The following is a 57,671-nucleotide window of genomic DNA, read 5'->3' as shown; positions in this document are numbered from 1 at the left end:
TTTGAAGGGAAAGTAATGGTCATTGATTTTTGGTTTACGGGATGCTTTGGCTGTAAGTATATGCCTTCCGCGCTACGTCCTGTAGTCGACCGTTTTAAAGGAACAGATGAGGTAGTCTTTATAAGCATTAATGTGGATGTAAAACAGGAGAGATGGAAAGAAGGCCGTGAATCAGGAGACTATACCCTGCCGGAACAGGTGGAACTTTCAACTTACGGTACAGGCAGGGACGGGCATCCATTGTTGAAGTATTATAATATTAACAGTTATCCGCAATTGCTTATCGTCGACCAAAAGGGAAACAATGTGACCACTTCACCTCCTGACCCGCGGATTGACCAAGGTACGGGACTAATCAAACTGGTGGAGAGCTTGCTCTGATAGTATAATAATTACCTAGGCCGCTGAAATATTCAGCGGCCTAGGTGAATTTTTGCCTTATTGTTGATAAAAGGCGTTATTAGACGCAGGATGGCTTGATACACCGTTGGCTGGCGTAGCTTGTGTATAAGGCATGTTGCTGGGAAGTGCCGTGTTATCTGACTGAACCACACAGCTTTGAGGCGCTGAATTTCTACAGCTTCCTTCTATGTCCGGTGCTTCGTCGAGCTCGATATACTGCCCGGTTGCTTGGTCGTTATACCAAAAGCGTGTAGCTTGGTTATGAGTAGCAACCTTTTCGGTCGTAAAAGCGCTGGCTCCAGCGCCGAATCCGATAACCGCCAAGCCTAGGGCGATCTGGGATATTGTTTTTTTGATTTCCATTTCTTTAAATTTTATTGTTTACGCTTTTTGAGACGGAGTGCCCAAAGGCCCAATCCGGTCAGCACCAGATTGAACAGCAAATGTTCCACCCATCCCATGGATTCAATGACACCGCCACAGTGGCACATGCGCTTTTCGGCAAAGGCAAGCATAAGGGCCAAATAGAGCGTGAATAGGCTCATTAAGCCGGTAGCTAACTGTATGCCTAGCTTGTTGCTTTTCGGAATGATAAGCAGCGCGCTGGTCAGCAGTTCGGCAAGGGGCACGCCCCAAGCGATCCACCCATGCATCCCGCCCACAATGGGGATTTTACCAATGCCCCTGCTGAATTGTTCTACATGCCTCAACTTGTCAATGGCCGTATAACTGAACAGGAAAACAAAGAGCATGCTGATAATAAAAATAATCCGCTCTTTCGCCGGCTGTGTTAGTTTCCATTGTCTCCTTTGTTTCAGTAAGCGTTCCATATACCTGGTGTTATGTAATTGAATCCCTTGATTATATTGCCTTGTAGCTGGCAGGGCTGACGCTGCGGGCTGCTCCCAGCCTTTGCATCTTTTTATGAGGCCATCCACGGCCATCGGGGGAATACGGCAAATTTACGTCGGTACAACCATCGGTGAATAAAACGCGTAAAGGGTAGGTGAAAGGCCAATACAGGATAACCTGGAACTGACATCACGCGGACTAACAAAGAGAGGTAATACCTGAAAAAGGTGAGGAGGAGGGGTGCTACGAAAGTTGCCACCCACTGCCTGTTGATGCTTTCCTGTCTTTGTGTCCACCTGTTTAATAGCTTTTCCATGTTGCCTCTATTTTTGTTTTTCCTACACAGCGCCGCCTCGCGGCTACTGCCCTTGTTTATTGATCTCCGGCGCTTATCGCCGCACCCGGCGTCCCTTGCTGCCGTACCGCTCTAGCGTTTGCCCATATAGGCTCTCCAGCACCTGCGGTATTCCCGTTAGCTAAGGCTGTATGCCGGGGCGCTTTAGCTTGGTTCGGCACGCTGCTCTTGGCAGCTGGCTTTCTTCTGCGGGGGAACCACAGTATGTTTTAAGGTGCTCCCCGGTTCGATTTCTTAAGCTAAAGTTTAGCTAGCGGTTACAGAAGTAAAGGTATTGCAGAAAAAGGAGGTGTAATGCGATCTAGGTAGCATTTGAAGATGATCTAGGCGACATTTGCGTGTGATATAGATCACTCCGTTTTTGGGAGAAATTGCTTAGGTTCTATGGAGCTGCTTGAGGCACACATTGAAGGTGCGGCGATCAATATGGAGGTATTTGGCCAATAGTTCTTGTTTTACTTTGGTTTGGATACCGGGATAGGCGGTCAATAGGTCTGAAACACGCTGAAGGGCGGGGTGGGCCAAAGTACTGTTGCGATGGCTTAACCTACGGGCCCGTATGCTGTAGGTACGCGCTAGCAACGGAGAAAGGTTAGGGTAATGGTGAAGAAGTTGCTTTAACCGGAAATAGGATATGCCTACTAAAATACTTTCGTCCCAAAGTTGTATGCTTTCTTGCAGTGTTTTGTTCTCAAAGAAGCTTTCTGGCTGAAAGAGGATGTCGCCTTTTTTCCAGAGTAACACTGGGCGCTCTTCCGCCAGTACGGGATCATATTGTATGCTGCAGGCAACACCGCGCACAAGGTACCATAGGCTACCGCCATCGCTATCGTTTTCATATTCGATGATGGCCATCTTGGCCTGCGTTATGATTTTGGTTTGTTGCGTGATATGATCTTTTAGTTCATCTGGAATTTCAATAAAGGAATTAAGTTCTTGCAGGGCTTGTTGTATATAAGTAGATTTTTCATGCATGGTACCTCCTGTGTTATGGTTTTTGTGGCGTTTGTTTTTTTACAGTCTGGCGCATGCCTAAGCCATCATGATACCAGGGCCAGCCGAAGAGACCGGGATGTAATTGCAAGGTAAGGGTATCGCCTTCCTTGATAGCATGGTAGGCTTTTGCTGAAACGGGTAATAGCATGCCGTGGTAGGCTTTATCTTTATAGTAGCTGATGGATAGGGTGTAATCTCCATAGGGTGGGCATTTCTGTATGACAATGGCGGGGTACGTAACCGTGTCTTTCCTCGTGTCATAGCGACAGTTGATAATGCTGAGCATGGAATGGAAATAGATAATGCAGAGTGTCCCTAACAGAAAGGTGAGCAGCAAGCGGTACTCTAATAGCGATTTGTCTTCAGCAATATGCTTGACATGGTAGTACACCCAAAGCCCAATGAGCGCGTAACTGAGTAAGGAAGCACTGATAAATAAAGGTACGGTGCTGAGTAGGTTGGCATTGTAAAGGGTGTTCAGTTTGATGAGACAGATGTAACCCATGATACCGAGTATGGCTAATACCGCATATACCTGCCTACGTGCACTTTGCCAGTTAACCAGTAGGATGAATACCGGAAAGCATAATACCCAATAGAAGTCTACATGCTGCGATTGCTGTAAAAAAAGCATATAATAAGATCCTAAGGCGGCGAGGAGCAAGAGGTAGGTATTACGTGCGCCAATCTGGATTTGTAAAGAATCAGCGTCTTCCGGTGAATCATCAATCGCTTCGCTTGCTGGAAATGGAACCGGTAAGCCCCAAATAAAGGCATTGATCAAATAAGCGGCAAAGGAGAGGAGCAAGGCGAGGGCTAGCACGACGATCATGCCAAGACTTGTAAAGACCTGATCTAGCAGTTGTTTGCTTGTAAAGACGCCAAGTATTTGCTGATAGGCCTGATGGCAGAGGCGATAGCTGCTCCATAACAAGAGTATTGACCCGATGAACAGTAGCGCCTGCTGTGCCCAAGATAAAGTGTTTTTTTGCTTCATAATATGCAGCTTGTTGATTTTCATAAAGTTAAAGAATGCTGTTGGGCTGATAAAAACTTTGCTGGAGAATGTCAACCTAACGCCAAAGTCTTGGTTAAAGCGTAATTCTTCTGGTTAAAACCCCTTTTTTATTGGTTAAAGGGCCTTATCGTCTTAGGCTAAAGCTGCGCGAACGAATGTATGTGTTTTTGCTGGTCTTTTATTTTTTGTATCTTGTTGGTGACAAACCTGTTGTGCGGAAAGCTGCCTGGGCCGGATATAAGATCTTATTGCTATGAAGGAGAACTTTACGAAACATAAGGTAAGGTCTAAGGGGCCTGTTTTCGACTATCAGGATCGATTCCCGCTGGTGATGGGGGCCTTATTGATGGCAGGATTGTGTTGTTATTACGCTTCTAAAGTGGGCATGTTAGTGGGGATGACAACGGCGAATTTTTACGTGAGTTACTTCGTGTTTCTCTTCTTTATTGGTGGCACGTTGGCATATATACGCTGGGAGGTGCGTATATTGGATAGGAAATGGAGTTGGTTAAGTGGCTGGTTCAATAGATTGGTTTTTCAGGCCGCATATTGCTGGGCGGCACCTAGCTTGGCGCTTTTTTTAGTATACCTGGCAGCCCATAAGTTGTTATCGACAGAGGTGCTGACCTCGGGTTTGTTTGAGGTAGATTTGCCTTGGATTATTGTGTTGTTGCTGCTGGTGAATCTCTGCTATACCTTGGCTTTTTTTGTTCAGTTGCATAATCGAGCTAGTTTAAAAAGACGGGGATTATTGAAGCGCTATCGATATGTAGTCCAATCGGAAAATACAATGTTCAGGGATAAGGCACGTTTGGAGAAAGAAAATGAAGCACTTCAGCATGAAATAAGCGCCTTGAAAACACAAATAGTGGAGCTGGAAAGGAGTGTATCACTATTGCAAACCGAGGATAACTTTGAGGTGAACGGCAAAAACTTAGCGAGTATTTATGAAGTGCATACGCAAAAGCTGATCTCACTTCATCAATATGAAGATATTGCTTGCTTTCTTTATGAAGAACCTTACGTTTACCTCACGACGAAGGCCGACGGACAAAAGATCCCAGCAAACGAGTCGTCGCTCATTAAAGTAGAGAGCGAAACGCAAGGCTTTTTCCGTAAGGTGAACCGCAAGATGGCATTGCCGCAGCATATGCTATTGGCCTGCAAACGCATAAAGGACGGGAAGCTTGAGCTACAACTGAAAGAACCGCTAAATTGTACGCTTGAAATTTCAAAAGAATTGGCTCCACGTTTACGCAATTGGATTTTGGAAGCAGTGGGGAAAATTGAGTAGGAGGGTGGACTGCCGTACCAACTCCCTACAAAATTCGACCGTTTTTCAGGTTTTTTCCAGATCCTGACCAGATTTTCACCAGATAAATCTGGTCAGGATCTGGTCAGATCTGAAGAGGATCTGGTAAATGAGCGAAGTTAGTACGGAGTTAGGTGGTAGTTTGTACGCGCAGTATCCCATGGCGCTGAAAGCTACCATCAGAAGCAGGTACAGCATCGGCCGAAATGCCAAAACCTTTTTTTAATCAGTTCCGCGCGCGCGGATTAGATTCCGAAGGCTTTGCAAGAAATGATACAGGGGAAGTGGTTATATCGAAAAACGACGAACTTATTTTGCGCTAAAACGTTACCTTTAGAAAATAAAAATGAGCATCATGAACCGTCCATGTTTTAAAATTTCATTTTCATCACATAGGGAAATTAAATTTAAAACATGGTGAGCTCCATCTGACCGATGGAAAAAAATTATTTACAGATGAAACCTGCATGAATTGCCATTCAAAAAAGAGTACGAATAATTCATGCAAGCTTCATTGCTTTTAAAAACAAATTATTCGAATGAAAAACAAATGTAATATCAGTAAAATCGGAAGTGCCGTTGTTGGACAGGCCGCAGGCGGTAGAGTAGCCCTTGGGGCGATGGCAGTTGGAGCATTGGCCCTTGGCGCGGTAGCTATCGGTGCACTTGCAATCGGTGCGCTGCGCATAGGTAAAGGAAAAGTTGGTAGATTGCATATCCATGAGCTGCAGATCGACAAGCTGATTATAAAAGATCAGAAACCGTAATGCTGAGGCGATGATGCTCATCCTGACTCATCCTTATTCAGTATTTACCCCAAAAACAGAGCCGAGGCTGTTTATTTCGGTTGGACGCCGCTTTTATACCAACCATTTTTCCTTTAATGTTCTCCTTATTTACTCTATTGCAAAATTTAGCGTTGCTTCCATTTCAAAATTAGTAACACTGCCTACTGCGATGCTAGGTTTCCAAGGGATACTTTTAACCGCTGCTATAACAGCTTCTTCACAGCCATAACCTAGTCCTCTTCTCACACGGAAGTTAACAGGTTCTCCCTTCGCGGAAATTTCGAAGGTAATGCTAACGAGCCCTTCAATACCATGATCCAAGGCCTCTTGAGGATAGATCACATGTTGCTTTAGGTGCTTCTGAAAACCTGAAATGCCACCAGCAGGTGTTGGTGGAAGATAGAATGAACAGTTAAATCCTTCCGGTATTTTTGCCTGATAGAGAACGGATGTTTTGGTCCTTTTACCCTTACTGCTGATTTGTATGGTATCCATAGTCCAGTTACTACTGTCTTTTACGGTGAGGTTGATGATACGGCTACCCATCACGGGTACGGTCTGCTGTAAGTATAGCCCCATGATATGGAGCGTATCACCGGGCTCAATATATTCAATACGGTAATTTCCTAAACTGTCTGTAACGCTTTTAGGCGCCTCCTCATAAAAGTACTTTGCCGATTTAAGCCAAACCGTAATTCCGTTTGCAGGCTCTCCATTGGGTGTGGTGAGTTTCCCGCGCACATGGATCGTATCGGGTATTGAAAATGTCTTGATAACATAATCGGCACTGTCCCTCACAGAAACGAGTTGCGCGAAGGATGGTAAAGCAAAGATCTGTAGGAAAGTAAAGAGTATAAATAGGATTTTCATTTTGCTGTTTATGCCTTGGATGCAGGAATGGATTGATTTCCATAAGGATTGGATAGTTAGAACAAAAAAGAGGCGTATTGCATATACCTCATTTATCAATCCCAGCTGCTGCATTAAATGGGTGGCATTTTTATTTTTTGCAATGCCTTTGCTTATTTTATAGTCGAAGTGGAGCTCATTTGCCACTAGTCGACTTTCAAAACAATAATTGCTAACAGCTAAATCAAAAATAAAAGGTGGTCTACTAAGTTTGCTTTGCCAAATTCCCGGCAACCGGAATTAAGAGGAAGATCTTCCTGACGCTCTTTGATACCAATTCTCCAATCGGATATCTTCTAATTTGTTAAAATGCTTAAGGTTATCAGTTACCAACACCAATCCATATTCAATTGCTGTAACGCCAATATTAAGTCAAAATCATCGTGATGAGGTGTCCCTAATTTACGAAGCCTAACTTTTTCTTTTGCATAACGATTGATAGCCCCGAATATTGGTACAATTGACAGCCCATTAATAAAGTCGTCAACTGCTTTATGTGATTTTTTAGGATTACTACTGTTCTCGGCGCCATAACGTAGCTCAGCTACAGTTACTTCGGAGATGAAAAAATTTTCTCTACCTTTTTCTCTAATAATTCGGGCTAAATCAAGTTTTCCACGTAAATAGAAAACACATATACTTGTGTCTAAGAGATACTGCATTAGAAGCGAATGTCTTTTTTACTAAACTTTCTTGCTGATCTTATTTCTTCTACTAAAGTCTCTGCCTCTTCGCTAGAAGAAAATGCACCAAATGATTTGTAAAAAGCCGTTTCCTTTGTGCAGCAAAATTAAAGGGCTTAGTCCGAATTTTGTATCTTACCAACCAATTGTGTGGTACTATAAAAAATGTAAGTAATGTCGAAGATAAAAGAAACGTCAACCAATTTTGCGAATAAGCAGGCATTAGCCGACGAGTGCCCCGAAGTGTATGCCGCCAGCATTATCGGTGGGCAGTGGACCTTGGTTATCTGCTCTTGGTTAATAAACGGAAAGCTGCGGTTTGGGGAATTGAAAAGGTTATTGCCCAACATCACGGAACGGATGCTGACCTTACAACTCCGGAAATTGGAAGAAAATAAAATCGTCTCGCGGACCGTTTACGCGGAGGTTCCGCCACGGGTGGAATATGAACTGACTCCAATTGGCTACGAAATGAAATCCGTTATTAAAGCGCTTGAGAAGTGGGGAGAGAAACACAAAAAGCTGGAGTAAACAGGTAATTGATGTTAAGGTGCTGTCGGTGCCTTGTATAATGATGCTAATAAAAACGACAGAAAAGAGGATACTTATTCTATAAAACGGCGCTTGATGGCTGAAGAGCATTAGAACATCATTTTATATGCATGCGCGATTAAATTGCATATAAAAATGAATTTATCTAAGTTTGGTAAACTAATCAAGGATTTATGGAAGTAAAGAAGTTATTCCCTGTGCTTCTACTGTTCTGCTGCACCATCGGTGCTTATGCGCAGCGAGGTGAAAATGATCAATCGTTTAAAAGAATAACACTTAATGTGGCTGTCGAGACTGCCTTTGATGAAATTGTCGACTACCTCCAGGCGGAAGACCTGTTTATTACAGCGATGGATAAACAAGCCGGCTTTATACAAGCGAAGATTTTCGTGAAAGATAAGCGTGTTTTATCGGCAAAAAAAGGAGAGAAGAGAACCTTTAATTTTATCCTAAGGCCAAAGGATACAGCAACGGAGCTTTCGTTGAATATTTATGTGGAAGAGTATATGTTCGGGGGGGATGTGCACAATAGAACCTATTATTACGACGATCAGGGTATCTTGGAAGACAAAAAGATTTATCAGGATCTCTTGGACGACTTACAACAGCGGATAAGGTCCTAGGCTTAATCCGTAATTTAGACAGCAGTGCGGCAGGGTCTTGTCATTTAAATATGGCTAGAAAATCGGCGGAATTAAGTATGGGAGTCTTTTCATCCTCGCTTAATAGCTTGTCTAATTCTTCCTGTGAAAAACCTGTTGACTTCGCTTCTGCACTTGCCTTTCTCATTGTCTCAAACAACCTTTCATTGGCAGATTGATTGCTGAAAAAATCGTTCAAAAAGGCATTAATATATATCTCAACTTTTCGTTTCCTGTCTGGATCCGCTTGCTCGTAAGCGGAAGCTAAAGCCGGAGGTACTTGTATTGATATGGTTTTCATCGTTGTATCTTATCCCATTTGATACTCAAATATACGAAAAATTAAAGGAATGGTTGTTTGAAATTTTTTAGGGATACTAGAGTAAAATTACGACTTAAATTTTCTTTAAGATGGTCAATCAAGGCTCTTGGTTTCTTGCGCAGATCGCCCGCGGTGGGGTACAGTTTCTTTCTCGGTCGAATTTATCGAGCTTGCGGGGGGTAATAATGGGGTATGCATATACTTTGCTTACCCTTCCTTTACCCGTTGTTTACCTTTTCTTTACCTATTCTCTACCTTTTCTTTACCCTTTGTTTACCCTGGAGGTATAAGAGGGGCAACGAAGGACTAAAGATAGTACAAACGGAGGATAGATTTGAATAGTGTGCTGCTTGACTTAAGTCTGATAGAAACAAACACAATAGGTTAATTCAAAAGTTTTTAACGCCTTTGGAAGAATAAGATCGAAGATCTATGGCTGGATTGTTGCTGATTTCTTTCAGGGTCAGTGATGTAGCATTTATTGCTGAGATGAAAAAAATCCATAATCTTCGAGTAAAGGATCTAAATCTTTATTGCGGTGCTCCACCTGTTCACTTTGTTCATTTGCCGAAGAAAATCGCTTCCCAGCTCTGGATACCCTAATTTAGCAGGGAACCCAAATCTATTGTGCATGAATACAGAAGAAAGCTACATCAAACCTGGTAAATTTGTTGATCCGTTAAGCGATTTTGGTTTCCGTCACTATTTTGGCAGTGAGCCGAACAAAGAAATCCTGATTGAGTTTCTGAATGACCTTTTTGAAGGGGTTGAATACGGACCTAATGAGCATGACGGGGACGATAAGGAAGACAAAAGAGTTGTTTTTGACCTACACTGTCGCGGAAGCAATGGCGAGTACTTTATCATCGAAATGCAGCGTATACGGCAGGAATATTTCAGGGACAGAGCGCTTTATTATAGCTCGCGTTTAATTCAGCGTCAGTTACCGAAAGGAAAAGCTTTCAATAGTTACCAGCTACCCGAAGTTTTTCTTATCGCTCTTTTGGAATTTCGTATGGAAGAAAAGCAGCGAAGCCATTATTTTCATGATATCGCCCTTTGCAATAAGAGCACTGGCGAAATTTTTTACAAAAAGCTGGGCTTTAAATTCATAGAGTTGCCTAATTTTGTCAAAACGGAAGGAGAGCTGGATAACGAACGGGACAAGTGGTTTTACTTGCTCAAACACATGAGCAATATGGACCAAGTCCCTAAATTTTTGGATAAGCGGGTTTTTAAACTTATCTTTAAGATAGGAACAGTATCAAAATTAAGCAAGGAGGAACGTATGGCATACGAAGCAAGCCTAAAGGCGAAATGGGATACCCAGAATGCCTTTGATCACGCAATAAAAGAAGCTGCAAAAAAAGCGGCAAAAGAAGCTGCAGAAGAAGCCACAAAAAAAGCCAGAGAAGAGGAACGTGCCAGAGCCGAAAAAGAAAAACATAAAGTACTTGTAGACTCAGCTAAATCTTTGAAAGAGACCGGACTTTTAAGTAACGAGCAAATTGCCAAAAGCCTTAAGCTACCATTGGACGTAGTTGAGAATCTATAAAAGCAATTTAGTATAAGTTTACAGAAGCCATGTTTTTCAATGAATGAGGTCGAAGTGCAAATTATGAATTAGTAAAAAGCCTATAGTGAGAGGCAGTTCTTCCTTGGCTACCATTCGGTACTTAAAAATCGAAACTAGCTGTTGCTTTCCGTCGATCTCAAATTAGATTCAAACTGTTACTTTGCCGCATAGCTGTTCGCTGTAGTTTTTTTGCTAATTTATCGATGCGCCTTTTATTGACTTGTTGTAATAAAGACGGATATAAATTCATTCCTATATTCACGATCATCATCGTGCATCCAAATAAAAAGTCGGATCGCAGAAACTTATCTAAGGCGAAAAAGCAGACAAACATAAAGGCGATTAAATGACTTATTTCAGCGGTCGTCATTTCCCTCCGCAACGTATCTAAATCTGTCTGATCAATTCTTGTTTTCAGATGAAGTTTTGGATTAAAAAACTTAAAGAATGTGTTTTTTACCATCCATTTAAAAAAGCCAAGTCCAATGAGTTGATTCAAACGATCGCTTTTGATAAAATTCAGGTCGGAAAGTTGTTTCTTGTAGAAGGTGCTGTTTTGTAATAGCACATTAAAGAGCATTCCCACAATCCAGGAAATGGTTGTTATTGAAAGGCTGAATGTAAAATATTTAATTATCATTACCGGGTTTATTTGCTGTTAATGCTCAAACCTAAGATAAATTACTGTCATATGCAATATAATCGCTCCCGCCGTTATTCATCCCTCAACGAATCAATCGGGTTGGCAATGGCTGCTTTGATGGCCTGCGAACTAACAGTAAGTAACGCGAGCAGCAAAGCGCCCAATCCGGACAATATAAACAAGCCCCACCCGAGCGCAATGCGATAGGTATAGGTCTGCAGAAAACGGTCCATAGCCCAGTAGGCAATGGGAAAGGCCACCAAACAGGAGATCACAACCAACAAGGCAAATTCTTTGGACAATAACTGCGTAATGGAAAAAACCGATGCACCCAATACTTTGCGGACACCGATTTCCTTGGTGCGATTTTCGGCCATGTAAGCCGCTAGTCCAAATAATCCCAGGCAAGAGATGAAAATGGTTAGAAAGGCAAATAAGGCAGCCATCGTGCCGGTTTGTTCTGATTCTTTGAATTTCTGTGCATAGGCTTTATCTACAAAATTGTAGACAAAGGGATAATCTGGGTTGTAACGTTTAAAAATGGCTTCTGTTTTAGCAAGTGCAGTCGCTGTGCTTAAAGATGGATTAAACTTGATGTGCATGATATTAAACCAGCCTTTTGCGCCTTCGATGACGGTGGGCTCAATGGGATCATAAGGTGAACGCGAAATAAAATCGGCCACCACACCTATAACGTGCCATTCGATCCCATTGTCGCGGATCACCTGGCCTATCGGATCTTTAAAACCCATGGCTTTTACGGCTGCCTCATTTAAAAGTACCGCGGTGGAATCTGTAGGATACTGCGTGAGATCCATGTCCCTACCCGCAACCAACTTGAGTCCGGCAGTTTGTACGATATGCTCATCCGCACACATACGATCGAAAAGCGTTTTATCGTTTGGCGCTTTCCCCTCCCATTGAAATCCGTTGGTATTGCTCCAACTTTCTGTAATGGGGCAACTGGAACGTGTTATTGATGCTGCCACACCGTCTTGTAATAACTCGTTTTTTATAAGACGGCTGTTTTTGGCCATCTCACCTTCTTCAAAAATATAGACGACATTGTTTTTGTCATACCCATTTTCCCGGTCTTTTGCATATTGGATTTGCTTACGAATAACCAAGGTGCTTATGATGAGGATAATGGCAATGCTAAACTGAACAACCACCAATATTTTACGGAGACTAAAGGTTGCTTTTGCTTGTTTGAAAGTGCCTTTTAACACCTTGACGGGCTGGAAGGAGGAAAGGAAGAATGCCGGGAAACTGCCTGCCAGTATTCCCGTGATCAGAATAAAACCAATGGCATTTAACCAAAACCGGAAATCACCAAAATCGACCGCTAAACGTCTGCTTATTAGATTTCCAAAGGCAGGCAAAACCAACCAGGTAATAAGGAGGGCAATAAGACCTGAAATAGTGGCAATTAAGATGGATTCGCTCAGAAACTGACCGATCAAGGATAAACGATAGGCTCCTGCAACTTTTCGGACACCGACCTCTTTGGCTCTTTTTTCACTGCGCGCGGTGCTGATGTTCATGAAATTGATGCAGGCAATCAGCAGGATAAAGACGGCGATTAAGGTGAAAAGATGTACCATATCGATACGCCCTCCTACGATTTTTCCATTTTCAAATTTGGAGCGTAGCCACCAATCGGGCAATGCGTGTAATAACACTTCGGTATCTTCTTCCGGGCCGTTATGACGCATGGTGATGTCCTTGATCTTCTTGTTCATCGCCTCTTTGCTAATGCCGGGATTTAATTCCACATAGGTCTGCACTGAATTGTTACTCCAGTAATCGTCACTGTACCCAATCTTTTCGAGGTATCGCCAGGGAAGTAAAAACTCGATATTCGTGAACCGGGTGTTGCCGGGCATATCGGCTAAAACGCCCGAAACGGTGACCATATCCACACTGTCAATCTTAAGCGTTTTGCCCAGCGCAACTTCGTTCCCGAATAAGCGCTTGGCAAGTGCCTGTGTAATGACAATTTCGGTCGGGCTGTTTAAGATGTGCTTTTTGTCTCCTGCAAGCAGCTGAAAATCAAACATGTCAAGAAAAGCGGAGTCAACAAAGGCACCCTCTCCCTTCATCTTCTTTTCATCTACCGAGAGCAGAAAGTTATAACCGTCGGAATATCGGCTATAATTGGCTATTTCCGGAAATTCGGCTTTGGCGGCTGGGCCCAAAGGCTTGGGTGTATAAAACCAAACTTGAAGTTTGTCCCCCCAATTGGCTCGGTTCCCCAATAGGAAAAGCTGGTCTTTTTTGTGATGGAACATATCAAAACTGCGTTCATTTTCCACCCAGGACAGAATGAGCATGGCCGCAGCCATACCGATAGCCAATCCGCCGATATTCAAGATAGAATAGCCTTTATTTTTAAGTAGATTGCGCCAAGCGATTTTGATGTAGTTCTTCAACATAAGAAAGTCTTCGGTTTTACGGTATGGTAAACATAAACGAGGCCATAAAGGTTATTTTGTTGATTAATAACAACTTATGTTTGAGGCTTAGGCCGGTGGACTGTTCGTTTTCGGACAGCTGGCGTTCATTCTCGGACACTGTCTTGTCCTTACTACTTTTCCTCTTTTGTCACTGCTTCTTCATATAATACCTAATTGTACCAGTCGGTCTAATTAACTCTTATATTTGTGAACCGAATGGTTCAATATGATAGGAGACCATCACGATTTATTCAAACCACACAGGGGCGCGAATAAAATCTGATAGCTTCATCACTGTTAAAACCGCCGAAGACAGCATGAATACCTTTAGAGGTAAATATAAATGAATAAACAAATTTAAATAAATGAAAAAATTAGAAAACAAGGTGGCCGTGGTTACCGGGGCTTCCAAAGGAATCGGGGCAGCCATTGCAAAAAAGTTGGCTGCGGAAGGCGCTGCTGTGGTGGTCAACTACGGTGCTGCCCAAGCGGATGCAGAAACGGTAGTTGCCGAAATTGTAAACCACGGAGGCAAAGCAATAGCCGTTCAGGCGGATGTATCGAAAACGGCAGATGTTGATCGTCTTTTTGCGGAAACGATCAGACAATACGGTACCCTCGATGTATTGGTCAATAATGCTGGGGTTTATGTCTGGGCACCTATAGAAGATCTTACCGAGGAAGCCTTTCACCACCAGTTCAATATCAACGTACTGGGTGTGCTGCTGACCTCCAAAGCGGCAGTAAACAGTTTTGGCGATAAAGGCGGCAGCATTATCAACATTGGCTCGGCAGTATCGAGTGCAACGCCTGCCGGAAGCGCGATTTATACGGCGACCAAGACTGCTGTAGATTCCATCACCCGGGTGTTATCCAAAGAATTGGGACCTCGGAACATTCGGGTGAATTCTATTAATCCAGGCATGGTGTCTACGGAAGGTTCGCGCGCCGCTGGTTTTATCGGCAGTGAATTCGCGGAGGCGATGGTTAATGAAACACCCTTGCGACGCATGGGTGAGCCCGAAGATATTGCACCCGTAGCGGCATTTTTGGCATCAGATGAATCGAAGTGGTTAACCGGAGAGCTAATCCTCGCGAGTGGCGGTGTGCGGTAATGCTTTTTTCTTTTAAAATCGATAGCTTTGCCTTTGCTAGGCAAGGCTACTTTTTTATGAGAACAAAAGACTTTGATGAGAACGAGATATTAAAGAAAGCAATTTCCATCTTTTGGGAGAAGGGCTATCATGCAACTTCTTTGTATGATTTAATAGAAGGCCTCGGCATAGGACGGTCGAGCATTTATCATGCGTTTGGCGACAAGCATAATTTGTTTATGAAAGCGCTGGAGCAATACCAAAAGGAAGCTACTGCGCGGATTGAGGCAAGCCTGAATGATGCGCCTTCTGTTAAAGAGGGTGTCAGGGCGCTCTTGCGTTCCGGTATTGTGGATGCGCTGGGCCGCGAATGCCCCAAAGGATGTTTCAAGGTAAATACGGAGGTTGAACTTGCTGCCCATGATGAATTAATCAGGAATGTACTTCGCGAAGATGAGCGGCTTATTGAAGGTGCGTTGATCAAAGCGATTAAAACGGGGCAAAAGGAGGGGCAGATCAACGCATCCAAAGACCCAGTAGCGCTGACACATTTCATATGCAATACCATCACCGGACTGCGCGTGTATGCTAAAACCAGGAACGACCGTCAGTTTTTCGAAGGTATTATCGAAACGGCATTGTCTGTATTAGACTGATCAAGGAAGGGCCTGTATAAACAAAGTCTTACCCCCGTTAGGCAATTACTTACCGACCGCTACTATAAAACAAAGTTTATAGATGCTTCGAGTTTCATTGGTGTTTGTTTGGTAGATGCCGCTTATTGCTATATTCCATAAAAAGGATGAACAGGAATACATCAATAACAGCTTGTAATCGCAGTCTCACAAGTTATGACAACAAAAAAAATTATTTATAATTGTAAGAGAAAAATGATTATAAAAATGAAAATAAAAGCGCGCTACTTCGCCGTGATCTTATTATGGCTGTTAACACATGCATTTTCCCTTTCTGATTTATATGCAATCAATCCACAAAGGAAGTATGCGGCTCTACCCGACGTTATTGGTGTTGCCTATCAAAACCATAAAATTAAGGTAGATGAAAGTATTTCACTTAACTCGTGGATATGTTTGCAGGAGGACGATAAAAAGCCTTATATCATAATTTCTGGATCGGATGCAGGCAATATGGCCAATAACCTGGGCCAGGCGCAGGCGCTTTATAATGCCGGATATAACGTTGTCCTTTATGATTATAGAGGTTTTGGTGAAAGTTCGGATTTTGATATCAATGCTGACATGCTGTACTACGACGAGTTTGGGGAGGATCTGAGGGCGGTGATCGCTTTCGTGACGAAAACCTATAAAACAGACAAGGTTTTTCTGTACGGACTTTCGATGGGAACAGTGATTTCCCGGATGAACGTGTCTAACGACTCAGCGATAAAAGGCTTGATCCTCGACTCCTTTGTTATCAATCCATCACTGGTAAAGGAGCGCATTTTTAAAGCGAAGAGTAGAACGCTCGTTTTGCCGGAAGGTGCTGAAAGTTATACCGAATCAAATAAACAGCCGCTTCAAAAGCCTGTGCTGATTTTTTCGGGATTACAGGATATGTTCACCAAAACGGATGACTATAAAGTGTTTTTGGAAAAAAATCCTTCAGCCAAAATCGTAACCTGGGATTGTAACCACTTGGAATGTTTTACCTCAATGGGTACCGACTCCGATCTCTATGTCGAAGAAATAAAGAAGTTCATAACCAAATCTATCTAAATCATTTTTGCCGCAGAGGCTTGTTCTTAGGGATAATAGATAGATTGCTAATGTCTGTAGTAAAAGACGACTAATAGAGGACTATAGCTGGCACAAAAATAAAGGATGCCCTATTGTTCATTACAAATTTCGCAAAGTAAAGCGTGTTGATCAGGAGGAAACTAATCGTATGGCTCAATGAGCGTTATTAAAGCGTAATTTTCTCCTTATGTATTTCCTGGCCATAAAGGTCGACCACTCGAATATAATAAGAGCCTTTGTCCAGGAAAATTTTTTGATCTGTTGTTTCCTGAAGGACCATATTCAAAACCGGTACGGCCAATGCTCCAAATTGATCAAATTCGTTGCACTCGAAGACCGATAGCAAAGTTTGATCGTACTTTTTATCAGCAAGCCTCAAGGTACACGGGATGCCGCCGCTATGCAGCAACCAGGTGGCATAGCGGTTATCGATCCAGTTGGTGTTGGGAAATACGATCGTGGCATCTACTAAGTTCAATTTGCTGAATTCTCTATATGCATCTTTCTTTAAATTTTTATAGATAACGGGTTGGTTGATGCGCTGCCTTAGGTGATGAAAAAGCTGTGGCGCTTCGCTATTGATTGATTGGTTGATACAGAAGGGGTCTATGCCGCTTAAGGTTTTAAAGCGGTAAGCCATCCAATTCTTTTCCGGATCTTTGTTGATATGGCCATGTCCTGCAAAAACGATGGCTTTCGCTTTTGGGTCGTTTTTTAACGTTTCGTAGATCGTGGTAGCGTGGTGTTGTTCACGCTCGGCTATGGTATTACAAGGCGTTTCATTACAGTCATAGGGAATCAGTTTGAAACCGAGCTGAATGGCCTTGCGTATGAGGTTTCCAAACATGGGCTCCGAGGTATAAAAGCCCGAGGTTTGCAGTGGAAACCCTCTTTTGTCGATATTTTCTTCGTGTAGGCCTTCTATGAACAAATAGGCGAAACCCTCCGCTTTTAGTACAGGGAGTAAGTTGGATAAAAAAAGCCTTCCCCGGGGATCTGTATGTGACTCGTTTAGCATAATGACCTGTCGCCCGCGGGCGATACGAGTGATCTCGTCTACCGCGTTTAAGGCAGTGTAGTCGGCATCTTCAAGAATATCCGTTTCCCAATGGCGGGAGTCCATATAGGACATTTCATTGTTTTTTACATCGCCCACAAAAGAGCTGAAGGTGGTAAGCATCGTTCGATGCGCAAAGTATAAAGGTTTATTTGTCGAATCTGCTTTACTTTCGATACTGAGATAATACGGAACCAAATAGTTATAACCACTCGCTTCGTAGCTCTTCAATATGACGGTCATCGGGTCTGTATGGGCTCTCTTTAAATAAGTAACAATGGAATCCTGCGTGAAAGTTACTTGGTTAGGGGGAAGGTTTTGCGTATAACAATACGGAGGATAACCAAAGATTCCGAGAAAAAGCAAAAGGATAAAGCTGTTGACCTGCATAACCGGCTGTTTTTAATTTATGTAAACATACAACTAAATATTTAGTTTGAAAAATATTCTTTCAATTGGTTTTATAAAGGGATAGGTTCGGTTTCTTTCGTATGGCTGTTCAACGCCGCTTATTGCTGTTAGGAGGGAAGGGGGGGCGGGAAGGTAGCGGGCCTACGGTATCCGTATGATAGAATGGCAGTAAATGTTAGAAGAAAGGGCGAATTTGGTTGGGACTTAAACAAGCCTTTTGTTGAGTCATGTTTACATTTTTCATATTAAATTGTTAAGTCTATTTAACAAAATAGTGTTATTTTTGTTTAATAGATATATCAAAATGGAAAAACTGTTTACTAAGTCGGCTTTTTTAACGGAAGATATTGCTACACGGCACGTTCGCGGACTATATGAGAAGATTGATTGGACCGACCGGTTGATTGGCATTTTAGGAGCTCGCGGAACGGGGAAAACTACCTTGCTATTGCAGCGAATCAGGATGGCTTATAGGGAGCGATATGAAGCGGCGCTATATATATCCATGGATGATATTTACTTTGCCACCAATACCTTAGTGGGATTTGCCGAGCAGTTCAGACAGCGAGGAGGTAAAATATTGTTTATTGATGAAGTGCATAAATATCCGCATTGGTCGCGTGAGATCAAAAACGTTTATGACACCTATAAAGATCTGCAACTGGTATTTACGGGATCTTCCATTATTGACATTCACAAGCAAGAGGCGGATTTGAGTAGAAGGGCGGTTTTTTATGAATTACAGGGTTTGTCTTTTAGGGAGTACCTCCAATTTATTGGGGTTGCCGATAAGCTGCCTAAATACGACCTGAGTGATTTGTTAACTGATCACATGAAAATTGTGCTAAGCTTGACGAAATCTTTCCGACCCTTGCAGTATTTTGGAGAATACTTACGTGGCGGGTATTATCCCTTTTTTCTGGAAAACACCAACACATATCTCATCCGTTTGGAACAGGTTGCCCGTTTAATCGTCGAAACAGAACTGCGCTATGTGGAAGGGTTTGATGTAGGTAATACATCTAAAATCATGTCTTTATTAGCAATATTGGCAGAGCAAGTGCCTTTTAAGCCCAATATCAGCAAATTGAGCGAAAAAATTGGACTAAGTAGAAATACGCTTTTACAATATCTTCACTACCTTTCAAAAGCGAAACTCATCAGCCTATTAGAAATGTTAGGGCATAGTGTAAGCATATTGCAAAAACCAGAAAAAATCTATTTGGAAAATCCTAATTTACATTATGCCTTGGCAAACCATCAGCCGAATATAGGGGCGCAGCGGGAGTCTTTTTTCCTTAATCAACTTCGTAACGGAGGTTATTTGGTTTCATTGGCGCCTGCGAGTGATTTCTTTGTAGAGGGACAATATACTTTTGAGATAGGAGGGAAAAGCAAAAAGAAAACGCAGATTAAAGACGTAGACCAAGGCTTCATCGTAGCAGATGATATAGAAGTGGGCGCTTATAACAAAATTCCGCTATGGCTTTTTGGTTTTCTGTATTAAACCATGGTAAGCGCACGACAGAATGACGGTAAATGTTAGAAGAAAGGGCGAATTTGTTGAGGCTTAAGCAAATTTCGTAGATTAGCGTTTAAACAACCTTTTGATGGTATGATAGCACTAGTAACGGCATGATGACAATAAAAATTGATATTAAAAAACGATCAATAATCGTCCTATTAATCGGTATACTGGCTATTTTGCTGTGGATGATTTTTAGCAATAAAAATGTCGGAAATGTTTCCCCACCCAAGCTTAACATCCGCGCAGAAATACAACGCGATATCCACTATAAAGAAGATTTAAAATTGGATATCTACAAACCCTTGAATCCCATAGCAGATAAGCATCCGGTTATTGTATTCATTCACGGTGGCGGATTGTAAAGATGCCATACGCTGGATAAGAAAAAATGCCTCAAATTATCATTTCGATAACAATCAGATCGGAATCTGGGGCGCCTCTGCCGGAGGGAACTTAGCTTTGTTAACTGCGTATTCCCCTCCAGATTCTTTCCCCGGAGATAAAACATTGCTTGCCTATTCTTCGTCCGTCAATTTCGTGATTGACAATTTTGGTCCGGTAGATTTAAATCAATTACTCCGAACCGATGTCTCGGCATTTAAAGGTAATATTTTTAAGCTTTTCTATAAAGAAAAGTACCAAAGAAGAAGAGATAAATTATATGAGCTAACAGGATTGGATGTCGAAACCGACGGCCAAAAAGTTGTTGAAAAATGTAGCCTGTATTCTCCAATACAATACGTGAGCAGAACAAGTGTGCCGACGCTAATATTACACGGAACGGCAGATGAAACGGTGAACCTTAAACAATCTGAAATATTGTATAAGAAGCTAAAAGTGCAGGGAGTTCCCGGATCTAGATTTATTACCTACAAAAACCTCACACACGGTTTTAAGAATGCGAATGTAGCGCAGATCGCTGAGATAACAAAAAGCTCTATAGACTTCGTGCAGGCGCAAATAAATCAATAATAAAATGAAGGCGAAAATCGGACAGCGTTGGGATTGCGGTAAAGATGATTTTGATTTTCTTTACCGCGAGAATGGATGGTATAGGGTGCGTTTAATATAATAATAGGTTGAAGAAAAAGCTTTTGTTCTTATTTAAATATCATGAGCCTGTAGCGTTCGGCGGATTTCAATTGTTTCTTAAAAAACTAAATCATTTTTTATAAACATTAAACTTTATTATGAAGAGTCTAAATCTACTCCTTATTGCCTTAGTTGCCTTGTTTGTTGGTTGCGGAAAAGAAGATCGTGATCTGCTGGAGGTGGATTCGGCGTCCATCCAGGGAAGATGGGAGCTCCGACATGTTTTGGGTGTACAGATAGCTGATGCCCCATCTGATTTTGAAGCGGGAAATGGAAATATTATCGAATTTGACGGACAGCGGTTTCGGCAAATTTCGCAGTACGAGGAGGAGGCTGTGACCTCAGACGGAACATATGAGGTTGTGGAAGTGGAACCCATAGAAATTGATGGCACGAAATATAGGCGTAAAATTATTTTTACATCCGAAAGCGAGCACCGTACATCCGATCAGTTTGTCAAAATATCAGGAAATAAGCTCATGTTGAGTACGGGGTCGAGGTCACATGATGGCAGTACGGCCACTTACGACAAGATCTAGCGTGGTATAACATCGCGGGCCTTCGCAACTTGACGCTTTGTCGTATTTTTCCAAAGTACATATAGGTTTGCAACGACCATTTTGCCAAAAATTCAGTAGATAATGAGAAGAGTAATTTTAAACCTTGCAGTTTCTTTAGATGGTTTTATAGAAGGCCCAAACGGAGAGGTTGATTGGTGCATCATGGATGATGATATGGATTTCGAGGCTTTTCTCGCAAGCATCGACACAATATTCTATGGGAGGATAAGTTACGATGCTTGGGGAAATTTCCAACCGGCGGAAAATGAAAGTGCTGCAGAGCAATCGATGTGGCAGGCCATACATGCTAAACGCAAATTCGTCTTTTCCAGTCAGAAAAGGCCAGATGAAAATGCGTCGTACATAGACACGGATATCGCAAAGGAGGTGGCAAACATCAAAAGCCAAAAGGGAAAAGACATTTGGCTATACGGAGGTGCGCGCTTGATAAAAACTTTTATAAACTTAAACCTCATCGACCTGTACAAAATATCCGTTCATCCCATTGCTTTGGGAAGCGGGAAACCTTTGTTTGAAAATCTCAAAGCCCGAATAGGATTAAAATTAACAGATTATAAGGTGTTCAAATCGGGCGTTGTAGAACTTACTTATGAGCCTGAATAAGCATACGCTTAAACCTAGATTACGCGTTAGGAATTAAAACGAAAGGGAATGATCCAAAACAGGCATGAAATAGGGAATGAGGTATACCGGGGTATGGTGAATGAGCTATTGAAATGGATGTAAAGGAGCATTTCATTGCAGTTCATGAGCTAATGCGTATTCTGGGTTAAAGATTACGATTGACCAAACCGAGGGTGTAAAGTAAACTGTGTCAAATAAAGAATTTTTATATTAGACACAGCAAATGGAAAAAGCGGAATTTGATTTTGAGAGCTTCAAAGAGGAAGCAATGAGAGGCCTTTATGAGGGCAAGAAAATGGGCGGTACCGACGGAGTTTTCGCTCCGATGTTGAAACACCTTCTGGAAAGTATGCTTGAAGGTGAGCTGGATCATCATCTACAGGAAAGTAAAGCTTCAGGCGAGGTTAACCGTAAAAATGGGAAGACAAGAAAGACTGTACGTAGCCTTCAGTCCGGACAATTTGAATTGGAGAGCGGTCGTGACCGAAACGGTACTTTCGAGCCTAAGATAGTCCCTAAACGTCAATTGATCATTACAGAGGAGCTTGAAAGCAATGTTATCTCCATGTATGCCAGAGGAATGAGTACACGGGATATTTCAAGCTATGTGAAGGAGATGTATGCCATGGATATATCTGCTACGGAGATCTCCAATATTACAGACAAAGTGATTCCTGCACTGAATGAATGGCGTAACCGTCCGCTTGAATCGGTATATCCTTTTGTATTTCTGGACTGTATGCACTATAAAGTTAAAGACAATGGCAGCGTTCAGACCCGTGCAGTATACAATATACTTGGAGTGAACCGAGATGGTCGAAAAGATCTTATCGGCATCTATCTTTCAGAAAATGAAGGTGCTAAGTTTTGGCTATCGGTACTGACCGATCTGAAACAGCGTGGTGTAGAAGATATCCTGGTCGCCTGCGTCGATGGTTTAAAGGGTTTTCCCGATGCCATCGAAGCCGTATATCCGAAAACCCAGGTTCAACTTTGCATTGTTCATCAGATACGTTCAAGTCTGAGGTATGTTCCGGAGAAAGATAAAAAAGCTGTTGTTGCAGATTTAAAACCTATCTATCAGGCAAATAACCAAGATCAGGGCTATGAAAAGCTACTGGAATTTGACGAAAAATGGGGTAGGAAATATCCGTTATCTGTAAAGGGATGGTTGGATAATTGGGGAAATCTTTCTACTTATTTCGAGTATTCACCCGATATCCGCAGGGCTATTTATACCACAAATGCTATTGAGGCTATGCACCGTCAGATTAGAAAAGTGACCAAAATGAAAGGTGCATTTACATCAGATCAAGCACTCTTGAAGCTGGTTTACCTAACGGTTAAGGAGATATCTAAAAAATGGACCATGCCTATTCGAAATTGGGGATTGACAATGCAACAATTACATATTAAATTTGGGGATAGAATTAAAGCCTTCGGCAACTCCTTTTAGGGTTCGCACTCGAGGCTTGCAGCCTCTGAGCACGAACCCTAAAAGGAGTGATGTGACACAGTTCAGTTTACACTACCACCAAACCTCCATACTCCGTTGTGTAAGGCTAATAAACGATGTTCATTGGTTAATTTCTGCACAGGTCAAAACCTGTCGTACCGCTTATCTTTGGGAATAGATGTGATCCCATTAGGTTTACCCTGTACGATAATGAAAATATCCTTGCTATGAACTTGCTTATGCGTAACGGATTTTTCCGTTTAATTTTTCTGTGGGCTGTCCTATCCTATGTGGCTTCTGCTATGGCGCAGCAACATCAAGTCGAATTCAAAGACGAAAATCTATTGGCTAGGTTTTCCCCGGCGGGGATGACACAGTTGAGCGATCCGCAGGATCCGTACCAGGCGAATATCATCGGCAGGGGACAGGTTTGGGGAAAGGTAAAGCTACTGTATCAGATGCGTTCGGACGGCGATTGGATAGAGCACTATGACTGGGTGGACAGCATGCGGGTGGAATCGCCCGATCAAATTGTGTATACCGATTATAAAACCGGCATGCCGATTCAGGTGGAACGGATTTTTAGTAAAAGTGGTAAAGGGATGGATATGACGATACGGGTGGAGACGAAGATGCAGTATCCCCTCACCGTGGGTGATCTATCGGTTGTTCTCCCTTGGTCAAGGCCGGCAGGAGAGGATCCGAAGCGGATTTTTGAACAGGGCTTTTTAAAGCATCAGTTCTTAAGTGGTGATGGATCTTATATTTATTTTACCCGCGCTAATGGCAAAGGGCCTTATCTTCTATTTTGTGCTAAACCGGGCACGCGTTTGGAATATTTTGAAAGCGAAGGCGGCCAGTATCGGGTATTTATCCATTCGGCCGTTGCGGCCGCTAAAGTGGAAGGTACATGGCGACTGGGAAATACGTCAACGCGTCTGAACGGAGCCCAACAAGCGAATTCGAGTAGGGAATATGGTTTTCATATGGAATGGGCGGATAGCTATGAGGAACTCCGGGACATCCTGGTCGAGCAGGGGCTTATTGATATTCGTGTAACGCCAGGCATGACTTTACCCGCGGGATGGAACAGTCGCTTCGCCCTTCGTACAAAAACGGCCATTGACTCCATCGTTCCCGAATTTAAAGAACAGACGCAACTGCGGACGCTTCCTACGACGCTTTTGCAGCAGCATCTCTATGAAGTGAATTTCTCGCGCTTGGGCGAAAATAAGCTCACGATTTATTATAACCATGGCCAACAACAGACGATGGAATTTTTCGTCACGGAGGCACTGAAGACCTTGATCGAAAAACGGACGGCTTTCATCACCCAAAAACAACAGCATCGGGATTCATCAAAATGGTATAATGGGCTGTATTCCATCTGGGATATGAAAAATAAGGTGCTCCGCGGTCCGGATAACACGGATGGCTTCGATTTCTGGTGGGGTTATGTACTGGCCAGCGACGACCCGGCTTTGTGTAAAGCGCCCTTCGTTGCGGCAAAAAATGTATATGCCCCGGTGGATGAGGAAATCGCTTCGCTGGAGTACTATGTTGAGCATTTTCTATGGGGTGGCTTGCAACGTACCGATAAGGAGAGCTATCCCTATGGCATACACGGTGTGCCTAACTGGCAGGAGGCGCGGGACAGCTCCCTCCGTCTCCGCTCAAGGGATTATAATCTGGATAAGGTGAAAGTATGGCGGGCATACGATTATCCTCATATTTTTATGCTGTATTACCACCTCTTCCAAATTGCGGAATATTATCCCGATAAAGTAAAACACCTGGATGCACCACATTATTTAGAAAGAGCTTATCAAACGGCTAAAGCCTATTTTACCTATCCGTACGAAATCAACTCCTGGTATGATACCTATAAATGGGGCTGCTATAATGAACTGGTATTGGTGCCGATGATGGCCGATCTGGAACGCTATGGAAAGAAAGAGGAGGCCCAGTGGCTGCGGAACGAGTGGGAGAAAAAAGTCAAATACTTTGTTTATGACGATCCATATCCCTACCGCTCCGAATATAGCATAGACCGCACGGCCTTCGAATCGAGCTACGCTTTTGCGAAATATGGTGTGACGACACCGATGAAACCTGATCATAAGCTCTGGTATGACCGCAATCTGCATAAATGGTATTCCCATCCGGAGGTCTTGCCGACAGACAGTCGGAAATTTATGGATGAGCAATTGTGGGCCGGACTGGCGGTGAGAGGCTGGCTCACCCCGTCTTATTATGCACTCGGATCTGACGACTCGGAGGGCGGCGGCCTGAGCTACATGGCACGAATGGGCGGTTGGAGTATCTTAGATTATGGGATTCATTTCGCTGAAAAACCATGGGATTGGCTGCAATTGGGCTATGCTTCTTATCTAAGTTCCTATGCCCTCATCAATTCCGGAACGCCGGAAACGGATTATGGCTACTGGTATCCCGGAAAGGAGAATGACGGTGCTTCAGGCTGGGCTTTTAACACGAAAAAATACGGGCGCATTTGGCTCAAAGAGCGTAGCGTACCGAGGGGGCCTTGGAATTACGACGGGGAAATCGATCTCGGAAATGGTGCCATCATGCGGATGGCCGCCACCTTGATTGCCCACGACCCCTTGTTCGGCTGGATCGCTTATGGAGGTAATTTGGAGGAGCGTAAACAACAATTGCGCATCATTCCGCAGGACGGCTTGAATATTCGCTTTGGCATCTTCACCGGGCAACAGCGCTTGATGTTGGAACTGAGTAGGGATCGGTTTGCAGAAGCACCGATTATTACAGATCGCAGTGCTGAGCAGATAAAATTGCAGATTGATAACCTAAGCGGAAAATCCCATAATCTGGATCTGAAGTTGACGGGTACGGCCGGATCTACCTATCAACTCCGGATGGACGGAAAGCGGATCGCTTCCGTGATGCTAGATGGTGGAAAGGAAAGTATTGTGCCGATCGAACTGCCGGATAAAGGTGCTTCAATTGAACTGATAAAAAACTAATTTACTTTTTGTGCTTTGCTTTAAAAGTGAGTCGGGAAGGATATAACCATGAGGAAGCTCGCCAACGCGCTTTGTCGACCTACCGACAGGCATTGCAGTATCCGAAAAGCGAGCTTCTGGGAGTAAGGGATAAAGTTGGTTAGGAGCTGCCTGGAAGGAATTTTTTTGTTACACCTAAAAGGAAAATGGCGTAACTATGAGGTAATTAACCAGTAAAAAATAGCAAATTATCCAAACAAATCCATTAGCTATCTGTCCTTTTAATATATTAAAATATCTATTTATGAAAAAGTTAACATTATTAGGATTCGGTTTAGCAACGGTTATGATGGCCGCATGTAGCGGTACAGGCTCAGGCGGCTCTGGTGATACGGCCGATACAGCAACCACGGTGGCCGATGGGATGGACAACACCATCGAGCAGGAAAGTGGGGCCAGTCAGGCGGATCTGGATTTCGCAAAGGAGGCCGCGAATGGCGGAATGGCGGAAGTTGCACTGGGAAAACTAGCGCAGAAGAAAGCGACGGATTCGAAAGTGAAGGAGTTTGCAGTGATGATGGTGACCGATCATACCAAGGCAAACGATGAACTGAAGGCTTTGGCCTCATCAAAAAACATTGAATTACCCACCGTGCCTTCCGAGGATAAGCAACAGGCGGAAGAGAAGCTAAGTGCCATGTCGGGCGCCGAATTTGATAAAGCCTACATTACGCAAATGGTAGAAGATCATAAAAAAACAGTAGCACTTTTTGAGACGGCTTCTACCTCGGTAAAGGATGCAGAACTAAAATCGTTTATCGATAAAACCTTGCCGACGTTGAAAACCCACCTTGAACACAGTGAAAGGCTCCAAAAATAGAAGATGTGAATACTTCAGCGCGTGTATAACAGTACTACCTGTTCTTTGAGCTTAGGGTGTCTTCGACGAACCTTATTGTGGATTCTTGTTCAATAGTCGCCGGTGGATTTCTTCATAGCGTGGAAGGTTTTGTTTGTATTTATTTAGATCCCACGTAAAGTTGAAAAATTTTACATATTCTGCAAGCGGTTGTAGACCTACGCTTTTCCTTCGCTCGTCTACGTTGTCCGGATCGATAAGCGGGGCGACGAAGGACTTTTGCGTATCAGGATCTCTAAAAATCTGGCTTCCATAGGTCTGTTTCCTGCCCTCGCGCAAGTCCATGCGATCTTGCAGTAAGGCGAAGTTACTGGGCTCAAGTTTGCCCTGCGCTACGGCTTCTTGCATAAGTGGGAAGTACTTTTTCTGGATAGGCAAGTCTGCATGTTGAATAACGATAAATAGGGTTTGGCTTCCCCGAGGCCCGATAACGTCGGCACCGAGCCATCCCTGTTCGTTCAGAATCTTTTCCACTTCTACTAAATTGAGGGAATCGTTGATTCGGCCTTGTTTCGTGAGGGCGGCAAACTCTTCGGATTCGCTACCGAATTTTTTATATACCGAATCGGCACTTCGGCGAAATCCTTGATCGCGTTCGAAGATCGTATCCAGTTTGGCAATCAGTGCTTTATCGTAATTTTTTTCCTGTCTCTCCTTACTGTTCTTTACCTGCGCTATAATGTTTGGCCAGCGCGGATCTGAGTGTAGCGGCTTTAAATCCTGATCGCTGCTAATATGCGCTAAATCAGTATAATGGCCAGATTTGGCAATCCGCTCCAAGTGGTAGAAAGCGGAGTCTATTTCTTTAGCCCGTGCCCAGGAGCATGCCGCATTGTAGCGGTCGTTGATGGTTCCCTTATCGCCGATGGAAGCGAATGCTTTACTATATGTAATCGCCGATTGACGATATTCTTTTTCAAGATAGAGCTCCATGGCCGACTTTACCAAGCTATCGTAATCGCTTGTTTGTGCAGTCGCCGGGATCGCATAATGACAGAAAACAAGTAATAAAAGGAATTGTAACCGGTACATAGTCTATCGAATTTAGCAAAACGGTCAACCGAAGTTAATGATAATAATTCAATTTGCATAGCACGGTCGCGGAATAACAAACATATCGCTAAAAGCTAAGGTAGAAGTCTATGTAAGTTGCTAGTGGACAAGGTAAAAGGCCTTTTAACTGAGCATAAATCAATTAATACATCAACTGTTCACAAACAAAGCCATTCATTTGCAATACGTCGATTATCCTTTTGGCGTCGTTCATTGGCATGTCGACTCGTAAAATTTTGTCGCAGTCCTCCAAATCAAAACTCCATCTTGCCGAAGGCTTTATTTCATCCAGGTGCGGTCTTAATTGCTGAACATCCGCTTTACATTGGACAGAGGTTTTAAACACAAAAATCATTTTCTAAAGCTCATTATTTTTATAATCCTTTTTTTCCTTCCAGCCAGTAGCCATGCGAAATTATTTTACCTTGGTTTCTGGCTTTTAACACCTTGCGGAAGGCGCGCACCGATTTCGCATTGCCGGTTAATATAAAGTTCGATTGCTGCCATTCGGGCGACTGCACGATCGGCAAGTCGTTTAGCCATTTTTCATTACCGAATGAACCGTTTTTTGTAAAGACAGTACAGTTTTCTAATTGCAGCAGCGAAGCGATGTTTTTGTTCTCTTCGGCTAGCTCTAGATAGAAGTGAAATGGGTGCCGGTTTTTTAGGAGGACCGGTAAGAAGGAGCAAGCAAGCCCTAGAGAAGTCTCGTCGCCGAAAATGATGTACCTTTCTGCCGACGGATCATAATACTTATAGGGGCGCGGTGGGTTGATGTTCACTTTATCTCCCACGCTTAAATTTCCCATGAAGGAGCTTCCCGGAGCTTCTCCATGTAAATGCGCGATTAACTCAAGTATTCCACCCGCGGCATTTACGTAAGAAACGGTATATCGTCTGGCTTCCGTATCGCTGACACGGAAGTCGATAAAACTGCCCACGCCAAAATTTAGCTTTTTAATATTTCCTTTAAATTGGATTCGCTTGACGGTATTGGATAAATATTCGACTTTGGAAACAACCATGGACGAAGATTTGGAAGATAGAAGACGGTCGAAAACATCGAATACCCACTTTGGTGCACTTGGCATAATCTTTTATTTTTTCGACAAAGGAACCAAGAATAGGTAGTCCAGAAAAGACTAAAACAAGGTAAGTATTGGATTATTCGAGGTTTTTCTTTCGGAAGGATAAAGCCGTAACGCCGACGAGTTTAGTAAACAGTCTGGAAAAGTAGGGATAATCGTCATAACCTAGTTCGAAGGCTATTTCTTTCACTGATTTGTTGGAGTGGTAAAGTGAACGTTTCGCTTCCAGTATGACCCGTTGTTGGATATGATGACTTACGGATTGGCCGGTAGTCTTTTTGATACATTCGTTTAAATAAACGGTAGATACGTTTAGCTTTTTTGCATAATCTCTTGGACGCTTGACGACCCGGAAATCACGTTCCAATATCGATTTGAATGCTTTGGCAATCACTTCAAATCTGGAAAGTTTTTCTGTCGGTTTAGCGTGTGCTAAATACTGGGAAGCGATCAGCAAAGCCAGCGTGTTGCAACTCTCCCGCAATATGGAGTGGTATAATGCCTGATGCTTATGCCGGAAGAATTTGATGCAGAGTGCCATGGTATCGGAAACGATGGCAAACCTGTCGGCACCCAGCTTTAAGGGGCTTGCAGGTGCTATTTCCTGTAGTGTATTAAGGGTTTCGGGCGCTAGCTTATCCTGACTGATGATCAGTACCCGGAAGTTTACGTCTTCAACGGCTATTACTCGATGCACCTGATTCGGTTGTATATAGATTACAGCGGCTCCTTCTACTTCATGTCTTTGAAAATCGATTTCAAAAGTGATCCTCCCTTTATCTTGAACACAAAATAGATGGTAATCATCGCGGTGCGCTTGCTTAGCTTCATCATATAGTTCCAATTCCTTTGAGGAGGCGGTTTCTATGAAAATATCGGTTCCGAATGTATCGGCCATTGTGTTCAGCGGAATGGAATTCGGGGCTTTATGCATGTTTGTATTCAAGTTCGTTCCCATTTGTTCCTTAGCAAAGTTTGGTGATATTTTCTTTTATATCATAGAACGCCCATTTTTATCGGACGCTACAACTGGCCTAAGATACATATTTGGCCGTTTAGATCTTCAATATTGAAATAAGGTTGGCTGAACTCAATTACCTAGGCATTCGCTGGTAACCGATTAGATGGTAAAGCGTGGTATGGATTGGTTTTATGTCCCAATTTCTCTATTTTGGGCCATCAAATTTTAAACATGGTTAATTCAGAGCCCTACGCATCCTTCAAATATCCAGAGTTTAATCGCTTTCTTCTCGTCCGTTTTGCCATCGTCTTCGCCTGGTCGATGCAATTTGTGGTGATCGAATGGGAAGTTTATAGCATCACCAAATCGCCTTTGGCCTTAGGGTATATCGGCCTTCTGGAGGTCATTCCGGCTGTGCTGATGGCATTATTTGCCGGGCACGTGGCCGATAGAAAGGATAACCGAACGCTTTTGATGAATTGTATTGCTGGCTTTTCTGTGATCAGTTTGGGTTTGTTTTTACTAACCTGGCCGCTTATCGTTGCCGGCATGTCATCGCAAACCGTACTACTAGGCATCTATGCGTTGGTTTTTCTTGGTGGATTTGTTCGGGCTTTTATAGGCCCTACCGTGTTTTCATTGATGGCCTTTATTTTACCCAGGCGATTATACCCCAATGGCGCTACCTGGAACAGTACGGCCGGGCAGTTGGCTCGTGTGTTGGGGCCTGCCTTGGGCGGTTTTACCATCGGTATGATCGGTGTACATTGGTCGATGTGTGTTATCCTCGTGTTTTCGTTGCTGGCGCTGATTACGCTAACCGGTATCAGCAAAAAGCCAATCAAGCATAAGGAGACCGAGCAATCGGTATGGAATAGCCTCACCGAAGGTTTGCGCTTTGTGTATCGTGAGAAATCTGTTTTAGGGGCGATTACATTAGACATGGTAGCCGTGTTGTTTGGCGGTGCGGTGGCCATTCTACCCGTTTTTGCACAAGACATTTTAAAAGTGGGTTCGGAGGGCTTCGGTATCTTGCGGGCGGCCCCTGCGGTAGGTACTTCGATGATTATGATTGTATCGGCCTACTTCCCTTTGTATAAAAATGCGGGCATGAAATTGTTATCCATGGTTTTTGGCTTTGGATTAAGCATTTTGGTTTTCGGTCTGTCTACCAATTTTTGGCTATCGGTTGTGGCACTCTTTTTCAGTGGTGTGACGGACGGTGTTTCGATGATCATTCGGGATACGATTTTACAACTGCGAACACCTGACGCTATGCGGGGGAGAGTGGCCTCCGTGAATGCTGTTTTTGTCGGATCGTCCAACGAGTTGGGTGCCTTTGAAAGCGGACTGACTGCACGCTTGATGGGGACGGTTACCTCGGTGGTTTTTGGAGGTACGATGACCTTACTCACCGTTCTTACCACTGGTATAGCGTTACCTTCTTTCAGAAAATTAGATTTGGAAGAGGATCTAAAGAAGCAGTTGACGGAATGAGGCGATTATGTTCAACTTCGAGGTCGTCAGGGCGGAAATTATAGCGCAAATTGTTTAGTTTCAGAATTTTAATGCCTATTTTTGATTGACCAATAGCCTTTATGATGCGGAACGCTTACCTATTATGTGCTTTTCTTTGGCTGTTCTTTTTTAACCGGACAGTTGGTTTATCCAGGGCAGATGAACTGAGGTTTAAACATTTAACGTTTAATGAAGGGCTGGTGCAAAGCCCGGTAACGGCTATGCTGCAAGACCATCGGGGTTTTGTTTGGATTGGTAATTGGAAGGGTCTAATTCGCTACGACGGCTACGAATTTAAGGAATTCTCGTATAGGAAAGGCAAGCAGGGCGGCATAAGTAACGGTAGAGTAAACGCGATCTTCGAAGATAAAACGGGTTTTTTATGGATTGGAACAGCTAACGGCTTAAATCGATACAATCCGCAAACGGAATCTTTTGAGTATTTTGGTTCGAGTCAGCTCAAAGGTGGAAAAAATTATATTTCGGGCATTACACAGGACTGGGAGGGAACAATATGGGTCTCTACTTTCGCAGGCCTGTTCCCGGTAGATATTGCGCACTGCCGATTAGCAGAAGAACCGCTGTTTGCGGGTACTGTTTATACGCTTTTTCTGGATGCGGTATCCGATTTGTGGATTGGAACGAAAACAGGTGTACGCTGCTTTAATCCTTATCGGCGGCGAAAATTAGAACTTCCAACGCTGTTGAAGAATGATATCAAGTTAAATCAATCGAAAATACTGTTTATCAGGCAAGATCAGGATTCCGGCTATTGGTTCGGTACGGAAGAAGACGGTTTAATCTATTATAAGCCTGAAGCAGAAAGCTTGATAACCTTTACTGAACAGAACAGCGCCCTAGCTTCGAATATGATAAAAGATATGGTGTTCGATCATGAACACCGCTTATGGATTGGGACGCGTGGTGGGATTAGCGTGTATAACCCTCGCTTGCATACCTTCACGGCTTATCGGCATGTCGCCGATAATCCCTTTAGTATTTACGATAACAGCGTATGGAGTCTGATGATCGACCGGGATCACCATATCTGGGTAGGCACTTTTTCGGGAGCCATCAGTTATGCAACACCCAATAATACCAATTTTAGCAACATCGGGGGAGATGGCGCAAAGCGCATGGAATTTCAAAATCGTATCGCGCATGCACTGGTACCGGATGGAATACAAGCGCTTTGGGTTGGTACTTTTGGCGGAGGGTTACACCACCTGGATTATAAACATAATCGGATTGCGCATTATGCAATTCCTTCAAACGATCGTGTATTGGCAAGTCAACATATTAAGAGTATGGCGCTTGACGATCGACAAAGACTATGGCTAGGTACGTTAAATGGGCTTTTTGCCTTCAATACGCTTACTCATAAGTTTACAAATTACTCCCTGTCTTTTCCGGAAGGTAAACTGAGCGCACGTCTCATTAATAGCATTATCACGACACCAGATGGACTCTGGGCAGGAGCTAACGGGGGCGGTTTATTCTTTATCCCCAACGAAGGGAAACCCCGACATTATAGTTATGAAAAGGGTAAAGAAGGCGTATTGAGCGATAATTTTGTGAATACCCTACTGGCGGATGATCAACAGGGGATGTGGGTGGGAACACAAAACGGTTTGGATTATTTTGATTATCGGCAAAATAAAGTGACACGTACATATCGTAAAAACGCAGATACACCCCTGCTAAGCAACGATATCCAAACTCTTTACTATGATAGTAAAAAAAGGTTGTGGGTAGGCACAGAAGGAGGTGGTCTCTATTATTTTGATACGGCTAGCGCAACCTTTTATCCGCTGAATGCGACCTTGGGTTTGACGGATAATGCCATACATACATTGCTTGAAGATCCGAACGGGAACTTATGGGTGAGTACGGATAATGGCCTGTTTATGATTGCTTTCAAAACATTTAAGCCCCCATTCAAACGTGCCGATCTGCAGGTGAGCCATTATACTTCCCAACATGGGCTGTCTGGAAACATGTATATGGCGAATGCTGGATATGCCAGTAGTGATGGTACGCTCTTTTTTGGAGGAATGAATGGTTTGACCTATTTTTCGCCCGACCGACTTTATCGGAATCGCAAAGCGCCAAAGGTGGTCTTAACAGATTTTATGATTCCCAATCAATCGGTGCCTATCAGTGCGGACAATGGAAAGGCGTCACTTCAACAGCTTGTTCCTGCCAGTAGGCGTATTGTGTTAAGGCATGATGAGAATTATATCAGTATAAAATATGCCGGCATCAATTACGTAAATCCTGAAAATAACCGCTATGCCTACCGGCTTGAGGGCCTTCCCAATGACGTGGGCTGGCATGATGTAGGTAAAGAACGGATCGCGAATTATACGAACCTGGATCCCGGGGAATATGTGTTTAAAGTAAAGGCAGCCAATAATGACGGTATTTGGAGCGAAGAGACGACCATCTTGCGGATAAAGGTATTGAGCCCGCTTTGGAAAACCTGGTGGGCCTACACGCTCTATGCTATAGTGGGCTTGTCTATTTTTGTCTCGGTATTGCGCTTTATACGCGGCAAAGAATTGCTTAAACGGGATCTCTTGCATGAACATCAAAAGTTGGAGTTTTTTACCTATATCTCCCACGAGATCCGCACGCCTTTAACCCTCATGCTTGCACCGCTTGATCGTATGGTGAAACAATATGGGGATGATGGAGCGATGGCTAAATACCTCCATTTGATGGATAACAATGCAAAACGGTTGAAAAAGCTGATCAATGAACTGCTGGATTTCCGAAAGATTGAATATGGGAAAATGAAGCTTTATTACACGGCCGTTAACCCGACTTCCCTGTTGCATGAAACGTATCTTCCTTTTGTAGGTTTGGCAGAGCAGAAGAAGGTAAGGTTTCAGTTGATGCAAGAAGACTGCCCGGATATATTGTATGTTGATAAGGACCAATTGGATAAGGTATTCGCTAATTTGTTGGGAAATGCCTTCAAGTTTGTCCCGATAGGTGGAGAGGTACAGGTAAAAATCAGGAGAGACCTTTATCATGGAAAATCTATGTTGGCGGTTTACATAGGGGATAGCGGCCCGGGCATACCGGAAGGAGAAAAAAAACATTTGTTTCACTTATTCTGGCAGGCTTCTAATGAGAACCAATTTAACCGGGGGACGGGCATTGGTTTGGCACTGGCTAAAAAGATTGTCGAGCTGCACGGTGGCTTTATCACCTATACAAGAAAAGATGGTTTTAGTTGGTTTGCCGTCTTCCTGCCGGAGCAGTTGCTTCCCCTAGAGGCAGAAAATGTGCTGCCAGATTATATCCTGAAAGAAATCGGTTTGCCAGAAGGCGAAGATAACGGGCGCTTGCCAGTAGGGTCGAATATGCCTGAAGATCATCTCCGGGAGAAAAAGAAGAGAAGGATATTGGTGGTAGATGACCATGCGGATATGCGTGTTTTTCTGCAAGACACCTTGCAGGGATCTTACGAGGTGGTCGTCGCGGAAGATGGAGAGGATGCTTGGCAGTTAGCAGTACGGGAAATGCCCGATCTTATTATCAGCGATGTGATGATGCCGAAAGTAAACGGCCTAGCTTTTTGCGAACAAATTAAAAAGGATGAACAGACCAATCATATACCGGTTGTTTTGCTAACGGCGAAAACAGCAGATATCCATAAATTGGAGGGGCTAACGGTGGGTGCGGATCTATATATTACGAAGCCTTTTTCGTTGGATATGCTCTTGTTGCAAGTGCATAATTTGTTAGAGACAAAAGACTCATTACGGCGAAAATATAGTCAACAGCTCGTACTGAAGCCACTCGATATTGTGGCCAATACACAGGAAGAACACTTTCTGCAAAAACTGCTGCTCCTTATCGAAGAACACCTGGAAGATGCCTCTTTCGGTGTACCCGAACTGGCGGAAGCTATTGGTATGAGCAAGAGCGTACTTTACAATAAGGTACAGGCAATTACGAATCTCTCCATTGCTAATTTTATCAAGTCGGTCCGCTTGCACAAGGCTGCTTCCTATTTAAGTGAAGGGAAGTGCTCCATTGCTGAAGTGGCCTTTGCGGTGGGATTTAATGACCGCAAATACTTTAGTAAAGAGTTTCGGAAGGTGTTCAACTGTGCACCCTCGGCCTATTTGGAAAGTCAGCTCGCGCCGCTGTCCGAAAAGCCGAAAGTTTAGGAACCGCTCGCCTAGTCAGCTAAATAAGGAAGATTTTACCCCTTATTTCGGATGATAGTACCCCCTTTGGTTAGTGGTGTGGACTTACTTTTGTCCAGATCAAATAACCTATAATATGCAAATAACAACCAATTACAAACAGCTGGGCTGTCGCAAGTCGGTTATTAGGAGTATGAGTCTGTTTTTTTTAGTAAGCATACTTATGCCGATGATGGCGGCCGGACAAACCACCATGAAAGGTACGGTAAGAGACACCGTAGGAATACCTTTGCCGGGTGTAAGCATACAAGTGAAGGGTACCGGGATACAATCTTCTACCGATGCAAACGGTCAATTCCAATTAAGCGCAGAAGCGGATGCGCCTATACTCGTTTTTTCATATGTCGGCTTTATAACCAAGGAAGTGCCTTATGCGGGAGAAGCATTGCTCAATGTCATCTTAAATGCGGATAATACGTCGCTTGACGAGGTGGTGGTAGTGGGTTACGGGACACAGAGGAAGAGTGATGTCACTGGTGCTGTTGCTTCTTTCAGTGCCGAAAAACTGCAATTGCAAAGTATGCCCAACACCAGTATCAGCCAGTCCTTACAAGGCAGAATTCCCGGTTTGTCGGTTACCACAACGGCCGCTGATGCCGAAGGTAATAGCAACGAGTTGCAGGTGCGGGGAAGGAACTCGATCACAGCCGGTAATGCCCCACTGGTGGTGGTAGATGGAATCCCTTTTGCGGATCAGCTTTCTGAAATCAATCCGAATGACATCGCATCCATCGATGTGTTGAAAGATGCGTCGGCCGCGGCAATTTATGGTTCGCGCGCGGCGAATGGTGTGATTCTGGTGACTACCAAGAAAGGGAAAACGGGGGCTCCGCAAGTGTCTTATAATGGTTTTTTTGGATTGGATGAAATTGCGCATTTACCCAATATGATGGATGCCGCTAGTTTTTATCAGACCAAAGTAGACCGTTATGGGGAAGGAGCCTTAACGCGTACAGAAATTGACTCGAGGGCAGCGGGTGTGAACACCGATTGGATTGACTTGGCGACGCGTACCGGTACACGGCAGCAACATGCGATCGCTATTTCGGGTGGAAGTGAGGCGACCCGTTATTATTTCTCAGGAGCTTTTAATGAAGTGAAAGGCATCGCTAAAAATGATGATTTTAAACGTATCAATTTAAGGATAAACCTCGACACCAAAATAACGCCCTGGCTTACCATAGGTACCAATACGCAATTCGGCTATTACAATCGCGATCATATGGCCGCTAGCTTTTCGGGTGCTTTTGATATGAATCCGCTGGCATTGCCTTATGAAGAGGATGGACAAACGCTCCGGATTTTTCCCTGGTCGGAAGATGCTTTCTTTACCAACCCGCTACAGGGTTTTGATGTTTTGCAGGAAGACCGTACCCGGTCTGTGCTTTCCAATAATTTCGTGAAGATCGATGTACCTTTTATCCCCGGTTTATCGTATAAACTGAATACGGGGTATACCTACCGCTATCGCGGCGTAGAGGCGTATTATGGTCGAAATACCCGCAATGGCCTGCAGCAAGGAGGCGTATCTGAGATTGATAATTGGGCAAACGAAGATTGGATTATAGAAAACATTCTGGATTATGATCGAACTTTTGGTAATCACCATATCGCGTTTACAGGTCTTTATAGTGCGCAACGCAGAGTGAATAAAAATCACGACCTGGATGCAAGTGGCTTCCCTAGTGACATTATGACGAATTACCAGAACAGTTTGGCTACGGTTTGGAATCCTACTGATCAGTACAATTCGCAACAGTATATCTCGCAGATGGCCCGTTTGAACTATTCTTATTTGGGCAAGTACCTGCTAACCTTAACTGCTCGAAGAGATGGTTATTCGGCCTTTGGTGAAGACTCAAAGTTCGGTATCTTCCCTTCGGTTGCCCTTGGCTGGAATATGCATGAAGAGGCTTTTATCAAAACCACGGACTGGCTCGATCAGTTGAAATGGCGGGTGTCTTACGGTAAAAATGGTAATCAGGCCATCGATCCGTATTCAACGCTGCCACAATTGCAACCACTGCCTTACCTTGATAATGACAAGCAAACGGCTATCGGTTTTTACCCGTCGCGGTTGGGAGACCCGGCCTTGGGATGGGAAACAACCAAGCAGTTTAATGTGGGCGCAGATTTTGCAATGCTGAAGAACCGAGTGGTTGGCAGTATCGACTATTACCGTGCAGAAACGACCGACCTGCTACTCGATAAACTTATATCGCCCGTTAATGGAACGAAAAGTATTCGCCAAAACATCGGTAAAACAACGAACCGCGGGATTGACCTGGCCATCTCCGGTATCGCGGTTGATAAGAAGGACTTCAATTGGACGGTAGATCTCAATTTTTCGCATTACAAAAATAAAATTGTGGATGTTGGCCTTTATGACGCAGCGGGTAACCCCGTTGATTATGTGGATAACCGTTGGTTTATCGGGCAACCTATTAGCGTGAATTACAGCTATATTTTTGATGGCATCTGGCAGGAGGGAGACGATATCGCTAACTCAGCGCAGCCTACGGCTAACCCGGGCGATGTCCGGGTGAAGGATGTGAATAACGATGGAACGATTAGCGCGGCAGATCGGGACATTATCGGTTCAACAGTGCCTTCTTTCACTGCGGGCATTACCAACACTTTTCGTTATAAAAACCTTTCCTTGAGTTTTTTCATCCGGACCGTGCAGGGGGTTACCAAATTTAATGAGTTGATGAATAGCTATTTTGATGGTCGGACGCGCACGTTAAATCGTAGCTTTTGGACGCCGGAAAACCCGATTAATACCTTTCCAGCGAACAGAGATGATTCGAATCCCTTTGGTGTCATTTATTTCGGTAAACAGAACAATGCAAGTTTTATCCGCCTAAATGATGTGACCTTGAAATATCAGTTTTCAGCGTCTCAGTTGAAGCGTATTGGCTTGCATCAGTTGGAGGTGTTTATCAATGCTAAAAATCTGACGACGATTACCCATTGGGAGGGGCTCGATCCAGAGTTGAGCAGCCAACGTGCTATTCCACAAACGCGTGCCTACCTCCTTGGATTACGTTTCGGGATATAAAAAGAGTGTATGAATGCGATCTGCAAAACTAAAAGACCAAAAAACAGACAGATGAAATCGATAACAAAAATATACGGCGCGGGCCTGCTGTTCTGCTGCCTACTTGTGACTGCTTGTAACGAAGCAGAATTTTTGAAAGAAAAGCCGAAAGATGCGATTTATTCGGAAAATCTCTTTGTGAACTACAGTGGATTCAGGATGGCTGTCAATGCTTTGCTGGATTTTCCGCGACAAGAACGGGCAGATATGATCCAGTCGGCCGAACTGTCCTGTATCTGGAAAATTGGTGTAGACAATGGTTGGGCTAATGCAGAACTGTCTTGGACACGTGGCTTAAGTCGCTATACGGTTGATCTGAATGCCGAAATGCAATTGATTAACCGGGATACAGAAGGCCGGGACGGATTGTTTCTGATTCTTTACCGGGCCATTAGCTCGGCAAATATGATCGTCGCCCGCTCGGCTGATCCGCAGGTCGATTGGGAAGGGGCAACGGTGGAAGCGAATGAGGCGAACAGAAATTTGATTGTTGCACATGCGAGGTTGATCCGGGCATGGGCTTATAGACATTTGGCGCTTACCTTTGGCGCTGTGCCTTTGAATATTGAAGAAGTGGACGGACTGAATTACCGTAATGATTGGGATCGAAATTCTGTGTCGGAAATTCAAAGTCAGATTATTCAGGACCTACAGTTTGCCGAGCAATATTTACCTGACTTTTCAACCGACGTTCTGATTTTACCGAGGGTTATTGCACAGCACTATCTGGCTGAAATATACCTGTGGATGGACGATCCTGCGCGGGCCGAGGAAGAAGCATTGAAAGTTGTGAACAATACGCATTATAAATTGATTACCACCCGTTATGGGATGCGGCAAAATGAACCGGGGGTGCCCTTTATGGATCAGTTTTATAACGGGAATATCTTGCCCTCTCAGGGGAATACCGAGGCGTTATGGGTTTTTCCTAATTCAGATGTAATTGATTACCTCGGCGCCAGAGCTAATTCCATGCGGCGCTCTTGGATTCCCAATTACAGTGCTTATGCGCCCTATACACCGGAAAACGGCGGTCGTGGCATCGGTCGTTTGGCCATCACGGCTTGGGCCTTTTCTATTTACGAGGAGCAGGACGATCGCTTTAGCCCATATGCTGTTCGTAAAAGCTATACAGGCTATGAAGGGGAAGTCATCGAAACGCAAATGGATGAGGTGAACATGACTTTGAACAACAACCAATGGGCAAGCACCCGTAAATGGGATTGGACCTATACGGATCCTGACTTGTGGAATGCAACGCACTCTTTTGCGGATCAGGCCTATCTCCGTCTTTCGGAAACCTATTTGTTGTTGGCCGAAGCACAAATGAAGCTCGGGAAACTGGCCGATGCAGCTGTCTGGATCAATCAAGTGCGTCAACGCGCCAATGCCCGTGCAATAACAGCAGGCGAGGTAACGCTTGATTTTATTCTGGATGAACGTTCGCGTGAGCTAATTACCGAAGAACATCGTCGGGAAACCTTGGTGCGGACCGGCAAACTGGTCGAACGTACGCGTTTGTACAATCCGCTGGCGCAAGACATTCAGGATTATCACGTGTTGCTGCCAATTCCGCAATATGTGATTGATGCCAATACCGGAAAGCCTATGCAACAGAATCCGGGCTATAATTAACTTGTAGTACTCACTCCTAAATACAACCATAATGCTGAAAAACATTGCTTTCGTCGTACTTTTTTTATTGGCTAGCGTTACCGTCAAAGGGCAGTCGGAGCCGATCCAACATATCCTTGGTCGCAATCTGTTAAGTCTAAATGGTAGTTGGCAGTACATCATTGATCCCTACGAGATGGGTTTTTACGATTACCGCCATGAGCCGTTTGAGAACTCGGCTTCGGGTAAGGGCGGTTTTTATGATGATCGGAAGCAGCGGGATAAAACGGAACTTATTGAATATAGTTTTGATGATTCGCCTTCTTTACAGGTGCCGGGCGATTGGAATTCCCAGGCGGAAAAATTGGCGCTCTATGAAGGGACTGTGTGGTATCGTAAAAAATTTAGCGTGCATCTTACACCAGGTAATAAATACTTGCTTTATTTTGGAGCAGCTAATTATGAAGCGCATGTGTATCTCAACGGAAAAAAGTTAGGAATGCACAAGGGTGGTTTTACGCCTTTTCAGTTTGAGGTGGGGTCGCAGCTGGTGGATGGGGAGAATTCGCTGGTGGTGAAGGTGGATAACAATCGGGCGCAGGACGAGATTCCTACCATTAATACCGATTGGTGGAATTATGGTGGACTTACCCGCGATGTATACCTGGCAACATTGCCCGCAGGTTATATTCAGGATTATAAGATTCAGCTGGCACCCGGCTCTGGTAATCGACTGGAAGGATACATCCAACTTGCAGACAGTATAGTAAATGAGGTAGTTACGTTAAGTATTCCGGAAGCAGGGATACAACTGGCTTTAAAAACGGATCCTCAGGGCCGGGCAAGTTTTAGTCATCCGCTTAAAAAGATCCACTATTGGACTCCCGATATGCCGAAGCTATACGATGTGCAAATAAAAACGGCTGAGGAGGAATTGCGCGATCGGATCGGATTCCGTACAATTGTTACCAAAGGGCAGGATATCTTGTTAAATGGGCAATCGCTCTTTTTACGCGGTGTATCGATACACGACGAAAATCCTTTGATTCCCGGCCGATTGCGGTCGGAAGGAGATATGCGCATGCTTTTGCAATGGGCTAAAGATATGGGGTGCAATTATGTACGCTTGGCACATTATCCGCATAATGAAAAAATGATCCGTCTGGCCGATGAAATGGGCTTGCTGGTGTGGGCTGAAATACCGGTGTACTGGACGATCTCGTGGGAAAATGTTGCAACCTACCAGAACGCAGCTAAACAGCTCAGCGATCTGGTCAGTCGCGATAAAAATCGTGCAAGCGTTATCATTTGGTCGGTTGGCAATGAAACACCGTTGAGCGGCGCCCGCTATAACTTTATGAGCAGCTTGGCAAAGTTAGCGCGATCCAAAGATAACAGCCGGCTGATATCGGCCGCCTTGGAAGTACATCGCGATGGGTACAAGGTGATTGTAAACGATTCGCTGGGCGAATTATTGGATGTGGTTAGTTTCAACGAGTATGGGGGATGGTATTGGGGAGGGGTGCCGGAGGAATTGCGTAAATATCAGGTGGAGATTGCCTATGATAAACCGGTTGTTATTTCGGAATTCGGCGGAGACGCGTTAGCTGGGTTTCACGGTGATGAGCACACGCGTTGGTCGGAAGAGTACCAAGAATCGCTCTATATTCATCAGTTGGATTTCCTTTCTGGTATAAAGGGATTGAGGGGGATGACCCCTTGGGTGTTGGTCGATTTCCGCTCGCCTCGGCGCCAGCATCCATACTTTCAGGATTTTTGGAATCGAAAAGGATTATACGCTTCGAGCGGCGAGAAAAAGAAGGCTTTCTATATCCTCAAAGCCTACTACGACCGGATTCGCAAAAAATATCACTAACAATTTTATAAACCTAAAATGATTATTATGACTACAGCAATTCAATTATTGATCGGGCTGATCATGCTGACGGCCTGTACCAAATCCAATCTTACTGACAACGAAAATACGCTGGAGCCCGTTGTCCTTGATACCAGTCTACGAAACTTGTCGCCTTTTCCCTTTGGTGCCGCCGTGAATGTGGGTTTGCTTAAGAATAATAACAATTACCGTCAATTGGTGGTCAGGGAGTTTAATAGTTTAACTCCAGAGAATGCCATGAAGACCCGGTTTATCCATCCGCAGCAGGATACCTACGCTTGGGCAGATGCAGACTATCTCGTGGATTTTGCCGATGAACATAACATGCGTGTGCATGGACATACGTTGGTATGGTACAAGAATTTGCCCGACTGGATCATTAATTTTCAGGGAGATTCTATTGCATGGGAGCAGTTGTTCCGCTCGCATATCCAAACCGTTGTAAGTCGTTATAAGGGGCGTATCGGCTCTTGGGATGTGGTAAATGAAGCGCTGAATAATGAAGGGACAGGAATGAGACCATCGCTATGGCTGACCAAACTCGGACCTGATTATATAGCACGGGCCTTCCAATACGCGCATGACGCAGATCCGGATGCGCTGCTGTTTTATAACGATTACGGTAATGAGTATGGTCCTACTAAAAGAAATGCGATTATCAATCTTGTGAAAGGACTAAAGGATGCCGGTGTACCGATTCACGGCGTCGGTATGCAGATGCATACGCGTGTAAACCGTGAAGATCAATTTCATGCTTCGGCGATCACCAATACGGCTACTGAAACGGGTTTGCTGATTCATATAGCGGAGTTGGACATCGCCGTGAATCCAGACAATAATCCCGACTTGGTGTTTACCGAAACATTGGCTGCACAGCAGGCCCAGAAATACGGTCATATCGTCGAAACGTTTACTGGTATCAATACGAATCAACGCTTTGGTATTACGACTTGGAATGTAACCGACGGAGACTCGTGGATTCCCGGAACCTATAACCGTCCGGACTGGCCGTTGCCGTTTGATGCCAGTTATCAGCGAAAACCTGCTTATGATAGCATCATAGCAGTTTTTGAGTAAATGTTGTGAAGTCTGAATCGCCTAGGAATCCAGACTAAAGCCGAAGTCGAGCCGGTAAGATGCCGAAATACTAATTTTACAACAAACTATCGATCCGCTGTAATGGCCTGCACCCGGATACCCATCTGTTGGAAACGGGCATAAATGCTTTTGGCGAATAGCAATGCTTGTTCGCTGTCGCCATGAATACAGAGGGTTTCTGCGGTAATAGCTATCGGCGTTCCATTTGTGCCGCTTACCTGTTGGTTTTGTACCATAGAAATAACTTGGTCAATGGCCGTTTCCTCTTCCAGAATGATACTGTTAGGCTGGTTGCGCGGGGTCAAGGAACCGTCCGGCTGATAGGTGCGGTCGGCAAACACCTCACGGGCTACCGGAAGTCCTACTTGCTGGCCAGCGGTAATCAATTGGCTACCGGATAAACCGTATAAAATCAGTTTGGGGTTAAAATCGGCTACAGCCTGTGCAATTGCCAGCGCCAAGTGCGAGTTGGCCGCCGCCATGTTGTATAAGGCTCCATGTGGTTTTACGTGATGTAGGGATGCCTGTTCAGCACGTGCAAAGGCATCGAGTGCGCCGATTTGATAGAGGGTAAGCTGATAAACCTCTTTTGCGGTTAAGTGTAAGGCTCGTCGACCAAAATGCTCTCTGTCGGGAAAGCCAGGATGGGCGCCGATTGCTATACCCCGTTGGATAGCCGCTCGTACGGTATTTTGCATAATAGCAGGGCTTCCGGCATGAAAAGCACAGGCTATGTTGACCGACGAGACATAAGCCATCAGGGCAGTATCCAGATCGAATCCGTTATTGGGACCAAGGCCTTCGCCCATATCGCAGTTAATGTCTATGGTATACATGTCATTTATCTTTGTCTCTTTGCGCCCTATGTTCGGCGACTGTTTTCTCGGGGTTAAAGATAGCAGTCCTTGTGTTGTGATGGGCAAAAAAACATAAGGAATATACCGGTGATAAACCAATAAGATTCTGCGAACTAACTGTCTGCCATGAGATGCTCTTTTAACAGGGAGGCCCAAACTTGGTAGCCGGCTTCGTTGAGGTGTAATTCGTCTTCCGTAAAGAGCTTTTTATTCGGGCAGCGGTTTGCATCCAGCATAGCGCTATATACGTCGATGTAGCCGCCGCCGATGTCCTGCAGGTGCTGTTTGATCATTTGGTTGGCCTGTTGGATCCGATCGAGAAAGAGCGTGCGTGCCGGACTCGGTTTGATGCTGATCACCGATAAGGCTTTATTGGGAAATCGGCTGCGTATCTGTTGCGTGAGGTGTCGCACATCGCAGCGGATTGTTTCGGGATCTTCCCCATTGGCAATGTCATTATCGCCACCATATAAGACCAGGCGCATTGGGCTTAACGTCGAGAATAGATCGTCAAAATACCGGATACAGTCTTTATACGTAGACCCGCCAAAACCCATATTAATGGTTTCGAGCGGATAAAGATCTGCCTCCATGGTTGTCCATAGGCGGAAGGATGAGCTCCCGTAGAATGCAATGTGTTTCTGCGGGTCAGGTAGCACATTGATGCGTTGCTTAATGACTGCGATTTCCTCTTCCCATTGTGCTGTCTCTTGCTTATTTTCCATATATGTTGGATGTTTTGGTATGATAAAGGGTGGAAGGCATCTTGATTCCTAACAGCTGTTTCGCTTCATCGACTTGTTGTTTGAATGCCAGCCGATACTGATCAACAAAGGACTGTAAACTTTCTTCTTTTTTGAACAGCGCATGTTCGCTGACGCGAAAAGGCGGCAATATGCGGCAATATTTCTTAGCTTCATGGATGCGTTTATCAAAGTGAAGCATAATGATCGGTACGATCATAGGCTCTGGATCTGTTTCGAGCGCCAATTGAAAGGCACCGGGCTTAAAGGCACCGGGGATGCTATCTTCCGTACGATAGGAGGTTCCTTCCGGACTGACAATGATGTTTTGGCCTGCGCGTAAATGCGCCTTTGCCGATTCGAAAAATTGGCTTCTGGCGAGCTGACGTTTCGCCGAATCGGTCACATCGGATTCTTTCGTAAAGACACTGATATAACCTAGTTTCTCATAGTAATCCTGATGCGCAAATTCTTTCGAACGCCCAATCCTAACGGTTCGAATGCCGGGATCACCGTATTTGGCATCTAGTATCATGGCGCTTATAAAATGCGATTCAAGTGTAATCTGAAAGTTATTAGGCAGCGTATAATAAGGGTGGTTGATGAGATGGTTGTAGATGAAAATATGTCCCGGTTTTGCCGGAAGTAATTCCCATCCTTCAATTTGATAAGAAAAAAACGCACACAGTTTCCGGACTGCATCGCTACATGCTTTGCGGATAGCGGCAGCCTCCGTCTGCGGATCTGCATCCACCACCGTTTCGTAAATGTGCTGCAACTGACGCAGATAGGCGGCCTCCTCCCGGTCCTTCACTAGTAAATCCATGCAGATGGAAGCAATGCGGCGTTCGCGGGAGGTACCGCTTTCATTCAATTGTTCGAGTATGTTGAAGGCAAGCTGTTTCGTGCTGCGGTGATTCAGCAAATGCGGAATTTGATGCAACTTGGAGGATATTTTTATCTGCGTTTGGTAGTTCTCGATAAGGTACTGGATGGTGAGCTGATTGGCGTTGAAATAAAAGCTCAAATAACGGATAAAGGCTGCATTGATGTGGTTATCGATGAGCCAATTCAAGCGCTTAAAAAAGCGTAAGCTGAATTTCTGATTCGTTTTGAAAAGTGCTTGAAAAGAGGTTTCAGGTATAAAATACACCGACGATTGTCGGACGGCCTGTGCCGTGCAGATCTCTCGCTCCTGTATAATGTGGGGCCAACCGAAAATAAAACCTTGGGTAGCAATGGGCCATTGAGTCAGTATCTGTGATCCATCCGCGCGATATACCTTAATATACCCTTCAATCAAAATGTAAATACCATCAGAAAACTCATCTTGTGCGAGCACGATGTTGGTTGGGCTGTATTCTCGTCTTATGGCTTGTCCAGCTAGCAGCAAAAGCTCTTGATCATCGAAGAACTCGAAGAAGGGAGATCGCCTCAATAGCTCCATAATGGCCGTGGTGTGCTGTGCAATGGCGTCATAGGTGCTGTTTCGCGGGGCGGGTTCTGTGAACTGGTGCTGCGGTAATACACGCTTTTGATGGAGTAATGCCCGTTGCAAAAGTGAAAACTGGGTTCTACATACATGGCGATGTAAGGCTACATCCTTGATCGTATTTAAAAAAGCACTATGTCCGCTAATGGCCACCCTGAAAAAACTTGCTTTTTCGGAGGCAACTGAAATATTCTTGGTGTGCCGACTGGGCGTGTCCATCCCATTCCATCCAATAGGTAACAGGGCCCCTTCAAAGTCACACACTTCAATTTCGGGATCGTTTTCGTTTAATGCTACAAAAAAGGATACCCTTCCGGCAATGAGCCAGTGGATATACGCTATTTTTTTATGTATATGGCAAACGAGCGTGTCTTTTTTTAACTCGATGACCTCTCCCTCGGGAAATTGCTGTTGTAAGTGCGTTAAGTCAGTCAATTATTTGCTATTAAAGTAGAAATTTACTGATTTTTTTTAAATAAGCAGTGCTTTTTTTGCTTTATGTTCTTGGTGAAGGAAATATCTGGTTAAATAACGCTGGTTGAAAAGAATGGTTTGAAGAGATTTGCTGAAGTGTTCTTTTCGGGCGGGTATAGTATGCCTTTGGGAATGGTGCCCGACTGTGATTGAAAAAGTTTGCGAAAATTGGGAATGAGCTATTGGCATTTTTGGGTGCAAGTGCAGAAGACAGTAGGCAGTGCCTTGCCAGATAATAATCCATGCTATTCCAAAGAATGACTATTTTTTTAACGATGGACACCCGTAATTTTGCTTGTTTACGAATCTTGTGTCATACATCGTTAAACCTAAGAACAATGGAACGAATTCTATTTCCTGCCTTTTTTATGGTCGTTTTTTGTATAGCCACTCCGTTCAGAGGAAATGGCCAGAATAACGATTTAGATATCTTTTTTGATCGCCCTGCTGCACAGTGGGAGGAGACCCTGCCTCTGGGCAATGGACGGCTGGGGATGACGTCCGATGGCGGGATTGAAGAGGAATTGATTGTGCTGAATGATATTACCTTATGGTCTGGAGCTCCACAGGATGCGAATAACTACCGCGCGCATAAACGTTTGCCTGAAATTCGGAAGCTGATCAACGAAGGTAAAAACGATGAAGCGCAGACATTGATAGATAAGGATTTTGTCTGTTTGGGAGCAGGTTCAACGGATGTGCCTTTTGGCTGTTTCCAAATGTTGGGCAACTTACGGCTAAAGCACCGCTATGCTGAAGGTGCAGCAATCGCCGATGCACGCGACTATGAAAGAAGGTTATCATTGGAAAAGGCGGTAGCCACGACAAGCTATATATTAAATGGCGTACAGTATAGCCGTGAGTATTTTACCAGCTTTGCCGGTGATGTGTGCTTGATCAGGTTAAGTGCCGACAAGCCCCACAGTATCCATTTGGAGCTGGCAATCGACCGTCCCGAGCGCGGCCATAGCGAGGTAATAGATGATGTGTTGGCCTTGTCGGGCATCTTGGCGAGCGGTACCGCTGAGGAAGGTATGCGGTACTTGGCGAAAGTAAAGCCTGTGCTGACGGATGGGACGCTCCGTGCCTCTGCTAATAAACTGTTGATCGAAGATGCTTCGGAAGTCGTGATCATCGTGTCAATCGGAACGGATTATAAGGGCGCTGATTATAGAGGCGACGTTGATCGCTTGCTTAATGGAGCCTTGCAGAAAAGCTATATGGCGGAACGTAAGGCGCACACGGAAAGGTATCAGCAATTGTTTAATCGCTTATCAATCAATTTAGGTGAAGGCACCGCTGCGCGTTTCACTACCGATAAGCGCCTAGCTGATTTTTATGCGCATCCTAAAGAAGATCCCGGTTTACCGGCTTTATTCTTTCAATTTGGTCGTTATCTAAGTATCAGCAGCACGCGTGTTGGCTTGCTGCCACCCAACCTGCAGGGCCTGTGGGCAAACCAAATCCAGACCCCTTGGAACGGCGATTACCATCTGGATGTGAATGTGCAAATGAATCATTGGCCTTTAGAAGTAGCTAATCTATCAGAGCTGAATCTGCCTCTGGCGGATTTGGTGAAAGGCCTCGTAAAGCCAGGCGAACGTACAGCTAAAGCATATTACAATGCCGATGGTTGGGTAGCACATGTGATTACCAATATCTGGGGATTTACGGAACCCGGAGAAAGTGCTTCCTGGGGGGCGACTAAAGTCGGATCTGGCTGGTTATGCAATAACCTTTGGGAGCACTATGCCTTTACAAAAGACACCACATATCTGGCAGAAATTTATCCGGTGATGAAAGGGTCTGCCCAGTTTTATAACAGTATGTTGGTGGAAGATCCAAAAACTGGCTTTTTGGTAAGCTCGCCATCTTCTTCACCCGAAAACACGTTCTATCTGCCCAATGGAAAGACTGCAAGCATTTGTGCCGGCCCCACCATTGACAACCAAATAATTCGTGAACTATTTACGAAGGTGATTGAAGCAGCGCAAACCTTGCGGGTTGACACTGCATGGGTGAGCGAACTTCAGCATACATTAAAAAGGATTCCTCCCATCGGTCAAATCGCTTCTGACGGCCGACTGATGGAATGGATGGAAGATTATAAAGAAACGGATCTACAGCATCGCCATATTTCGCATTTATATGGGCTTTATCCGGCTACCCTCATTACACCGATACGAACACCGGAGTTAGCGGAAGCAAGTAAAAAATCGTTGGAGGCGAGGGGAGACGATGGACCGAGTTGGACCATTGCTTATAAATTGTTATTCTGGGCCAGGTTACTTGACGGCGAGCGGTCGTTTAAGCTTTTAAGAGAGTTGCTTAAACCAACGCTTCGCACTGATATTAATTATGGTTCAGGCGGTGGTGTGTATCCGAATATGTGGTCGGCAGGCCCTCCTTTTCAGATTGACGGAAATTTTGGAGCGACTGCGGGTATAGCGGAAATGCTGTTGCAAAGCCACGAGGATTATATTGAGCTTCTTCCCGCGATACCGACGGTTTGGGAGCCTTTCGGGGAGATCAAAGGAATGAAGGCCCGAAACAATATAACCGTCAATATGCGATGGGAAGATGGGAAAGTAAACCATTACGAGTTGCTTTCGCCGGTTAGTCAACAGGTTAAACTCAAAGTAAATGGCGAAATAAAGACGGTTAAAACGCGATTTCCTCATCCAAGCTCTTCCCTTTAGTTTCGGGTACAAAGAAATATAAAAACAGGAAGTACACCAGGCATATACCGGCAAAGACCAAAAATGTCTGGCTGGCAGAAAAGCGATCGATCATGACGGGGAAGGCGTAGGTCAAACTGAAGCAAGCGACCCATAACATGGTGGATGACACTGAAATGGCTAGTTCCCTAACTTTTGTGGGAAAAATCTCGGCAATTAGTACCCAGGTTACAGGAGCCAAGGTGGCGGCGTAAGTAGCGATGAAAGCCAATACCAATAGGCTTAATAAGTACCCGCCAAACAGTTCTTTCATGAAGGCATAAGCGATTAATGCTAATAGACACGCCATCATACCCGCTCCGAATAGCATAAGCTTTTTTCGTCCGATTTTATCTACCAGCTGCATCGCAATTAAGGTGAACGACAGATTGATGCCCCCGATCAATACCTGTTGGAAGAGCTGATCATTCACATTCATGCCCGTTCTTTCAAATATGAGGGGCGCATAAAATAATACGGCATTGGCTCCTGAGATTTGCTGAAAAACAGCAACCAGTATACCTATTATCAATAAAGGAAAGATTCCCTTTTGCAAAAGACTTCCAAAAGCAGGTCTCCGGGATGGATTTTGTTTGTGTCGACTGATCAAAGCGATTTCTTTGGCAGCCTCTTCAGGTGCCAGCAGCGCTTTAAGCACCTCTTCACCCTTTTGCCGGTAACCTTTGGTTAAGAGCCACCGCGGACTTTCGGGAATAAGGAAAACGCCCATGAAAAATAAAATCGCCGGGGCCGCGCCACTGGCGAACATCCAGCGCCAGTTGCTCGCTATAGGTGCCAGAAAATAATTGGAAAGGTAAGCCAGTAAGATACCGATTACAATGGCAAGCTGATTGATGGATACCATTTTGCCCCGCATTGCTGCAGGGCTGACTTCGGCAATATATAAGGGTGAGAGGACCGACGCCCCGCCGACGCCTATGCCGGCCACAATACGCCAAAGGGTTAATGATGAGGCGCTTGTTGCCAAGCCCATCATAAGAGAAGAGAAGGCAAACAGCAGTGCGGCGCCTATCAACGGTCTTTTTCTGCCTATTCGTTCGCTTATCCATCCGGTAAACAGCGCCCCAAGCATACAGCCAATATAAAGGCTGCTGGCTATCCAGCCAAGCGAGGCGGCGTCTAATTTAAAATAAGGTTGAATAAAGGGGATGGTGCCCGAAAAAATGGCGATATCAAAGCCAAATAGGAGTCCACCAAGCGCTGCAACCAAACTGATTAACACGGTGTGACGATAAGAATTGTTCATGATGAATAAGGTCTATTTTCGAATAGGCTAAGCTAGTAATTCCTGCCTCTTCAAAAATGGAATAAAATAGGTTTAGCATGGATTTTCTTATGGTTCATCCGTTTTATTTTGTGGAGATAACGACCACCTACTACGATAGTTTTTAGGCGATATACCCATGTGCGCTCGAAAAAGGCGCGAAAAATAATAGGGATCGTTAATCCCAATAGCCAATGCTATTTCGAAAATACGTTGGTTCGTGAATTGCAATAGCTGGCAGGCTTTCTGAATTTTGAGGTGGTTGAAATATTCAATCGGCGAATAGCCGGTCTTTTTATGGAAAATGCTCGAAAAGTGGGAAACCGATAGGTGGACATGTTCGGCTATGTCTTTGAGCGTAGTCGGTGTCGAAATGCGACTTTTAAGAAAACCGATGGCCTGTTCGGTAAGGTCTTCGGCCTGTTCATCGAGGTGATGATTGAAACGTTCATTTAATAGATAACCACTTAAGTAGTAAGGAAAGCTTAAGGCAATAAATTCCATGTTTTCTCTGCTGTAGCCCTGCTGAAGTGTATTGTAAATTTTGTTAAATAAAAAAAGATGTTTTTCATTGTACATGATGCTGTTTTTTCGAGAAAGCATTTTATCATATAATCGTTCACAGATAACACCGGCTTGCTGGCCTTGAAAATGAACCCAATAAATCGTCCATGGATAATCGGGATCTGCTCGGTATAGGTGTCTTTTGCCCGCAGGAATTATTAAATAATCGTTAGGCGCCACGATTATTTCATGGCCATCAACTTGCGCCGTACCTTTTCCTTCTATACAGTGGATCAGGATATGTTCGTCTGCCCCCGATGGTCGATCCCGATAATGATACCTCGCTTTCGGATAAAAGCCAATATCAGTAACGTAAAATGCTTCCGTAAGCAATTGGCTCCGGTATTGTTCAATAATCTTCGGCGGAAGAATGATGGCCCGTTCCCCTTCAAAACCCTCTTTTTTCTTAATCATACTGGTTAGTTTGGTGCCAATATAGGAAAATAATCCATTGTTTAAAATGATTTCTCCATTTTGACGGCTAGAACAAAAGCTATTTTTGCTTTGTAAACCTTTAAAGACTTATGCATACATCAGAAGTAACTATTTGGACTGAAGCAATCAATATACCCACTTATCCGATTGGAAAACCGGAAAAAAATCCAATGTTTCTTGAAAAAAGGGTATATCAGGGAAGTAGTGGTGTAGTTTACCCGCATCCGGTCATAGAAAAGATTTTTGATCAGAAGGAAGATCGGATATACAAGGCGGTATTTATAGAAAACAGTTTCCTGAAGATTATGATTCTGCCGGAGTTGGGAGGAAGGGTGCAGATGGCTTATGATAAAGTCAAAAAACGACATTTTGTCTATTATAATCAGGTCATAAAACCGGCTTTGGTTGGTTTAACAGGTCCATGGATATCGGGAGGCATTGAATTTAACTGGCCGCAACACCATCGTCCAAGTACCTACCTCCCGGTGGAATATCACATCGAAGAGCGTCCTGATGGAGCGAAGACGGTATGGGTAAATGAGGTTGAAATCATGTTCCGAACCAAGGGAATGGCGGGTTTTACCTTGTATCCTGACAAAGCTTATTTGGAAATAACTGCACGGTTATCCAACAGAACTTTCTTTCCGCAAACCTTTTTATGGTGGGCAAATCCTGCGGTGAAGGTAAACGAGCATTATCAATCTGTTTTTCCGCCCGACGTGCATGCGGTATTCGACCATGGAAAGCGCGATGTATCTTCCTTTCCGATTGCCAAGGGTACTTATTATAAAATGGATTATTCTCCGGGAACAGATATCTCGCGCTATAAGAACATTCCGGTGCCTACCTCTTTTATGGCGGTAGGATCGCAATATGATTTCATGGGAGGCTATGAGCATGATAGCGAGGCCGGTATGTTACATGTAGCCAATCATTATACGGTACCTGGAAAAAAGCAGTGGACTTGGGGGAATGGCGATTTCGGACAGGCTTGGGATCGCAATCTCACCGATGAAGATGGACCTTATATTGAATTGATGACGGGAGCATATACTGATAATCAACCGGATTTTTCTTGGTTGCAGCCCAACGAAAATAAGTCGTTCGTGCAATATTTTATGCCCTATAGTAAAATCGGGGTGGTGAAAAACGCAAACAAAGACGTTGCCGTTCACTTGGATCTGCGAGATGAACAGCTTTTAAGTATGGGAATCTATGCCACCGGTATTTTTGAAGATGCCACGATCGAACTGACGAAAGGCGGACAGACTTACTATAAGAAAAGCTTGACATTGTCGCCCACCTCGGTTTTCTTACATGAAATGCCGAACGCTGCGAACGCCCGTTTACATGAGTATGTGCTCTCCGTTTGGGATAGAGAGGGTCGTTTACTAATCGATTATCAGCCTCAGGAGCTACAGGAAAAAGAACTGCCGCCACCCGCTACACCGGCGCCACTACCACAGGAAATAGCGAGTACCGAAGAGCTTTACCTTCACGGTTTACACCTGGAACAATATCGCCATGCTACTTTTGATCCGACTGCCTATTATCGGGAAGCGCTGAAAAGGGACAAAGGCGATATCCGAAACAATAATGCCTTGGGTTTGTGGTGGTTGAGAAGAGGTGTTTTCGATCAGGCAGAAACGCATTTCCGAAGCGCTTTGGAGCGCCTTTTTATGCGTAATACCAATCCATATGATAGCGAAGTGCTGTATAATTTAGGATTGACCCTTAAGCTAAAAGGGCTTGTAAAAGAGGCCTACGAATACTTTTATAAAGCGGTTTGGAGCGCCGCATGGAAAGACAGTGCCTATTTGATGTTGGCCCGGATTGATGTGCTGCGCAGCCAGTATGCATTAGCATTGGAGCACATCAACGCCTCCTTGACACGTAATGCGCAAAGCGGGCAAGCGTTGCACCTCAAGCTGATTATCCTGCGCAAGTTGGGGTGGTACCGGGATGGTTTATTACTGGCCGAGGAAATTTTGTTCGACGATGCCTTCAATTATGGTGCTCAGTTCGAAAGATACCTAATGAACTTGGAACTGGCCGAGCAGCTTATTGCAGAAAACAACAAGAATTATTTACTTTCCTTCATTCAAGATAAGGTGGCTACCGGTATTGAATACGCTTTGGACTATGTGGAGGCTGGTTGTTATCAGGAAGCTAGCGTTTTGCTGAATTTTTTAAAGGATGAATGCAATGGAAATATTACGCCCTTGCTTTACTATCATTTGGGGTATATCGCTGACCTTGCGGGTCAGCGGGAAGAAGCCGATAAATATTTTCATATAGCCAATAGCTGTTCGCCGGATTATTGTTTTCCGAATCGGATCGAGGATATGTTGGCCTTGCAGCAGGCCGTACAGCGTCGCCCTTCGGACGCGAGAGCCTACTATTATGTTGGGAATTATTGGTATGATAAACGAGTGCATCAGCGTGCTATTGAGGCTTGGGAGACTGCGGCATCCTTGGATCCTACATTCCCAACCGTTAAACGTAACCTAGCGCTGGCCTACTATAATCAACAAAAGGATTTTGCAAAAGCGATGCGGACCATGGAAGAAGCCTTTTACTTGGATAAATCAGACGCCCGGGTGCTCATGGAGCTAGATCAACTCTATAAGTTGCAGCAGGTGACGCCTGAAACAAGGTTGGCGCTGCTCAATCAATATCCTGATTTGCTGGCTGAGCGGGATGATCTCTATCTCGAAAAAATCACTTTATTGAATCTACAAGGCAGCTTCGCCGAAGCTTTTGATCTTCTCGCACGGCATAAGTTTCATCCCTGGGAAGGAGGCGAGGGGAAGGTTACCAATCAGTATTTATTGGCCGGACAGGAATTGGCAAAAGAGTCCTTGATGCAAGCGGATTATTTAAGAGCCTTGCACTTGCTTCACGCTTTGGAGAGCTATCCGCATCATTTGGGAGAAGGGAAACTGCCGAATGCTCCGGAGAATGATATCCATTATCTATTGGGCCTCACCTATGAACGAATGGGAAATAGCGGCAAAGCCAAGCATTATTTTGAGTTAGCAACTCAAGGTGATTCGGAACCTGTGCAGGCCATTTTTTATAATGATCCGCAGCCCGACAAGATTTTTTATCAAGGTTTGGCTTGGTCAAAGCTCAGGCAACCCGCACGGGCCGGGCAAATATTCCAGCGCTTATACGATTTTGGTTTCGCCCATATGGAAGATGTGATCCACATTGATTATATGGCGGTGTCTTTACCAGATTTATTGGTTTTCGATCAAGACTTATCATGGAAAAATCGGATCCATTGCCACTATATGGTCGGCTTAGCAGCATTGGGTTTTGGCCGGTACGAGGAAGCTGTTGATCGCTTGAACGAAGTATTGGCATTCAATAACAGCCATTTGGGGGCTTTTGTGCATCTTCGGATGATCCCTTTTTTACAAGAGCTTGAAATTCAGTTATGAGTGGAATTAAGCAATACGTACTAGTAAACAGAAGAGGCATGCGCGTGGCCGTCAGTAATTTTGGGGCTACCATCACTGGCATAAACGTGGCGGACAGGAGCGGTCATTTTGCAAACGTGGTGTTATCTTATCCCAACCTGGAAGATTACAGGCAGGACAACCATTATATTGGCGCCACCCTTGGTCGATACGCCAATCGCATAAAAAACGGTCGATTTAACTTGCAGGGTAAGGAAATTCAGTTAGCTGTCAACGAGCATGATGGCCATAACCATCTGCATGGTGGCTTTTCTGGATTTAATCGAAAATTGTGGCAGGTACTGGAATATTCTAAGCAACGCGTTACATTACAATATAGTAGCCCAGCGAATGAGGAAGGGTTCCCCGGAACGCTTTCCGTCAACCTGGTTTATGCACTTGGAGAGGAGGATGAATTGTGGATCACTTATCAAGCTACCTCCCAGGCGGCTACCATTGTCAATCTTTCCAATCATAGTTATTTTAATTTAGCGGCCAAGGGTACGGCCGGTGAGCATTCTTTACAGATTTACGCCGATCAATATACGCCTATGGACACGCATTTCATCCCTACAGGAGAAATCCGCTCGGTGGAAAACACTTTGTTTGATCTCCGAAAAGAGGCATTGGTGAAGGAAGTGATGGAAGAAGTGGTTACCGTGAATTATGCTTTTGGATCTCTGCAGGAGCTGCGTTTGATGGCTAAATTAAGGGAGCAGAAGAGTGGCCGGCAGCTCGAAATAAGTGGGACGCAGCCGGGTATGCAAGTGTATTTCGGTAATTTTCTGGCTGGCGCCTTTCAACCTTTTCAGGGCATATGCCTAGAGCCACAACATTATCCGGACGCTCCCAACCAGCCGGCTTTTCCTTCAACGGTATTAAACCCAAATGAATTATATGAACAACAGATCTGTTACCGCTTCACCAATTTTTAAGGGGCAGCCATGATTTTTTACTATTTTGGCGATCTGTAAAACCATTTAAGCGGTCTCCATAAATGAATTAACCAATGAAACTATTAAATGTAAACCGGAAATTTTACCAACCTATAATGATGAAGGCTTTCATGCTATTATTCGTTATCACCTTTGGATGTACATCGCTGTATGCACAGCAACAGGAGTTGAAACTGAAGACGGAGGCGCAGATCGTTCTGGAAACCCAACATCAGGCATTGGTGTTGCAAGTGGAGGAGAACAAGGATTTCAATATGTCTTATTTAGGGCCAAAACTTCGTGACCAACAAGAATACAAATTGTTGCGAGGTATGTATAAACAAACGGGAGACTATACCGGCATGTATGCTGCAGCTTACACCGGATCGGGGGCGCGCAATTTATTGGAGCCGGCGATCAGCGTGATCCATGCGGATGGTAATCAATCCCTCGATTTGAAGTATGTGCGGCACGAACAGCGGCCTATAGACAAGAACATTACCGAATTACAAGTAGATTTAAAAGACGCGGTGTATCCATTTGAAGTAAGTCTGTATTATCGCATGTATTCGGCAGAAGACCTTATTGAGCAATGGGCGGTTATCCGGCACCAAGAGAAGGGGCGGGTGGAACTTACGAAATATGCCTCTGCGAATTTAAGTTTGAAGGCGGACGATTTTTGGTTAAGGCACTATCACGGCGATTGGATCACCGAAATGCAAGCTGAAGAAACGAAGCTTACCCATGGCATAAAGACGATCGATAGCAAATTGGGCACACGGGCCAACCTGTTTCAGCCTTCTGCTTTCATGCTCTCTATAGGACGACCATCTAGCGAAAATGAGGGCACTGTCTTACTGGGCGGACTCGAATGGAGCGGTAACTTTAAGATCGACTTTGAACTTGATCCACAGGATAATTTACGCATACTGGCGGGCATGAATAATTATGCCAGCACCTATGTGCTGAAAGCCCAAGAGGACTTCATTACTCCCAAGTTCTTATATACCCTTTCGAATGAGGGGATGGGGAAAGCGAGTAGAAACTTACATAATTGGGCGCGGAACTATAAATTGCTGGACGGCCAGGGCGATCGATTGACACTGTTGAATAATTGGGAGGCAACCTATTTTGATTTTAACGAG

46 protein-coding genes (2 of these 46 only partly in view) are annotated in these 57,671 nt (G+C 44.3%); 27 read left to right on the top strand and 19 right to left on the bottom strand.

All coding sequences use genetic code 11. The annotated features are described in order from the left end of the window. On the top strand, positions 1–381 hold the end of the coding sequence (locus tag EPX21_RS01940; protein ID WP_134087988.1) for a redoxin domain-containing protein. The gene continues 1,137 nt to the left of window position 1, outside the view; the window shows 381 of its 1,518 coding nt (coding positions 1,138–1,518); its start codon lies beyond the left edge, outside the window; the stop codon is at positions 379–381. Positions 382–438: 57 nt separating this feature from the next. Here EPX21_RS01940 and EPX21_RS01935 read toward each other — a convergent pair whose 3' ends face one another. The 5 genes from EPX21_RS01935 to EPX21_RS01915 all read right to left on the bottom strand — a co-directional run bounded on the left by EPX21_RS01935 (position 439) and on the right by EPX21_RS01915 (position 3,602). Further along, the gene (locus EPX21_RS01935) at positions 439–765 is read right to left on the bottom strand and encodes a hypothetical protein (RefSeq protein WP_134087987.1); all 327 of its coding nucleotides are present in this window, start codon (positions 763–765) and stop codon (positions 439–441) included. Positions 766–776: 11 nt separating this feature from the next. Beyond that, complete coding sequence (locus EPX21_RS01930; RefSeq protein WP_166670657.1) at positions 777–1,232, bottom strand: MauE/DoxX family redox-associated membrane protein; 456 nt, start codon at positions 1,230–1,232, stop codon at positions 777–779. Between the two features lie 92 nt (positions 1,233–1,324). After that, on the bottom strand, positions 1,325–1,570 hold the full coding sequence (locus EPX21_RS01925) for a hypothetical protein (protein ID WP_134087985.1): 246 nt from the start codon (positions 1,568–1,570) through the stop codon (positions 1,325–1,327). 414 nt (positions 1,571–1,984) lie between these two features. Then, positions 1,985–2,584, bottom strand: coding sequence for a Crp/Fnr family transcriptional regulator (locus tag EPX21_RS01920; RefSeq protein WP_134087984.1), 600 nt, complete (start codon positions 2,582–2,584; stop codon positions 1,985–1,987). A 13-nt stretch (positions 2,585–2,597) separates the two neighbouring features. Then, positions 2,598–3,602, bottom strand: coding sequence for a hypothetical protein (locus EPX21_RS01915; RefSeq protein ID WP_134087983.1), 1,005 nt, complete (start codon positions 3,600–3,602; stop codon positions 2,598–2,600). Between the two features lie 274 nt (positions 3,603–3,876). On the opposite strand from EPX21_RS01915, the gene EPX21_RS01910 reads away from it, so the two are divergent. Next, a complete protein-coding gene (locus EPX21_RS01910) occupies positions 3,877–4,917 on the top strand; it encodes a hypothetical protein (RefSeq protein ID WP_134087982.1) in 1,041 nt (346 codons plus the stop codon). 557 nt (positions 4,918–5,474) lie between these two features. After that, a complete protein-coding gene (locus tag EPX21_RS01905) occupies positions 5,475–5,702 on the top strand; it encodes a hypothetical protein (RefSeq protein WP_134087981.1) in 228 nt (75 codons plus the stop codon). Between the two features lie 129 nt (positions 5,703–5,831). On the opposite strand, the gene EPX21_RS01900 is transcribed toward EPX21_RS01905, so the two are convergent. Together EPX21_RS01900 and EPX21_RS01895 are read right to left on the bottom strand one after the other, a co-directional pair. Then, entirely contained in the window at positions 5,832–6,779 is a 948-nt protein-coding gene (locus tag EPX21_RS01900) for an energy transducer TonB (RefSeq protein ID WP_134087980.1), read from the bottom strand. 179 nt (positions 6,780–6,958) lie between these two features. After that, the gene (locus EPX21_RS01895) at positions 6,959–7,294 is read right to left on the bottom strand and encodes a PIN domain-containing protein (protein WP_240768471.1); all 336 of its coding nucleotides are present in this window, start codon (positions 7,292–7,294) and stop codon (positions 6,959–6,961) included. Positions 7,295–7,489: 195 nt separating this feature from the next. Between EPX21_RS01895 and EPX21_RS01890 the strand changes: the two genes are divergently transcribed. Both EPX21_RS01890 and EPX21_RS01885 read left to right on the top strand, forming a co-directional pair. Continuing rightward, a complete protein-coding gene (locus tag EPX21_RS01890) occupies positions 7,490–7,846 on the top strand; it encodes a helix-turn-helix domain-containing protein (protein WP_134087979.1) in 357 nt (118 codons plus the stop codon). Positions 7,847–8,040: 194 nt separating this feature from the next. Further along, positions 8,041–8,490, top strand: a complete 450-nt coding sequence (locus EPX21_RS01885) for a hypothetical protein (protein ID WP_134087978.1) — start codon at positions 8,041–8,043, stop codon at positions 8,488–8,490. 40 nt (positions 8,491–8,530) lie between these two features. Here the strand turns inward: EPX21_RS01885 and EPX21_RS01880 are convergent, their stop codons facing one another. Continuing rightward, positions 8,531–8,809, bottom strand: coding sequence for a hypothetical protein (locus tag EPX21_RS01880; protein ID WP_134087977.1), 279 nt, complete (start codon positions 8,807–8,809; stop codon positions 8,531–8,533). 652 nt (positions 8,810–9,461) lie between these two features. Between EPX21_RS01880 and EPX21_RS01875 the strand changes: the two genes are divergently transcribed. Further along, positions 9,462–10,385, top strand: a complete 924-nt coding sequence (locus EPX21_RS01875; protein ID WP_134087976.1) for an Rpn family recombination-promoting nuclease/putative transposase — start codon at positions 9,462–9,464, stop codon at positions 10,383–10,385. 157 nt (positions 10,386–10,542) lie between these two features. Here the strand turns inward: EPX21_RS01875 and EPX21_RS01870 are convergent, their stop codons facing one another. Together EPX21_RS01870 and EPX21_RS01865 are read right to left on the bottom strand one after the other, a co-directional pair. After that, entirely contained in the window at positions 10,543–11,046 is a 504-nt protein-coding gene (locus EPX21_RS01870) for a hypothetical protein (RefSeq protein ID WP_134087975.1), read from the bottom strand. A gap of 74 nt (positions 11,047–11,120) precedes the next feature. Beyond that, complete coding sequence (locus tag EPX21_RS01865) at positions 11,121–13,484, bottom strand: ABC transporter permease (RefSeq protein WP_134087974.1); 2,364 nt, start codon at positions 13,482–13,484, stop codon at positions 11,121–11,123. 386 nt (positions 13,485–13,870) lie between these two features. Here EPX21_RS01865 and EPX21_RS01860 point away from each other — a divergent pair, with 386 nt between their 5' ends. The 3 genes from EPX21_RS01860 to EPX21_RS01850 all read left to right on the top strand — a co-directional run bounded on the left by EPX21_RS01860 (position 13,871) and on the right by EPX21_RS01850 (position 16,335). Continuing rightward, the gene (locus tag EPX21_RS01860) at positions 13,871–14,620 is read left to right on the top strand and encodes an SDR family NAD(P)-dependent oxidoreductase (protein ID WP_134087973.1); all 750 of its coding nucleotides are present in this window, start codon (positions 13,871–13,873) and stop codon (positions 14,618–14,620) included. A 56-nt stretch (positions 14,621–14,676) separates the two neighbouring features. Further along, entirely contained in the window at positions 14,677–15,255 is a 579-nt protein-coding gene (locus EPX21_RS01855) for a TetR/AcrR family transcriptional regulator (RefSeq protein WP_134087972.1), read from the top strand. Positions 15,256–15,501: 246 nt separating this feature from the next. Then, positions 15,502–16,335 (top strand): alpha/beta hydrolase, encoded by an 834-nt coding sequence (locus EPX21_RS01850; RefSeq protein ID WP_166670656.1) that lies wholly within the window; start codon positions 15,502–15,504, stop codon positions 16,333–16,335. 187 nt (positions 16,336–16,522) lie between these two features. Here EPX21_RS01850 and EPX21_RS01845 read toward each other — a convergent pair whose 3' ends face one another. Beyond that, on the bottom strand, positions 16,523–17,803 hold the full coding sequence (locus tag EPX21_RS01845; RefSeq protein ID WP_134087970.1) for a hypothetical protein: 1,281 nt from the start codon (positions 17,801–17,803) through the stop codon (positions 16,523–16,525). Between the two features lie 325 nt (positions 17,804–18,128). On the opposite strand from EPX21_RS01845, the gene EPX21_RS01840 reads away from it, so the two are divergent. From EPX21_RS01840 to EPX21_RS01805, 8 genes are all read left to right on the top strand, one after another. Continuing rightward, the gene (locus EPX21_RS01840) at positions 18,129–19,331 is read left to right on the top strand and encodes an ATP-binding protein (RefSeq protein WP_134087969.1); all 1,203 of its coding nucleotides are present in this window, start codon (positions 18,129–18,131) and stop codon (positions 19,329–19,331) included. A gap of 128 nt (positions 19,332–19,459) precedes the next feature. Then, positions 19,460–19,714: a carboxylesterase family protein gene (locus EPX21_RS01835; protein WP_134087968.1), complete on the top strand. Its 255-nt coding sequence runs from the start codon at positions 19,460–19,462 to the stop codon at positions 19,712–19,714. Next, positions 19,686–20,324 (top strand): alpha/beta hydrolase, encoded by a 639-nt coding sequence (locus EPX21_RS01830; protein WP_166670655.1) that lies wholly within the window; start codon positions 19,686–19,688, stop codon positions 20,322–20,324. The genes EPX21_RS01835 and EPX21_RS01830 overlap by 29 nt, the downstream gene beginning before the upstream one ends. A 218-nt stretch (positions 20,325–20,542) precedes the next feature. Further along, complete coding sequence (locus EPX21_RS01825; RefSeq protein ID WP_134087966.1) at positions 20,543–20,983, top strand: hypothetical protein; 441 nt, start codon at positions 20,543–20,545, stop codon at positions 20,981–20,983. A 102-nt stretch (positions 20,984–21,085) separates the two neighbouring features. Continuing rightward, positions 21,086–21,628, top strand: a complete 543-nt coding sequence (locus EPX21_RS01820) for a dihydrofolate reductase family protein (RefSeq protein WP_134087965.1) — start codon at positions 21,086–21,088, stop codon at positions 21,626–21,628. 244 nt (positions 21,629–21,872) lie between these two features. Continuing rightward, positions 21,873–23,105: an IS256 family transposase gene (locus EPX21_RS01815; RefSeq protein WP_134087964.1), complete on the top strand. Its 1,233-nt coding sequence runs from the start codon at positions 21,873–21,875 to the stop codon at positions 23,103–23,105. 227 nt (positions 23,106–23,332) lie between these two features. Further along, positions 23,333–26,110: a DUF5695 domain-containing protein gene (locus EPX21_RS01810; RefSeq protein WP_134087963.1), complete on the top strand. Its 2,778-nt coding sequence runs from the start codon at positions 23,333–23,335 to the stop codon at positions 26,108–26,110. Positions 26,111–26,393: 283 nt separating this feature from the next. Beyond that, on the top strand, positions 26,394–26,969 hold the full coding sequence (locus EPX21_RS01805) for a DUF4142 domain-containing protein (RefSeq protein ID WP_206105971.1): 576 nt from the start codon (positions 26,394–26,396) through the stop codon (positions 26,967–26,969). 72 nt (positions 26,970–27,041) lie between these two features. On the opposite strand, the gene EPX21_RS01800 is transcribed toward EPX21_RS01805, so the two are convergent. From EPX21_RS01800 to EPX21_RS01785, 3 genes are all read right to left on the bottom strand, one after another. Beyond that, the gene (locus EPX21_RS01800) at positions 27,042–28,040 is read right to left on the bottom strand and encodes a DUF6624 domain-containing protein (protein WP_134087962.1); all 999 of its coding nucleotides are present in this window, start codon (positions 28,038–28,040) and stop codon (positions 27,042–27,044) included. A gap of 395 nt (positions 28,041–28,435) precedes the next feature. Beyond that, positions 28,436–29,152: an FAD-binding oxidoreductase gene (locus EPX21_RS01790; RefSeq protein WP_134087960.1), complete on the bottom strand. Its 717-nt coding sequence runs from the start codon at positions 29,150–29,152 to the stop codon at positions 28,436–28,438. A gap of 73 nt (positions 29,153–29,225) precedes the next feature. Then, on the bottom strand, positions 29,226–30,107 hold the full coding sequence (locus tag EPX21_RS01785; RefSeq protein WP_240768469.1) for an AraC family transcriptional regulator: 882 nt from the start codon (positions 30,105–30,107) through the stop codon (positions 29,226–29,228). A 234-nt stretch (positions 30,108–30,341) separates the two neighbouring features. Here EPX21_RS01785 and EPX21_RS01780 point away from each other — a divergent pair, with 234 nt between their 5' ends. The 6 genes from EPX21_RS01780 to EPX21_RS01755 all read left to right on the top strand — a co-directional run bounded on the left by EPX21_RS01780 (position 30,342) and on the right by EPX21_RS01755 (position 43,539). After that, entirely contained in the window at positions 30,342–31,607 is a 1,266-nt protein-coding gene (locus tag EPX21_RS01780; protein WP_134087959.1) for an MFS transporter, read from the top strand. Between the two features lie 101 nt (positions 31,608–31,708). After that, a complete protein-coding gene (locus tag EPX21_RS01775; RefSeq protein WP_134087958.1) occupies positions 31,709–35,812 on the top strand; it encodes a hybrid sensor histidine kinase/response regulator transcription factor in 4,104 nt (1,367 codons plus the stop codon). 115 nt (positions 35,813–35,927) lie between these two features. Next, complete coding sequence (locus tag EPX21_RS01770; protein ID WP_134087957.1) at positions 35,928–38,912, top strand: TonB-dependent receptor; 2,985 nt, start codon at positions 35,928–35,930, stop codon at positions 38,910–38,912. Between the two features lie 51 nt (positions 38,913–38,963). Beyond that, a complete protein-coding gene (locus EPX21_RS01765; protein WP_134087956.1) occupies positions 38,964–40,586 on the top strand; it encodes a RagB/SusD family nutrient uptake outer membrane protein in 1,623 nt (540 codons plus the stop codon). A gap of 31 nt (positions 40,587–40,617) precedes the next feature. Next, a complete protein-coding gene (locus EPX21_RS01760) occupies positions 40,618–42,441 on the top strand; it encodes a glycoside hydrolase family 2 protein (RefSeq protein ID WP_134087955.1) in 1,824 nt (607 codons plus the stop codon). 27 nt (positions 42,442–42,468) lie between these two features. Further along, the gene (locus EPX21_RS01755; RefSeq protein WP_134087954.1) at positions 42,469–43,539 is read left to right on the top strand and encodes an endo-1,4-beta-xylanase; all 1,071 of its coding nucleotides are present in this window, start codon (positions 42,469–42,471) and stop codon (positions 43,537–43,539) included. A gap of 86 nt (positions 43,540–43,625) precedes the next feature. Here EPX21_RS01755 and EPX21_RS01750 read toward each other — a convergent pair whose 3' ends face one another. The 3 genes from EPX21_RS01750 to EPX21_RS01740 form a co-directional block, all read right to left on the bottom strand. Next, the gene (locus EPX21_RS01750) at positions 43,626–44,396 is read right to left on the bottom strand and encodes a LamB/YcsF family protein (RefSeq protein WP_134087953.1); all 771 of its coding nucleotides are present in this window, start codon (positions 44,394–44,396) and stop codon (positions 43,626–43,628) included. A 134-nt stretch (positions 44,397–44,530) separates the two neighbouring features. Then, on the bottom strand, positions 44,531–45,142 hold the full coding sequence (locus EPX21_RS01745; protein ID WP_134087952.1) for a GDSL-type esterase/lipase family protein: 612 nt from the start codon (positions 45,140–45,142) through the stop codon (positions 44,531–44,533). Continuing rightward, entirely contained in the window at positions 45,132–47,087 is a 1,956-nt protein-coding gene (locus EPX21_RS01740; RefSeq protein WP_134087951.1) for a cyclic nucleotide-binding domain-containing protein, read from the bottom strand. The genes EPX21_RS01745 and EPX21_RS01740 overlap by 11 nt, the downstream gene beginning before the upstream one ends. A gap of 377 nt (positions 47,088–47,464) precedes the next feature. Here EPX21_RS01740 and EPX21_RS01730 point away from each other — a divergent pair, with 377 nt between their 5' ends. Further along, positions 47,465–49,825 carry a glycoside hydrolase N-terminal domain-containing protein gene (locus EPX21_RS01730; protein ID WP_240768467.1) on the top strand — a complete coding sequence of 787 codons (2,361 nt, stop codon included), beginning with the start codon at positions 47,465–47,467 and terminating at the stop codon, positions 49,823–49,825. On the opposite strand, the gene EPX21_RS01725 is transcribed toward EPX21_RS01730, so the two are convergent. Continuing rightward, positions 49,788–51,110 carry a sugar porter family MFS transporter gene (locus EPX21_RS01725; protein WP_134087950.1) on the bottom strand — a complete coding sequence of 441 codons (1,323 nt, stop codon included), beginning with the start codon at positions 51,108–51,110 and terminating at the stop codon, positions 49,788–49,790. The two genes, EPX21_RS01730 and EPX21_RS01725, sit on opposite strands and share 38 nt — an antisense overlap. Positions 51,111–51,197: 87 nt before the next feature. Beyond that, positions 51,198–52,106: an AraC family transcriptional regulator gene (locus EPX21_RS01720; RefSeq protein ID WP_134087949.1), complete on the bottom strand. Its 909-nt coding sequence runs from the start codon at positions 52,104–52,106 to the stop codon at positions 51,198–51,200. Between the two features lie 110 nt (positions 52,107–52,216). Here EPX21_RS01720 and EPX21_RS01715 point away from each other — a divergent pair, with 110 nt between their 5' ends. The 3 genes from EPX21_RS01715 to EPX21_RS01705 all read left to right on the top strand — a co-directional run. Beyond that, positions 52,217–55,573, top strand: a complete 3,357-nt coding sequence (locus tag EPX21_RS01715) for a DUF5107 domain-containing protein (RefSeq protein WP_134087948.1) — start codon at positions 52,217–52,219, stop codon at positions 55,571–55,573. After that, positions 55,570–56,526, top strand: coding sequence for an aldose epimerase family protein (locus tag EPX21_RS01710; protein ID WP_134087947.1), 957 nt, complete (start codon positions 55,570–55,572; stop codon positions 56,524–56,526). The genes EPX21_RS01715 and EPX21_RS01710 overlap by 4 nt, the downstream gene beginning before the upstream one ends. A gap of 74 nt (positions 56,527–56,600) precedes the next feature. After that, positions 56,601–57,671: the 5' end (the start) of an alpha-galactosidase gene (locus EPX21_RS01705; protein ID WP_240768465.1), read on the top strand. Its footprint extends 1,179 nt past the window's final position; 1,071 of the gene's 2,250 nt are visible here — the first part of the coding sequence; the start codon lies at positions 56,601–56,603; the stop codon falls past the right edge of the window.

Source organism: Olivibacter sp. XZL3 (assembly GCF_004368405.1).
Lineage (GTDB): Bacteria > Bacteroidota > Bacteroidia > Sphingobacteriales > Sphingobacteriaceae > Olivibacter.
Note: the sequence above shows the minus strand (reverse complement) of the source record. Positions and strands in the feature narration are given on the sequence as shown.

Excerpts from the sequence above, each read along its gene's own strand:
- EPX21_RS01935 (WP_134087987.1), bottom strand. The coding sequence starts at position 765 with ATGGAAATCAAAAAAACAATATCCCAGATCGCCCTAGGCTTGGCGGTT.
- EPX21_RS01930 (WP_166670657.1), bottom strand. The coding sequence starts at position 1,232 with ATGGAACGCTTACTGAAACAAAGGAGACAATGGAAACTAACACAGCCG.
- EPX21_RS01925 (WP_134087985.1), bottom strand. The coding sequence starts at position 1,570 with ATGGAAAAGCTATTAAACAGGTGGACACAAAGACAGGAAAGCATCAAC.
- EPX21_RS01920 (WP_134087984.1), bottom strand. The coding sequence starts at position 2,584 with ATGCATGAAAAATCTACTTATATACAACAAGCCCTGCAAGAACTTAAT.
- EPX21_RS01915 (WP_134087983.1), bottom strand. The coding sequence starts at position 3,602 with ATGAAGCAAAAAAACACTTTATCTTGGGCACAGCAGGCGCTACTGTTC.
- EPX21_RS01910 (WP_134087982.1), top strand. The coding sequence starts at position 3,877 with ATGAAGGAGAACTTTACGAAACATAAGGTAAGGTCTAAGGGGCCTGTT.
- EPX21_RS01905 (WP_134087981.1), top strand. The coding sequence starts at position 5,475 with ATGAAAAACAAATGTAATATCAGTAAAATCGGAAGTGCCGTTGTTGGA.
- EPX21_RS01895 (WP_240768471.1), bottom strand. The coding sequence starts at position 7,294 with ATGCAGTATCTCTTAGACACAAGTATATGTGTTTTCTATTTACGTGGA.
- EPX21_RS01890 (WP_134087979.1), top strand. The coding sequence starts at position 7,490 with ATGTCGAAGATAAAAGAAACGTCAACCAATTTTGCGAATAAGCAGGCA.
- EPX21_RS01885 (WP_134087978.1), top strand. The coding sequence starts at position 8,041 with ATGGAAGTAAAGAAGTTATTCCCTGTGCTTCTACTGTTCTGCTGCACC.
- EPX21_RS01880 (WP_134087977.1), bottom strand. The coding sequence starts at position 8,809 with ATGAAAACCATATCAATACAAGTACCTCCGGCTTTAGCTTCCGCTTAC.
- EPX21_RS01875 (WP_134087976.1), top strand. The coding sequence starts at position 9,462 with ATGAATACAGAAGAAAGCTACATCAAACCTGGTAAATTTGTTGATCCG.
- EPX21_RS01870 (WP_134087975.1), bottom strand. The coding sequence starts at position 11,046 with ATGATAATTAAATATTTTACATTCAGCCTTTCAATAACAACCATTTCC.
- EPX21_RS01865 (WP_134087974.1), bottom strand. The coding sequence starts at position 13,484 with ATGTTGAAGAACTACATCAAAATCGCTTGGCGCAATCTACTTAAAAAT.
- EPX21_RS01860 (WP_134087973.1), top strand. The coding sequence starts at position 13,871 with ATGAAAAAATTAGAAAACAAGGTGGCCGTGGTTACCGGGGCTTCCAAA.
- EPX21_RS01855 (WP_134087972.1), top strand. The coding sequence starts at position 14,677 with ATGAGAACAAAAGACTTTGATGAGAACGAGATATTAAAGAAAGCAATT.
- EPX21_RS01850 (WP_166670656.1), top strand. The coding sequence starts at position 15,502 with ATGAAAATAAAAGCGCGCTACTTCGCCGTGATCTTATTATGGCTGTTA.
- EPX21_RS01845 (WP_134087970.1), bottom strand. The coding sequence starts at position 17,803 with ATGCAGGTCAACAGCTTTATCCTTTTGCTTTTTCTCGGAATCTTTGGT.
- EPX21_RS01840 (WP_134087969.1), top strand. The coding sequence starts at position 18,129 with ATGGAAAAACTGTTTACTAAGTCGGCTTTTTTAACGGAAGATATTGCT.
- EPX21_RS01835 (WP_134087968.1), top strand. The coding sequence starts at position 19,460 with ATGATGACAATAAAAATTGATATTAAAAAACGATCAATAATCGTCCTA.
- EPX21_RS01825 (WP_134087966.1), top strand. The coding sequence starts at position 20,543 with ATGAAGAGTCTAAATCTACTCCTTATTGCCTTAGTTGCCTTGTTTGTT.
- EPX21_RS01820 (WP_134087965.1), top strand. The coding sequence starts at position 21,086 with ATGAGAAGAGTAATTTTAAACCTTGCAGTTTCTTTAGATGGTTTTATA.
- EPX21_RS01815 (WP_134087964.1), top strand. The coding sequence starts at position 21,873 with ATGGAAAAAGCGGAATTTGATTTTGAGAGCTTCAAAGAGGAAGCAATG.
- EPX21_RS01810 (WP_134087963.1), top strand. The coding sequence starts at position 23,333 with ATGAACTTGCTTATGCGTAACGGATTTTTCCGTTTAATTTTTCTGTGG.
- EPX21_RS01805 (WP_206105971.1), top strand. The coding sequence starts at position 26,394 with ATGAAAAAGTTAACATTATTAGGATTCGGTTTAGCAACGGTTATGATG.
- EPX21_RS01800 (WP_134087962.1), bottom strand. The coding sequence starts at position 28,040 with ATGTACCGGTTACAATTCCTTTTATTACTTGTTTTCTGTCATTATGCG.
- EPX21_RS01790 (WP_134087960.1), bottom strand. The coding sequence starts at position 29,152 with ATGCCAAGTGCACCAAAGTGGGTATTCGATGTTTTCGACCGTCTTCTA.
- EPX21_RS01785 (WP_240768469.1), bottom strand. The coding sequence starts at position 30,107 with ATGGGAACGAACTTGAATACAAACATGCATAAAGCCCCGAATTCCATT.
- EPX21_RS01780 (WP_134087959.1), top strand. The coding sequence starts at position 30,342 with ATGGTTAATTCAGAGCCCTACGCATCCTTCAAATATCCAGAGTTTAAT.
- EPX21_RS01775 (WP_134087958.1), top strand. The coding sequence starts at position 31,709 with ATGATGCGGAACGCTTACCTATTATGTGCTTTTCTTTGGCTGTTCTTT.
- EPX21_RS01770 (WP_134087957.1), top strand. The coding sequence starts at position 35,928 with ATGCAAATAACAACCAATTACAAACAGCTGGGCTGTCGCAAGTCGGTT.
- EPX21_RS01765 (WP_134087956.1), top strand. The coding sequence starts at position 38,964 with ATGAAATCGATAACAAAAATATACGGCGCGGGCCTGCTGTTCTGCTGC.
- EPX21_RS01760 (WP_134087955.1), top strand. The coding sequence starts at position 40,618 with ATGCTGAAAAACATTGCTTTCGTCGTACTTTTTTTATTGGCTAGCGTT.
- EPX21_RS01755 (WP_134087954.1), top strand. The coding sequence starts at position 42,469 with ATGACTACAGCAATTCAATTATTGATCGGGCTGATCATGCTGACGGCC.
- EPX21_RS01750 (WP_134087953.1), bottom strand. The coding sequence starts at position 44,396 with ATGTATACCATAGACATTAACTGCGATATGGGCGAAGGCCTTGGTCCC.
- EPX21_RS01745 (WP_134087952.1), bottom strand. The coding sequence starts at position 45,142 with ATGGAAAATAAGCAAGAGACAGCACAATGGGAAGAGGAAATCGCAGTC.
- EPX21_RS01730 (WP_240768467.1), top strand. The coding sequence starts at position 47,465 with ATGGAACGAATTCTATTTCCTGCCTTTTTTATGGTCGTTTTTTGTATA.
- EPX21_RS01725 (WP_134087950.1), bottom strand. The coding sequence starts at position 51,110 with ATGAACAATTCTTATCGTCACACCGTGTTAATCAGTTTGGTTGCAGCG.
- EPX21_RS01720 (WP_134087949.1), bottom strand. The coding sequence starts at position 52,106 with ATGATTAAGAAAAAAGAGGGTTTTGAAGGGGAACGGGCCATCATTCTT.
- EPX21_RS01715 (WP_134087948.1), top strand. The coding sequence starts at position 52,217 with ATGCATACATCAGAAGTAACTATTTGGACTGAAGCAATCAATATACCC.
- EPX21_RS01710 (WP_134087947.1), top strand. The coding sequence starts at position 55,570 with ATGAGTGGAATTAAGCAATACGTACTAGTAAACAGAAGAGGCATGCGC.